The following is a 55354-nucleotide window of genomic DNA, read 5'->3' as shown; positions in this document are numbered from 1 at the left end:
GGGCCAACCCCCAAGCCCCGGGCGGAACCCCCCGCGGGCCCGCCATCGGGGCGGCGGCGGCACGAGGTGGCGACTGGGGCCGCCAGGTGCCGACCACGCCTTGCCGGGCGAGGGCGGCCTCGGTCGGCGATCCGTCGCCCGGTGCCACGCGTTGGCGCCGGACGAGAACGGCCGGTGGCTCCTGGGACTTCACGTAGTAGCCCGCGCCGGGGCGGGCGAGCACGAGCCCCTCGTCGATCAGCAGGGCGTAGGCCCGCTGGATAACGCCCGTCGAGACGTTGTGCTCACGCTGGAGCGCACTGATGGACGGCATTCGATCGCCTGGCTGAAGGCGCCGGGAGGTCAATTGACCGCGCAGGGCATCCGCGACCTGCAGGTAGGAGGGGGTATCGCTCACGCCTCGGACCTCCTCGCTTCGAGTCGTTCGCTGCGGCTGACACCGTAGCGCTGGCAGCGCTACTCTATCGATACGATTCCACTGTATCGATATGGGGAACGTCGATGGAGATCGGCATGCGCACAAGCTTGCTCAAGGCGTCTCTCTGCCAGGCGGCAGGGGCTCCCGTGCGAATCACCAAGGGGAGGGCGGGCCGCGTTCGGCTCTCGACGACCGCGCCTGCTGATACCTCGTCCACGCAGTGGACCGAGGTGCTCGACATCCTCCGGTCCGGCTGCGAGTGGGGTTCCACCGATGCCACCGGTCGGGCCGTCGTCTGGGTGGAACTGGAGGACTTCAACATGACGGACCCGGGGGCCTGGTCGTGACCGCCGCCGCCCGTCGGTCGGCGGCGTCGATCGGCATCGTGATCCGCTTCGAGGTGGGCAGGGCCGGGCGCTACGTCAGCGCTGAGTGCCAGCTGGATGCGCACTGGGCCTGCCCGGGCGGCGTCCGAGAGGTGTCCGGTGTCCTCGCGCTGGTGTGTCTCTGCATGGAGCCGACATGTACCTGCGCCCGGCATCTCGCTGGAGGCGGGCCATGATCCGGGCTGGTCGGCTCCGCCCGGAGCCGACCAGCCCGGAAGGCATCACCAGCCGCGCTCGCGCCATTCGGCGAGGTGCGGGCGCTCGGCGCCGACGGTGGTGTCGTTTCCGTGGCCGGGGTAGACCCAGGCCTCGTCCGGGAGGACGTCGAAGATCTTCTCGTTGACGTCCCGGAAGAGGGTCCGGAAGGCCTCCGGGTCCCCCCAGGTGTTGCCGACGCCGCCCGGGAAGAGGCAGTCTCCGGTGAACACGTGCGGGTGGCCCTGCGGGTCGTCGTAGATCAGCACGATGGCGCCGGGGGTGTGCCCGACCAGGTGCCGGACGGTCAGCTCGGCCCGGCCGACGAGCAGCTTGTCGCCGTCGGCGAGCCGTAGCTCGGTGGGGACGTCGATGCCCTCGGCGTCGTGCTCCCCGGCGGCGGTGCGGGCGCCGGTGGTGGCCACCACCTCGGCGAGTGCTCCCCAGTGGTCGTGGTGCCGGTGGGTGGTGACGACCGTCGCCAGGTCGTCGCCGACGGTCTCCAGCAGCGCCGGGGCGTCGGCGGCGGCGTCGATCAGCAGCTGCTCGTCGGTGGCCGGGCAGCGCAGCAGGTAGGCGTTGTTGTCGTACGGGCCGACGGCCACCTTCGTGATGATCAGGTGGGCCAGCTCGCGCACGTCCGGGGGCCCGCCGACCTTGACCGCTCCGTGGTACGTCATCCGTCCGCTCCTCGTCGTGTCGGTCCTGGGATCATCCTCGCCCCCTCAGCCCAGCGGGGGAAGCTGGGGGAGCGCGGTGTCGGGGGTGCGCTTCAGGTCGGCGCCGTCGGAGCGGCCCGAGAGCCAGGCGAGCAGGGCGCGGACCGATCCCCGGACGGTCAGGGCGGGTTCGCCGGTTCCGATCAGGCCGTGGTCCCCGGTGTCCTCGGCGACCAGCTCGACTCCCGGCAGCGCGGTGCCGTGGAGCTTGACGGCGAGCCTGTGGAACTCGACGACCGCGAACACCTCCGGCCACCGGGCCGGGCCGTAGCCGGCGTCCAGGTCTACCAGGTGGTACTCCAGCTCGCCGAGGCGCTTCCAGACCAGGTCGGCGGCCGGGAAGACGGCCCCGGAGCGGTGGTGGACGTCGGTGGCCCAGTCCTCGTCGGCCATCAGCGCGGCGGCCGCGGCGAAGCGCTCGTGCGACTCGCGCAGGTCGGCGAGCTGGGTCTCCAGCGGGCGCCCGGCACCGTCCTGGATCTCCTGGTCGCGGGCCTCCTCGCTGGCGTACTGCGGGATGTCGGTGCCGGTGCGGGCGCCGGTCAGCAGGTTGACCAGGGAGTCGGCGTTGCGGGCGAGGTGGGCCAGCACGTGGCCGCGGCTCCAGCCGGGGAGCGCGGAGGGCTCGGCGACGGCCGCGGGCTCCAGCCCGGCGACGGTCTCCAGCATGCTCCGGGTGCTCTCCCGGACCAGGCTCAGCCGCTCGGCGGCGACGGCGGCGGCGGACTGCGGGTCGGTCATCGGATCTGCCTTCGGTGCGAAGCGGTGCGTTGCCCCGTGGGGGCTCCGCTCGTTGACCAGTCGACGCTACCGCCGACACCGGAGCCCGAGCAGGGGCTTTTCAGGTCCGGGTACGGACGGCCCCGGGGCGGTCCTCACTCGTTCGGGTGGTCTCGGGTGGACAAAGTCGAGATTCGAACGTCTGAGCTATAGGCTGGCTGCCGCATCCTGGAAGAAGCACCCAATCTCACCGCAAGCCCTCTCGCCCCGGAGAAAGGCGCCAGAAGCAGTGGCCGACCGCCTCATCGTCCGCGGTGCTCGCGAGCACAACCTCAAGAACGTCTCGCTCGACCTGCCCCGCGACTCCCTCATCGTCTTCACGGGCCTCTCCGGCTCCGGCAAGTCCTCGCTCGCCTTCGACACGATCTTCGCCGAGGGCCAGCGCCGCTACGTCGAGTCGCTGTCCTCGTACGCCCGCCAGTTCCTCGGGCAGATGGACAAGCCCGACGTGGACTTCATCGAGGGCCTCTCCCCGGCCGTCTCGATCGACCAGAAGTCCACCAACCGCAACCCCCGTTCGACCGTCGGCACCATCACCGAGGTCTACGACTACCTGCGCCTGCTGTTCGCCCGGATCGGCAAGCCGCACTGCCCGCACTGCGGCCGCCCGATCGCCAAGCAGTCCCCGCAGGCGGTCGTCGACAAGGTGCTGGAGCTCGCCGAGGGCACCCGGTTCCAGGTGCTCAGCCCGGTGGTGCGCGAGCGCAAGGGCGAGTTCGTCGACCTCTTCGCCGACCTCCAGTCCAAGGGCTACTCGCGCGCCCGGGTGGACGGCGAGACGGTCCAGCTCGCCGAGCCGCCGAAGCTCAAGAAGCAGGAGAAGCACACCGTCGAGGTGGTCATCGACCGCCTGACCGTCAAGGAGAGCGCCAAGCGGCGGCTCACCGACTCGGTGGAGACGGCCCTGCGGCTGGCCGGCGGCATGGTCGTGCTCGACTTCGTCGACCTCCCGGAGGACGACCCGGAGCGCGAGCGCATGTACTCCGAGCACCTCTACTGCCCGTACGACGACGTGTCGTTCGAGGAGCTGGAGCCGCGCTCGTTCTCCTTCAACTCGCCGTTCGGCGCCTGCCCGGACTGCTCGGGCCTGGGCAACCGGATGGAGGTCGACCCGGACCTGGTCGTCCCGGACGTCGAGCGCTCGCTCGACGAGGGCGCCATCCACCCGTGGTCGGCCGGCCACGCCAAGGAGTACTTCCAGCGCCTGATCGACGCGCTCGCCCAGGAGCTGGGCTTCCGCACCGACATCCCGTGGGCCGGGCTGCCGGCCCGCGCCAAGAAGGCGCTGCTGTACGGGCACAAGCACCAGGTGGAGGTCCGCTACCGCAACCGCTTCGGCCGCGAGCGCTCGTACAGCACCGGCTTCGAGGGCGCGGTCCCGTTCATCCAGCGCCGGCACACCGAGGCGGAGAGCGACAGCAGCCGCGAGCGCTTCGAGGGCTACATGCGCGAGGTGCCCTGCCCGACCTGCCAGGGCACCCGGCTCAAGCCGGTCGTGCTCGCGGTCACCGTCCAGGACAGGTCGATCGCCGACGTCTCCTCGATGTCGATCAGCGACTGCGCCGAGTTCCTGGGCGCGATGAAGCTCAACGCCCGGGACAAGCAGATCGCCGAGCGGGTCCTCAAGGAGGTCAACGAGCGGCTGCGCTTCCTGGTCGACGTCGGCCTGGACTACCTCTCGCTCGACCGCGCGGCCGGCACCCTGTCCGGCGGCGAGGCCCAGCGCATCCGGCTGGCCACCCAGATCGGCTCCGGCCTGGTCGGCGTGCTCTACGTGCTGGACGAGCCGTCCATCGGCCTGCATCAGCGGGACAACCACCGGCTGATCGAGACGCTGGTGCGGCTGCGCGACATCGGCAACACCCTGATCGTCGTCGAGCACGACGAGGACACCATCAAGACGGCGGACTGGGTGGTCGACATCGGCCCGGGCGCCGGCGAGCACGGCGGCAAGGTGGTGCACTCCGGTTCGCTGAAGCAGCTGCTGGCCAACAAGGAGTCGCTGACCGGCCAGTACCTGTCGGGCAAGCGGTCCATCCCGATCCCGGGGGCCCGCCGCGAGCGGGACAAGAAGCGCCAGCTGACCGTCCACGGCGCCCGCGAGCACAACCTCAAGGACGTCACGGTCGGCTTCCCGCTCGGCACCTTCACTGCGATCACCGGCGTGTCCGGCTCCGGCAAGTCGACGCTGGTCAACGACATCCTCTACACCCACCTCGCCCGGGAGCTGAACGGCGCCCGCAGCGTGCCGGGCCGGCACACCCGGATCACCGGCACCGACCTGGTGGACAAGGTGGTGCACGTCGACCAGTCGCCGATCGGGCGCACCCCGCGCTCCAACCCGGCCACCTACACCGGGGTGTTCGACCACGTCCGCCGGCTCTTCGCGGAGACGCAGGAGGCCAAGGTCCGCGGCTACCTGCCCGGCCGGTTCTCCTTCAACGTCAAGGGCGGGCGCTGCGAGAACTGCTCCGGCGACGGCACCATCAAGATCGAGATGAACTTCCTGCCGGACGTCTACGTGCCGTGCGAGGTCTGCCACGGCGCCCGGTACAACCGGGAGACGCTGGAGGTGCACTACAAGGGCAAGTCCATCGCCGAGGTGCTGGACATGCCGATCGAGGAGGCGCTGGCCTTCTTCGAGGCCGTCCCGGCGATCGCCCGCCACCTCCGGACGCTCAACGACGTCGGCCTCGGCTACGTCCGGCTCGGCCAGTCCGCGCCGACGCTCTCCGGCGGCGAGGCGCAGCGCGTCAAGCTCGCCTCGGAGCTGCAGAAGCGCTCCACCGGGCGGACGGTCTACGTGCTCGACGAGCCCACCACCGGCCTGCACTTCGAGGACATCAGCAAGCTGATCAAGGTGCTCACCGGGCTGGTCGAGAAGGGCAACACGGTGATCGTCATCGAACACAACCTCGATGTGATCAAGACCGCCGACTGGATCGTCGACATGGGCCCCGAGGGCGGCTCCGGCGGCGGCACGGTGGTCGCCGAGGGCACCCCGGAGCAGATCGCCGCGGTGTCGGAGAGCCACACCGGCAAGTTCCTCCGGGACATCCTCCCGGGCGACTTCGCCGACGCCCCGGTCGCCGTTCCGGCGAAGAAGGCGCCGCGCAAGCGGGCCGCCGTGGCGAAGAAGTAGTGCACGCGGGCACGGCCGCTCCCGCCCCGGGAGCGGCCGTGCCCGCCGCATAGACTTCCGTGGTCCCACGCCGCAGCCCACCCGCAGGAGCGCACCGATGTCCGAGGCCCCCGAGAGCAACCCCGCCACCTCCCGCCGCACCCTGCTCTGCGGCGCCGCGGCCGTCCTGGCGGCGGCCGGCGGCACCGTGGCGCTCACCGGCTGCGGCTCGTCGGCCGGTTCGTCCGGCTCCGGCGCCGCCCCCAAGGGCCCGGTGGACCTCGGCCCGGCCTCGGCGGTGCCGGAGGGCGGCGGCAAGGTCTTCCGCGAGCAGAAGATCGTCGTCACCCAGCCCACCGCCGGGCAGTACAAGGCGTTCAGTGCCAAGTGCACGCACGCGGGCTGCATCGTCGACCAGGTGAAGAACCAGCAGATCCAGTGCCCCTGCCACGGCAGCAAGTTCGCCATTGCCGACGGTGCCGTGGCGGACGGCCCGGCCCCCTCCCCGCTGCCCGCCTACACCGTCACGGTCGAGGGCGGCAACCTCAAGGTGACCCCGAGCTGACGCAGTTGAGCCCCGCCGAACAGACCCCCGCCGCGCCGGCGTCCGCCGATCGGATCGGCCCTCCGCACCCCCGGCCCCACTCGGTACGGTGGACCCATGGCTGACCCGAGCACCTACCGCCCGGCCCCGGGCGCGATTCCGACCTCACCGGGCGTCTACAGGTTCCGCGACGCCCACGGCCGGGTCATCTACGTCGGCAAGGCCAAGAGCCTGCGCCCGCGCCTGTCGTCCTACTTCCAGGACCTCGCCGGGCTGCACCCGCGCACCGCGACCATGGTCACCACCGCGGCGTCGGTCGAGTGGACGGTGGTGGCCACCGAGGTCGAGGCGCTGCAGCTGGAGTACTCCTGGATCAAGGAGTTCGACCCGCGGTTCAACGTGAAGTACCGCGACGACAAGAGCTACCCCGAGCTCGCGGTCACCCTCAACGAGGAGTACCCGCGCGTCCAGGTGATGCGCGGCGCGCACAAGAAGGGCGTGCGCTACTTCGGACCGTACGGGCACGCGTGGGCGATCCGCGAGACGGTCGACCTGCTGCTGCGCGTCTTCCCCGTCCGCACCTGCTCCAACGGCGTGTTCAAGCGCGCGCGGCAGGTCGGCCGGCCCTGCCTGCTGGGCTACATCGGCAAGTGCGCCGCGCCCTGCGTCGGCAAGGTCACCGCGGACGAACACCGCGCGCTGGCCGAGGACTTCTGCGACTTCATGGCCGGGCGCACCGGCAACTACCTGCGCCGCCTGGAGGACGGGATGCAGGAGGCCGCCGCGGAGATGGAGTACGAGAAGGCGGCCCGCCTGCGGGACGACATCGGCGCCCTCAAGCGCGCGATGGAGAAGAACGCCATCGTGCTCGCCGACGCCACCGACGCCGACCTCCTGGCCCTCGCCGAGGACGAACTGGAGGCCGCCGTCCAGATCTTCCACGTGCGCGGCGGCCGGGTCCGCGGCCAGCGCGGCTGGGTCACCGACAAGGTCGAGGACGTCGACACCGCGGGCCTGGTCGAGCACGCCCTCCAGCAGCTCTACGGCGGCGCCACTGCTGACGAACGCAGCGAGAGCGTCCCGCGCGAGGTGCTCGTCCCGGCCCTGCCGGAGCCGGACGGGCCGGTCCGGGAGTGGCTGAGCGGCCTGCGCGGCAGCCAGGTCGACCTGCGCGTCCCGCAGCGCGGCGACAAGAAGGACCTGATGGCCACCGTGCAGCGCAACGCCCAGCAGGCGCTGGCGCTGCACAAGACCAAGCGCGCCTCCGACCTCACCACCCGCAGCCGCGCCCTCCAGGAGATCGCCGACGCGCTGGAGCTGGACTCCGTCCCGCTGCGCATCGAGTGCTTCGACATCTCCCACCTCCAGGGCGAGGACGTGGTCGCGTCGATGGTCGTCTTCGAGGACGGCCTGGCCCGCAAGAGCGAGTACCGGCGCTTCCAGATCAAGGGCTTCGCGGGCCAGGACGACGTCCGCTCGATGCACGAGGTGATCAGCCGGCGCTTCCGCCGCTACCTCCAGGAGCGCGAGCAGACCGGCGAGTGGGCCGTCGTCGAGTCCGAGGACGACCAGCCCGAGGACGGTCCGCGCACCGAGGACGGCCGCCCCAAGCGCTTCGCCTACCCGCCGCAGCTGCTCGTCGTCGACGGCGGCCAGCCGCAGGTCGCCGCCGCCAGGCGGGCCCTGGACGAGCTCGGCATCGACGACGTCGCCCTGTGCGGCCTCGCCAAGCGCCTGGAGGAGGTCTGGCTGCCCGGCGAGGACGACCCCGTCGTCCTGCCGCGCAGCAGCGAGGGCCTCTACCTGCTCCAGCGCGTCCGCGACGAGGCCCACCGCTTCGCGATCGGCTACCAGCGCAGCAAGCGTTCCAAGCGACTCACCGCCGGGGAACTGGACTCCGTCCCGGGCCTCGGCGAGACTCGCCGCCAGGCGCTGCTCAAGCACTTCGGCTCGCTGAAGAGGCTCCGGGCCGCCACCGTCGACGAACTCTGCGCCGTACCCGGCATCGGACGCCGCACGGCGGAGACTGTTGCGGCGGCGTTGTCCTCCCGTACACCCGCCGCACCCGCGGTCAACACCGCGACCGGCGAGATCATCGAGGACGGGGCCGACCAGGCCACCGCGCCGGTGGCCGCAGCACCCACGACCGCACCATCCCAGGAGACGCCATGACGGCCGACGCCGCCCGTCAGCCGGCGCGCCCGGCCGCCGACCGCCCCGGCGGACCGGCGCCGCACGGCCGCGCCATGCGCGTGCTCCCCAGCAGAAAGACCGAGAGCGGGGAACCGAAGTGACCGTGTCAGACGTGGCCGAGAACGTCCCGGAGCTGGTGATCATCTCCGGCATGTCCGGAGCCGGCCGCTCCACCGCGGCCAAGTGCCTGGAGGACCTCGGCTGGTTCGTGGTGGACAACCTGCCGCCGGCCCTCATCCCGACCATGGTCGACCTCGGGGCCCGCTCCCAGGGCAACGTCGCCAGGATCGGCGCCGTCGTGGACGTCCGCGGCCGGCAGTTCTTCGACGACCTGCTCACCTCGCTCGACGAGCTGGAGAAGCGCGGAGTCCGGCTCCAGGTCCTCTTCCTGGACTCCTCCGACGAGGCCCTGGTCCGCCGCTTCGAGAGCGTGCGCCGCCCGCACCCGCTCCAGGCCGACGGCCGGATCGTCGACGGCATCGCCCTGGAGCGCGACCTGCTGCGCGAGCTGCGCGGCGAGGCCGACCTGGTGATCGACACCTCCAACCTCAACGTGCACCAGCTACGCGCCAAGCTCGACGCCCAGTTCGCCGACCACGACGAGCCCGAGCTGCGCGCCACCGTGATGTCCTTCGGCTTCAAGTACGGCCTGCCGGTCGACGCCGACCTCGTGGTGGACTGCCGCTTCCTGCCCAACCCGCACTGGGTCCCCGAGCTGCGGGCCCGCACCGGCACCGACTCCGACGTCGCCGACTACGTGTTCCAGCAGCCCGGCGCCAACGAGTTCCTCAACGGCTACGCGGAGCTGCTCCGCATCGTCACGGAGGGGTACCGCAGGGAGGGCAAGCGGTACATGACGCTTGCCGTAGGCTGCACCGGTGGCAAGCACCGCAGCGTCGCGATGTCCGAGCGCCTGACCAAGCGCCTCATCGCCGACGGCGTCGAAACGGTGCTGGTCCACCGAGACATGGGACGGGAGTAACCGCCGCCTCCTCGCCGGGCCGCCGGCCGGGCGGCCGCGGGCGAAGAGGAACGCGAGGTGGGTGTGACGGGATACGTGCCCGGACGGCAGCCGCACCACAAGAACGGCGACCGGACCGGGGTCCCTGCGAGGACCCCGGCTCCCAGCAAGCCGCGCAGCAGCCCCGCCCGGGCCAACCCGGCCCCCCGGATCACCGCCCTCGGCGGCGGCCAGGGCCTGTCCGCGTCACTGTCGGCCCTGCGCCGGCTCACCAGCGACCTGACCGCCGTGGTCACCGTCGCCGACGACGGCGGCTCCAGCGGGCGGCTGCGCACCGAGCTGGGCGTGCTGCCCCCGGGCGACCTGCGCAAGGCCCTGGCGGCCCTGTGCGGGGACGACGACTGGGGCCGCACCTGGTCCGAGGTGATCCAGCAGCGCTTCACCGGCAGCGGCGACCTCGGCGGCCACGCCGTGGGCAACCTGCTGATCGTCGCGCTGTGGGAGAAGCTCGGCGACCCGGTCGCCGCGCTGGACTGGGTCGGCCGGCTGCTGAACGTCCAGGGCCGGGTGCTGCCGATGTCGGCGGTGCCGCTGGACATCGAGGCCACCGTCCGCGGCCACGACCCGGCCCACCCGGGCGCGGTCACGGCCGTCCGCGGCCAGGCCAGCGTCGCGGTCACGCCGGGCACCGTGCAGTCGATCCGGCTGGTGCCGGAGGAGCCGCCGGCCGTCCCGGAGGCCGTCGCGGCCGTGCGCGAGGCGGACTGGGTGGTGCTCGGCCCGGGCTCCTGGTTCACCAGCGTGCTGCCGCACCTGCTGGTGCCGGACCTCGCCAAGGCCCTGGTCGAGACCCGCGCCCGCCGCCTGCTCACGCTCAACCTGGCGCCCCAGCCCGGCGAGACCGAGGGCTTCACGCCGCAGCGCCACCTGGAGGTCATCGCCGACCACGCCCCGGGGCTCGCCGTGGATGCGATCCTGGTGGACGAGCGGGCCGTCACCGGCGGCGCCTTCGGCCAGGCCGACCTGGACGGCCTGGAGAAGGCCGCCGAGCGGATGGGCGCGGCCCTGGTGCTCGGCCGGGTGGCCCGCACCGACGGAACCCCGCGACACGACCCGGAGCTGTTGGCGGCAGCGTACGACCGGATTTTCCGGACACATGGAAGGATCGGGCCATGGCGATGACTCCAGCGGTGAAGGACGAGATCAGCCGGCTCCCGGTCACCCGGGCCTGCTGCCGCAAGGCGGAGGTGTCGGCGATCCTGCGGTTCGCAGGCGGGCTGCACATCGTGAGCGGCCGGATCGTGATCGAGGCCGAGCTCGACACGGGGGCGGCCGCGCGGCGCCTGCGCAAGGACCTGCTGGAGATCTTCGGGCACTCCTCCGACCTCGTCGTGATGGCCCCCGGCGGGCTGCGCCGCGGCAGCCGGTTCGTCGTGCGCGTGGTCAAGGACGGCGAGCTGCTCGCGCGCCAGACCGGCCTCGTGGACGGCCGCGGGCGCCCGATCCGGGGCCTGCCCCCGGCGGTCGTCTCCGGGGCGACCTGCGACGCCGAGGCGGCCTGGCGCGGGGCCTTCCTCGCGCACGGGTCCCTCACCGAGCCCGGCCGCTCGTCCTCGCTGGAGATCACCTGCCCCGGCTCCGAGGCGGCCCTCGCCCTCGTCGGCGCCGCCCGCCGGCTCGGCATCCCCGCCAAGGCCCGCGAGGTCCGCGGGGTGGACCGGGTCGTCATCCGGGACGGTGACGCGATCGGCGCGCTGCTGACGCGCCTGGGCGCGCACGAGTCGGTGCTCGCCTGGGAGGAGCGCCGGATGCGGCGCGAGGTCCGGGCCACCGCCAACCGCCTCGCCAACTTCGACGACGCCAACCTGCGCCGCTCGGCCCGCGCCGCGGTCGCGGCCGGCGCCCGGGTGGCCCGCGCGCTGGAGATCCTCGGCGACGAGGTGCCCGAGCACCTGGCCGCGGCCGGCCAGCTGCGGATGCAGCACAAGCAGGCCTCGCTGGAGGAGCTCGGCGCGCTCGCCGACCCGCCGCTGACCAAGGACGCGGTGGCCGGCCGGATCCGCCGCCTGCTGGCGATGGCCGACAAGCGCGCCTCCGAGCTCGGCCTGCCGAGCACCGAGGCGAACCTCACCGACGAGATGGCGCTCAACTGACGAGCCGACGATCACGGTCGTGACCGATTCGCGGCCGGTGTCCGGATTCCGGGCACCGGCCGCCGTCGTGTCCGGACGGCCCGCGCGGGTCCGTGCGGCCGGAGTCCGGTTTGGCAAATTGGTAGAGACCACTGGCCCGGGTCCAACTGCCCGGGGAACCAAGGACGGAAGGCCTGAAATGGGGTTTGGGCCACGCCACGCCACGTCTCGCGAATTGGTGCGATGTGCCCTCCCAGGCCCCGGAGGGGTAGGGTCATAGGCGGTCGGGGACTTCCCAAATCTCACCCCCGTCGGCTTAGCTCCGGCGTACCTAACGAGGAGATCGGTTCGTGACGATCCGGGTAGGCATCAACGGATTCGGCCGCATCGGCCGCAACTTCTTCCGCGCGGTCAAGGCCCAGGGCGCGGACATCGAGATCGTCGGTGTCAACGACCTGACTGACACGAAGACCCTGGCTCACCTGCTCAAGTACGACACCACCCTGGGCACCTTCCCGGGCGAGGTCTCGCACACCGAGGACAGCATCACCGTCGACGGCCACACCTTCAAGGTGACGGCCGAGCGCGACCCGGCGAACCTGCCGTGGGCCGCCCTGGGCGCCGACATCGTCGTCGAGTCCACCGGCATCTTCACCAAGGCCGAGGCCGCGAAGAAGCACCTCACCGCCGGCGCGAAGAAGGTCATCATCTCGGCGCCCGCCACCGACGAGGACGTCACCATCGTCCTGGGTGTCAACGACGAGAAGTACGACGCCGCCAACCACCACGTCATCTCCAACGCCTCGTGCACCACCAACTGCGTGGCGCCGATGGCCAAGGTGCTGAACGAGAGCTTCGGCATCGTCAAGGGTCTGATGACCACCGTCCACGCGTTCACCAACGACCAGGTGACCCTGGACTTCCCGCACAAGGACCTGCGCCGTGCTCGTGCGGCCTCGCAGAACATCATCCCGACCTCGACCGGTGCGGCCAAGGCGACCGCCCTGGTCCTGCCGGAGCTCAAGGGCAAGCTGGACGGCACCTCGCTGCGCGTCCCGGTCCCGACCGGCTCCATCACGGACCTGGTCGTCACCCTGGAGCGCGAGGTGACCAAGGACGAGGTCAACGCCGCCTTCCAGAAGGCCGCGCAGGAGGGCCCGCTCAAGGGCATCCTGGCCTACACCGAGGACCCGATCGTCTCCTCGGACATCGTCAACGACCCGGCCTCCTGCATCTTCGACTCGCAGCTCACCATGGTCCAGGGCAACCAGGTCAAGGTGCTCGGCTGGTACGACAACGAGTGGGGCTACTCGAACCGCGTCGTGGACCTGGTCACCCTCGTCGGTGGCCAGCTCTGACGCAGTGGGAGCTGACGTGATGTGAGGGCGAGGGCCCGGACGGCGCACGACGCCGACCGGGCCCTCGTTCTGCGTACAAGAACCTTCCGGGCGGCCCCTGCGCCGTGCCGCCCACCTGCGCATCCCCCCATCTCCCCAGGAGACCGAAGAACCCGTGAAGACCATCGAAGACCTCGACGTCGCCGGCAAGCGCGTCTTCGTCCGCGCCGACCTGAACGTGCCGCTGGACGGCGCCGCGATCACCGACGACGGCCGCATCCGCGCGGTCGCCCCGACCATCGCCAAGCTCCTGGAGCGCGGCGCGAAGGTCGTCGTCGCCTCCCACCTGGGCCGCCCGAAGGGTGCGCCGGAGGAGAAGTTCTCCCTCGCGCCGGTGGCCGCGCGCCTCGGCGAGATCCTCGGCAAGGACGTCTCCTTCGCCACCGACACGGTGGGCGAGAGCGCCGCGGCCGCCGTCGCCGGCCTGGCCGACGGCCAGGTCGCGCTGCTGGAGAACCTGCGCTTCAACGCCGGCGAGACCAGCAAGGACGACGCCGAGCGCAAGGCCTTCGCCGAGCAGCTGGCCGCCCTGGCCGACCTGTACGTCGGCGACGGCTTCGGCGCGGTGCACCGCAAGCACGCCTCGGTGTTCGACCTCCCGGCCCTGCTGCCGCACGCCGCCGGCGACCTGATCGCCACCGAGGTCGGCGTGCTGAAGAAGCTCACCGACGAGGTCGCGCGCCCGTACGTCGTCGTGCTCGGCGGCGCCAAGGTGTCCGACAAGCTCGGCGTGATCGACAACCTGCTGAAGAAGGCCGACCGCATCCTGATCGGCGGCGGCATGGCGTACACCTTCCTGAAGGCCCAGGGCCACGAGGTCGGCATCTCGCTGCTGCAGGAGGACCAGATCCCGGTCTGCCTGAACTACCTGGCCGAGGCCGAGAAGCGGGGCGTCGAGTTCGTCCTGCCGGTCGACGTCCTGGTGTCGGCCGACTTCCCGGACCTCAAGGGCAAGACCCCGGCGACCTTCGACCTCGTCTCCTCGGACGCCATCCCGGCGGACAAGGAGGGCCTGGACATCGGCCCGAAGACCCGCGAGCTGTACGCGGAGAAGCTGGCCGACGCCGGGACGGTGTTCTGGAACGGCCCGATGGGCGTCTTCGAGCACCCCGACTACGCCAACGGCACCAAGGCCGTCGCGAAGGCGCTGCTCGACAGCCCCGGCTTCACCGTGGTCGGCGGCGGCGACTCCGCCGCGGCCGTCCGCATCCTGGGCTTCGACGAGAACGCCTTTGGACACATCTCGACCGGCGGTGGCGCGAGCCTGGAGTACCTGGAGGGCAAGCAGCTCCCGGGTCTCACCGCCCTGGAAGGCTGAACGCAATGACCGAACGTCTCCCGCTCATGGCGGGCAACTGGAAGATGAACCTCAACCACCTTGAGGCCATCCAGCACACCCAGAAGCTCGCCTTCACCCTGAACGACAAGGACTACGCGGCCGTCGAGGTCGCCGTCCTGACCCCGTTCACCGACCTGCGCTCGGTGCAGACGCTGGTCGAGACGGACAAGCTGAAGATCAAGTACGGCTCGCAGGACATCTCGGAGCACGACTCCGGCGCCTACACCGGCGAGGTCTCCGGCCCGATGCTGGCCAAGCTCCGCTGCACCTACGCGGTGATCGGCCACTCGGAGCGCCGCCAGTACCACGCCGAGACCGACGAGATCGTCAACGCCAAGGTCAAGGCCGCCTACCGGGCCGGGATCACCCCGATCCTGTGCATCGGCGAGCCGCTGGAGGTCCGCAAGGCCGGCACCCACGTCGAGCACACGCTGGCCCAGCTGGACGGCGGCCTCAAGGACGTCCCGGCCGAGCAGGCCGAGACCGTCGTGATCGCGTACGAGCCGGTCTGGGCGATCGGCACCGGCGAGGTGGCGACCCCGGAGGACGCGCAGGAGGTCTGCGCGGCCATCCGCAAGCGGATCGCCGAGCTGTACGACGGCGCGCTGGCCGACAAGGTCCGTGTGCTGTACGGCGGTTCGGTCAAGTCGTCGAGCGCGGCCGGCCTGATGGCCAAGCCCGACATCGACGGCGGACTGATCGGCGGTGCTTCGCTGGACGCCGCGGAGTTCGCCAAGATCGTGCGCTACCGTGACCAGGCAGTAGGCTAACGCCGCCGCAGCAACGTAGGCTTTGGGGCCGGACCGCCGGACGCGGCCCGGCCCCTTCGCCGAAGATACGAGAGAGTTGGTCCCGTCGTGGTTCTCGGGTTCTCTATTGCCCTGATCATCTTCAGCCTGCTGATGATCCTGCTCGTGCTGCTGCACAAGGGGAAGGGCGGCGGTCTGTCCGACATGTTCGGTGGTGGCGCGATGTCCACCGGTGGCGGCTCCGCGGTGGCCGAGCGCAACCTCGACCGCATCACGATCGTGGTCGGTCTGGGCTGGTTCGCCTCCATCATGGTGCTGAGCCTGCTGCTCAAGTACAAGGGCTAGGACCGGCCGCACACCTCTGCTGGTAACGGAGCCCGCACAAGCCTGACGCCCCGTCGCCCGAGCGCCTATCCTGGGACGGTCGGGGGCGGAGGCGATGGTGGCGCACCCTTAACTCCTGCTTACACTAGGACGACTTTCGCCACCGACGCGCACCGCGGCGGGTCGGCGTACCAGCACGCAGGGAGTCAGACCGTGGCAAGTGGCAACGCCATCCGTGGCAGCAGGGTCGGAGCCGGCCCGATGGGCGAGGCGGAGCGCGGCGAGTCCGCGCCGCGCAACCGGATCTCCTTCTGGTGTGCCAACAAGCACGAGACCCGTCCCAGCTTCGCCGCCGAAGCCGTCATCCCGGACACCTGGGACTGCCCGCGCTGCGGTTTCCCGGCCGGACAGGACGAGCACAACCCGCCCGCCCCCTCGCGCAACGAGCCGTACAAGACCCACCTCGCCTACGTCCGCGAGCGGCGCACCGACGCCGACGGCGAGGCGATCCTCGCCGAGGCGCTGGCCAAGCTGCGCGGCGAGATCTGAGCCGGAAGACCGGTTGGGGGGGGCCCCCCCCACGCTGCTGATCAGCTATTTTCCGGCACCCGGCGCAATTCGCCCGGGGGCGTGCACTCTGCGTGAGCGCCCTGGTGCGCTCGGATCACCACCGAAGGACGGCGCATTCCCGACATCGACCTTGTCGAATGGGTGGCCAGGACGCGGTGGATGGGTGATCATGGGAATCTGACCGAGCAACGCTACGAGGAGGCACGGGTGGCCGAGACTCTGAAAAAGGGCAGCCGGGTGACCGGTGCCGCGCGTGAGAAGCTCGCGGCCGATCTCAAGAAGAAGTACGACTCCGGGGCGAGCATTCGCGCTCTCGCGGAGGAGACCGGTCGCTCGTACGGCTTCGTGCACCGGATGCTGAGCGAATCCGGAGTGATCCTCCGGGGCCGCGGCGGTGCCACGCGGGGCAAGAACAAGGCGACTGCCGGGGCCGGTTCCTGACGGCCCGTCGGCTCATGGCTGGATGACGCGGCGGCAGGGCGCCGACCGGGGAGACGAGTGGCGATCGTCGCTAATTGTCCGACGATCGTGGGCTGATCGTGAGTCGACCAGCTGATTCGTCCACCCTCGGATCGAGTGGACCGGCCGCCGATCGTCATGCCCGCATTTCCTTTTCGACGAATTCCCCCGTACTCCCGGGCGGCTGGGTCTGCCGCTGCGCGCCCGGGTTTGTTACTCTCCGGTAGCCAAGTCCCTCGCCACCGGAGGTCTCCGCATGACCGCCCCCGCCACCGACCCGCAGACCCCGAGCGGGGAGCAGGACGGCGTCCGCCTGGAGATCGACGGCGACCTCGCCGTCGTCACCCTGTGTCAGCCCAAGCGGCGCAACGCCCAGTCGCCCGCCCTGTGGCGCGCCCTCGCCGCCGCCGGCCGTGATCTGCCCGGCACCGTCCGCGTCGTGCTGCTCCGCGCGGAGGGCGTCTCCTTCTCCGCCGGCCTCGACCGGGCCATGTTCACCCCCGAGGGCATCCCCGGCGAGCCCAGCTTCCTCCAGCTCGCGGCCGCCGAGGAGAAGGAGCTCGACGACACCATCGCCACCTACCAGGAGGCCTTCACCTGGTGGCGCCGGCCCGACCTGATCTCGATCGCGGCCGTCCAGGGGCACGCCGTCGGCGCCGGGTTCCAGCTCGCGCTCGGCTGCGACCTGCGGGTCGTCGCGGAGGACGTCCAGTTCTCCATGAAGGAGACGTCGCTCGGGCTCGTCCCCGACCTCGCCGGCACCAAGCCGCTCACCGAACTCGTGGGCTACGCGCGGGCGCTGGAGATCTGCGTGACCGGCCGCTGGGTGGGTGCGCAGGAGTCCGTCGCGATCGGCCTGGCCAACATCGCCGTCCCGGGCGCGGAGCTCGACGGCGCCGCGCGCGACCTGGCCGCCGCGCTGCTGGCCGCGCCGCGCAACGCCGCGATCGAGACGAAGGCCCTGCTGCAGGGGGCCTCGGGCCGGTCGTTCGACGAGCAGCGTTCCGCCGAACGGCTCGCACAGGCCCGTCGTCTGCGGGACCTGGCGGGCATCGGCGACTGACGTCCGTTCCCGCTCGGTGGGCCCGGTCCGGGGGGTGCTCCCCGGAGCCGGGCCTCCGTCGTTCCCGGGGGTTCCCGCGGGGTTGCCGGAGCGTCGCTCGGCGGGCGCGAAACGTGGCGAAATGCCAGAGTTGTGGGGATCTGCGATATAGCTGGAGCCGTACGACGGGAGACCCGCCCCATGCCTGACACTCCGACGCCCGCGAGCATGCACAAGAACCCCGCCAACGCCCCGGCCTCCGCTCCTTCCCACGCCTCTGCTCCTTCCCACGCCTCGGGCCCGTCCGGTTCCTCCGGCGCGCCCGGTTCGACCGGCGGGTCCGCCGCCGCCGCGCCCAAGCCGGTCGGCGAGCGCGGCCGGACGGCGCTGGCCGTCGGAGTGGTCGAGAAGATCGCCGGCATGGCGGCCCGCGAGGTCTCCGGCATCCACGCCCTCGGCTCCGGGCTCGCCCGGACGTTCGGCGCCATGCGGGACCGGGTGCCCGGCGGCAGGTCCAGCGTCGGACGCGGCATCAAGGCCGAGGTCGGCGAGAAGCAGACCGCGATCGACATCGCGCTGGTCGTCGAGTACGGCGTCGTCATCCCCGAACTCGCCCGCCAGGTGCGGGAGAACATCATCAACGCGGTCGAGCGGATGACCGGCCTTGAGGTCGTCGAGGTCAACATCGCGGTCAACGACGTGCACCTCCCGGACGAGCCGGAGTTCGAGGAGGAAGAGGAGCAGATGGTGCCGTCCGGGCAGCGGCCCAAGCTCAAGTGACGGCCCGGGCGCGCGGGATCCCGGGCGCAGGACGAGGGAGTAGCGGATGAACCTGGCCGTGGTCGGCCTTGTGGTGGGCATGGCGCTCGGCTTCGCCGGGTACTTCGGCGGGTTCGCGGCCTTCCTGCTGGTGGCGGCGCTGGGGCTGGTCGGCTTCGTGGCCGGGCGGCTGCTGGAGGGCGACATCGAACTCGGGGACCTGGGCGACCTGCTCCGCGGCCGCGACCGGCGCCGCTGATGGCGGGCCCGGCCGCCCCGGCGGCGACGCGCGGCCGGATCCGGATCTCCGACCGCGCGTACGCGCGCATCGCGGCCCGCGCGGCCACGGAGGCCCTGGCGGAGGCGTGGGCCGGACGGTCGGTCAGGGGTGCGCTGCCCGTGGTGTCGGTGTCCGTCCCCGGCAGCACCGTCCGGGTCCGGGTGGAGGTCGAGCTGCCGTTCCCCGCCGATCTGGCCGGGCTCGCCCGGGCCGTGCGGGACCGCGTCGGGACACGGGTCAAGGGGCTGACGGGGACGCGGGTGTCGGAGGTGGTCGTGGTCGTGGAGCGGCTGGTGACGGGAGGGCGGTCGTGACGGCGCCGGAGGAGGGGGAGGCGGGGGCGGGGGCGGGCGAGGGGAAGGTACGGCGGCCGCGGGCGGCGCGGACGCCCGAGGCGGTGCTGGTGGCGGCGGGCGTGCTGGTGATCGCGGGCGCGCTGCTCTATGACGTGGTGTCGGTGCGGACCGGACACTCCGTCCGGCGGTGGCGGGCGGAGATCGCGGACGAGCTCGCGACCCGTCACCTCGACGACCTGTGGGTCCTGGTCGGGGCGGGGGCGGCCACCGGGCTGGGGGCGCTGCTGCTCTGGCTGGCGTTCGCGCCGGGGCTGCGCCGGTGGCTGGCGCTGCGTCCGCACGGGGGCACCAGCGCGGTGATCAACCGGTCCGGGATCGGGCACCTGCTGACCGACCGGGCGGCCGGGCTCCCGGACGTCGAGCGGGTCCGGATCCAGATCGGGCGGCGGAGGGTCCGGGTGCACCTGTACGGGCCGTCCGACCCGGCGTCGCTGCAGCGGCAGCTGCGGGACGAGCTCGCGCGGGTGACGCTGGCGCGGCCGTTGCGGCTGGACGTCCGGACGGTGCCGCGGGAGGGGGCCGGGGAGGCGGAGACGGAGGCGGCGGGGAGCGCGGGCGGCGTGGGCGGGGCGGCGGGATGAGCCGGGGGACCGTCAACCGGGTGCTGATCGGACTGGTCGGGGCGACGCTCGTGGTGGCCGGGGTGCTGGTGCTGGCCGGCGGGCTCGACCTGTACGGGCGGCTCGGGGTGCACCCGCCCGACTGGTGGCCGCTGACCTCGCCCCACCAGCCCGTGGTGAGCGCGAGGTCGCGCACCCGGTGGGTGGCGGGCTCCTGGTGGTGGCCGACCGTCATCGGCGGGCTGTCGGTGCTGGTCCTGGCCATGGTGTGGTGGCTCGTGGCGCAGCTGCGGCGCACCGGGCTCTCCAGCATCGCGGTGCCGACGCCCGGGGTGGCCGGGCTCAGGATGCGGGTGAGCGCGCGGGCGCTGGAAGAGGCGCTGGAGTCGGGGGCCGTCGTGCTGCCCGAGGTCGAGCGCGTGGACGTGCGCCTGGTGCGCGCGCCCGGGCACCCGCGGCTGCGGGGGGCCGTCCGGCTCACCCCCGGCGGGGACCCGGCCGCGCTGGTGGAGCATTTTGAGACGGGACCGCGGGCCGACGCCCTCGGGAGCCTCGGGGTGCCGGAGCTGCCCGCCGACCTGCGGATCCGGGTGCTCCAGGAGGCCCCCGCCGGTCCGCGGCGCCGTCGGCGGCGGCAGCGGCGGAGGCCTCCGCGGGTGGAGTGACCGGCCGGGGGCTCAGAGGGTGCGCAGGGCTCCGCCGTCCACCGGGACCATCACGCCGGTCAGGTAGGACGCGGCGGGGGAGAGCAGGAACGCGGCGACCCGGCCGAACTCCTCCGGGGTGCCGTAGCGGCCGAGCGGGATGGCGGCGCTGTGGTGGGCGCGGGCGCCGTCCGGGTCGCCGCCGAGGGCGTCGAGCTCGCGGACCCGGTCGGTGTCGATCCGGGCCGGGAGCAGGCCGACCACCCGGATGCCGCGCGGGCCGAGCTCGTCGGCGAGCGACTTGGCGGCCATCGCGAGGCCGGGGCGCAGGCCGTTGGAGATGCCGAGGCCCGCGATCGGCTGGCGGACGGACGCCGAGAGCACGAAGCCGATCACGCCGCCCTCGCCGAGGGCCGCGGCGGCGGTGCGGGCGATGCGCAGGGCGCCGAGGAAGACCGACTCGAAGGCGTCGCGCCAGGCCTCTTCCGGGGTCGTCCCGACCGGGCCGGCCTGGGGGCCGCCGACGCTGATCAGGACGCCGTCCAGGCGGCCGAAGGCGGCGCTCGCCTCGGCGACGAGCCGTTCGGCGGTCCGCGGGTCGGCGTTGTCGGCGGTCACGCCGCGGACGGTGCCGGGGAGACCGGCGAGTTCGGCGACGGCCGCGTCCACGGCCTCCTCGGTCCGGCCGGTCACCAGCACGTGGGCGCCGTCGGCGGCGAGTTCACGGGCGGTGGCGAAGCCGAGGCCGCGGGTGGCACCGGTGACGACGTACGCCTTGTCCTTCAGTCCGAGATCCATGGGGGACATCTTGCCGGGTCGGGGGCGTCCGGCGTGGCGCGGCCGACCTCAAGCGCGCCCGACCTCAAGCGCGCCCGACCTCGGGCGGGGACGGTCTCAGACGGGGACGGTCTCCGCGGCGGCCTCGGGTTCGGCCTGCTGCCTGGCGCGGTCCTTGGCCTCGCGGCGGATCAGGATCCACACGCCGACCGGGATCATCGAGGTGAACAGCCACCACTGGATCGCGTAGGCCATGTGCGGGCCGATGTCGGAGTGGTCGGGGTCGGGGATCAGCGCGGGCTGGGCGGCCGGGGCCGGGGTGGTGCCGGTGAGCTCCAGGTAGCCGCCGAGCAGGGGGACGCCGGTCTCCTTGGCCTGCTGCTCGGTGTTGATCAGGTTGAACTGGCGGTCGGGCAGGCCGGCCCGGTCCTTGACGAAACCGCCGCTGCCCTTGACCGTCTCGTCGGCGCGCATCCGGCCGGTGACGGTGACCTCGCCGTTCGGGGCCGCCGGGACGGGCGGGTACTCGGTGGCGGTGTCACCGGAGGCGACCCAGCCGCGGTTGACCAGGACGGTGCCCTTGCCGTCCGACAGCTTCAGCGGGGTCACGACGAAGTAGCCGATGGTCCCGTTGGAGTCGGTCCGCTTGCGGACCACGAACTCGTGCGCCGGGTCGTACTGGCCGGCGGCCGTCACCGCGCGCCAGGTGAGGTCCGAGGGGACCGCGAAGCCCGCGGTCGGCGACAGGCTGTCGAACGGCTCCGGCTGGGCGGTGAGCGCCTTGGCGATCAGCTCGTTGCGGGCCACCCGCGCCTCGTGACGGTGCAGCTGCCAGAAACCCAGCTTGATCGTCGTGGGGATCAGCAGCAGCGCGATCAGCAGGGTGATCAGCCATTGCCGGGTCAGCAGAAAACGGTACACATGGGAACCGTACGCCGACCTCACAGGCGCCTCACGCACCGGGGTGCGGGGCGACCTCGCGCAGCAGCTGGAGGAAGGCGTCCTCGCCGACGACCGGGGTGCCCACCTCGCGGGCCTTGCGCGCCTTGCCGCTCCAGCTGTTCGGCTCGTTGGTGACGAGGAGGCTGGTGAGCCGGCTCACCGAGCCGGCGATGTGCAGGCCGGCCTCGGCGGCGCGGTCCTCCAGCAGCTCGCGGTCGGTGGCGGTGTCGCCGGTGAACGCCACCCGCATGCCCTGGACCAGCGGCTTGCCGTCCTCCCAGCGCCCCGGGTTCGGGTACGGGCACGGCGGGCGCTTCTTGGCCTGGCGGTAGGCGGCGCCGGTCCAGCCGCTGCGGCCGGGGGCGGCGGGCTCGTCCTCGCCGAGGTCGGTGACCGCGACGCAGGTCTGCAGGGGCAGCGGGACGCCGCCCAGGCGCGCCAGGTGCAGGCTGGGGCGGAACGCCTCGGCGAGCACGCGGGCGTCGTCCAGGGCGTTGTGGGCCTGGCGCTGCTGGACGCCGAAGTGCGCGGCGAGCGAGGAGAGCTTGCCGTTGGGCAGCGGCAGGCGCAGGTCGCGGGAGAGGACCATGGTGCAGATCCGCTGGTCGACCGGGGCGCGGCGGCCGGCCCGGGAGAACTCGCGGGAGATCATGTTCCAGTCGAAGAGCGCGTTGTGGGCGACCAGGACGCGGTCCGCGAGGCGGGTGGCGAACTCGTCGGCGATCTCCGGGAAGGTCGGGGCGCCGGAGAGCAGCTGGGCGGTGAGGCCGTGGATCCAGACCGGGCCCGGGTCCCGCTCGGGGTTGACCAGGGTGTACCAGTGGTCGGTGATCTCGCCGTCCGGGTCCAGCTGGTAGACGCCCGCGGAGATGACGCGGTCCGAGCGGCCGAGGCCGGTGGTCTCGACGTCCACCACGGCGAAGCCCCCGTCGAGGGTGGCGGTGCGCTGGGCCGGGAGGTGCACGCCGTGCGTCTCGGGCTGGATCGGTTGCATGGTCCAACAGGATAAGCGCCGATCGGGTGGCGTCCGGCCGAAATGTTCAGGTGGGGCGGTCGGAATAGAGTGTTCCGCATAGGCGTCGTACATGCGGCCGACCCCGTAGACAAGGACGAAAATCCATGCGCGCCACCGTCATCCACGGCCCCAACGACATCCGGATCGAAGAGGTCCCCGACCCGGTGGTCCGCCAGCCGACGGACGCCGTGGTCCGGGTCCTGAACGCCTGCATCTGCGGCAGCGACCTCTGGGCCTACCGCGGGGTCGCGCAGCGCGTGGCCGGGCAGCGGATCGGCCACGAGTTCCTGGGCGTCGTCGAGGAGGCCGGCGCCGAGGTGCGCGGCTTCGCGAAGGGCGACCTCGTCGTGGCGCCGTTCGTCTGGTCGGACGGCACCTGTGAGTTCTGTCTCGAAGGCCTCCAGACCTCCTGCCCGCACGGCGGCTTCTGGGGCCAGGTGGGCTCGGACGGCGGCCAGGGTGAGGCGGTCCGGGTGCCGTTCGCGGACGGGACGCTGGTCGGGCTGCCGAAGGAGGCGGCCGGCGACGAGAAGCTGCTGCCCGGCCTGCTCGCACTGTCGGACGTGATGTCCACCGGACACCACGCGGCCGTCTCGGCGCGGGTGCGTCCGGGTGCGACGGTCGCCGTGGTCGGCGACGGCGCGGTGGGCCTGTGCGGAGTGCTGGCGGCGCACCGGCTCGGCGCGGGCCGGATCATCGCGCTCGGCCGGCACCCCGCCCGCACGGACCTCGCCCGGCGCTTCGGCGCGACGGACGTGGTGGCCGAGCGCGGCGACGCGGCCGTGGAAGCCGTGAAGGAGCTGACCGGCGGACTGGGCGCGCACGCGGTGCTGGAGGCCGTCGGCACCGAGGAGTCGATGCGCACGGCCGTCTCGATCACCCGCGACGGCGGCGCGGTGGGCTACGTCGGGGTGCCGCACGGCGGGAGCGCCGGCGTCGATATCGGCCAGATGTTCGGTCGCAACGTTTCGCTGAGCGGCGGGGTGGCGCCGGCCCGCGCCTACATCCCCGAGCTGCTGCCCGACGTCCTCTCGGGCGCCATCGAGCCGGGCCTGGTGTTCGACCGGACGGTCGGACTGGCGGAGGTCCCGGACGGTTACCGGGCGATGGACGACCGCTCGGCCCTGAAGGTCCGGATCGCCTTCTGACGGTCCCGCTCGAACCCGAGAGATCGTCACGAGGGGCGCCACCGTTGGACGGTGGCGCCCCTCAGTCGTGGGGCGAGGCGGTCCCGAAGTGACGCCAGTGGTGGTTTTCGGCCAATTGGATAGTGCGAGGGGGTGAACAGGCGGCCGATCGCAGTCAACCCCTTCCGGGGCGGGCACGACGCTCCTAGCATTGCGCGGCGCGCATACGGATTGTGACGCCCCTCACGTCCGACCGTCCGCCTTGTGCGACCGCTACGCCGAAGGAGTGAGGAGTACAGCGTGGAATCGCCGCCGATCACCACTGCCCCTACGGATGTCCAACTCATCGACGAGAGCCAGGAGTTCCGGGCCCTGCGGAGTTCCTTCCGGAACTTCGCCTTCCCGGTCACCATCGGCTTCGTGCTGTGGTACCTGCTCTACATCCTGCTCTCCAGCTACGCGCCCGGTCTGATGGGCACCAAGGTCGTCGGGCACATCAACGTCGCACTGGTGCTGGGGCTGCTGCAGTTCGTCACCACCTTCGCCATCGCGGCGTGGTACGCCCGGTACGCGGACCGGCGGATCGACCCGCCCGCCGCCGCGATCCGCGAGGCCCACGGCGCCGTCGTCCATGCCCCCCGGGAGTCCGCCGAATGATCCTGCTCGCCAGCTCCGCCACCGAGCACCGCGGACTCACGATGACCCTGTTCGGGTTCTTCGTGCTGCTCACGCTCGGCATCACCGTCTGGGCCGGCCGGCAGACCAAGGACGCCGCCGACTTCTACGCCGGCGGCCGGGGCTTCACCGGCTTCCAGAACGGCCTGGCCATCTCCGGCGACTACATGTCCGCCGCGTCCTTCCTCGGCATCGCCGGCGCCATCGCCCTCTCCGGGTACGACGGCTTCCTGTACTCGATCGGGTTCCTGGTGGCCTGGCTGGTCGCCCTGCTCCTGATCGCCGAGCCGCTGCGCAACGCCGGCCGCTACACCATGGCGGACGTGCTCGCGTTCCGGATGAAGCAGCGCCCGGTGCGCACCGCCGCGGGCGTCTCCACGATCATCGTGTCGATCTTCTACCTGCTCGCCCAGATGGTCGGCGCCGGGACGCTGGTCGCCCTGCTGCTCGGCGTCAGCGGGGAGGGCGCCAAGCGCTGGACCATCGTCGCGGTCGGCGCGCTGATGGTCGTCTACGTCGTGATAGGGGGCATGAAGGGCACCACCTGGGTGCAGATCGTCAAGGCCGTGCTGCTGATCGCCGGTACCGCGCTGATGACCGTCCTGGTGCTCGCCAAGTACCACTTCAACCCGTCCGAGCTGCTCGGCGCCGCCGCCAGCGCGAGCGGCAAGGGCGCGGCCTTCCTCGAACCCGGGCTGAAGTACGGCGTCAGCGGCACCACCAAGCTCGACTTCATCAGCCTCGGGATCGCGCTGGTGCTCGGCACCGCCGGCCTGCCGCACATCCTCGTCCGCTTCTACACCGTGCCCACCGCCAAGGCGGCGCGGAAGTCGGTGCTCTGGGCGATCGGCATCATCGGCGTCTTCTACCTGATGACGCTGGCGCTCGGCTTCGGCGCGGCGGCGCTCGTCGGGCCCAAGGCGATCAAGGCGGCCAACGCGGCGGGCAACACCGCGGCGCCGCAGCTGGCCGAGTCGCTCGGCGGCGGCGCGGGCTCCACCGGGGGCGCGATCCTGCTCGCGGTGATCTCCGCGGTCGCCTTCGCCACCATCCTCGCCGTCGTCGCCGGCCTCACCCTGGCCTCCTCGGCCTCCTTCGCGCACGACCTCTACGCCAACGTGATCCGGCGCGGCCGGGCCACCGAGAAGGAGGAGGTGCTCTCGGCGAAGTGGGCCGCCGTCGCGATCGGCGCGGTGGCCATCGTGCTCAGCCTCTTCGCCGGCAAGCTCAACACCGCGGCCCTGGTCGCCCTGGCCTTCGCGGTGGCCGCCTCGGCGAACCTGCCGACGCTGCTCTACTCGCTGTTCTGGAAGCGCTTCACCACGGCCGGCGCCGTCGCCTCCGTCTACGCGGGCCTGATCAGCTCGGTGCTGCTGGTGATCTTCTCGCCGGTGGTCTCCGGCGCGAAGACCTCGCTCTTCCCGGACTCGGACTTCCACTGGTTCCCGCTGGAGAACCCCGGCCTGGTCTCCATCCCGATCGGCTTCCTGGCCGGCTGGATCGGCACCCTGCTGTCCAAGGAAAGCCCCGACCCGGCGAAGTACGCTGAACTGGAGGTCCGCTCGCTGACCGGACTGGGCGCCCACTGATCACCGCGCGATGACTATGCTGGCCCGGCCCCGCCGCGACGGTGGGCCGGGCCGGCCGCATTACTGGTGAAGGGACCGCCGTGCTACTCGACACGTTCGGACGACAGGCCGTCGACCTGCGCGTCTCCCTCACCGACCGGTGCAACCTGCGCTGCACGTACTGCATGCCCGAGGAGGGGCTGCAGTGGCTCGGCAAGCCCGACCTGCTCACCGACGAGGAGATCGTCCGGCTGGTCACGATCGCGGTGCGCGACCTCGGCGTGCGGGAGGTGCGCTTCACCGGCGGCGAGCCGCTGCTGCGCCCCGGGCTCGTCGCGATCGTCGCCGCGTGCGGCGAACTGGAGCCGCGCCCGGAGATCTCGCTCACGACCAACGGGATAGGCCTGGCCCGCACCGCGACGGCGCTGCGCGAGGCCGGGCTCGACCGCGTCAACGTCTCCCTGGACACCCTCGACCCCGAGGTGTTCTTCACGCTCACCCGCCGCAAGCGCCACCAGGACGTCCTGGACGGGCTGGCCGCCGCCGAGGCCGCCGGGCTGACCCCGGTGAAGCTGAACGCGGTGCTGATGCGCGGGGTCAACGACCACGAGGCGCCCGACCTGCTCGCCTGGTGCCTGGAGCGCGGCTACGAGCTGCGGTTCATCGAGCAGATGCCGCTGGACGCCCAGCACGGCTGGGACCGCACGTCGATGATCACCGCCGAGGAGATCCTCGACCGGCTCGCCGCGCGCTTCGCGCTCGCCCCGGAGCCCTCCGCGCGCCGGGGCGCCGCGCCGGCCGAACGCTGGCTGGTGGACGGCGGCCCGGCCCGGGTCGGCGTGATCGCCTCCGTCACGCGCCCCTTCTGCCGCGCCTGCGACCGCACCCGGCTCACCGCCGACGGCCAGGTGCGCAACTGCCTCTTCGCGACCGGGGAGACGGACCTGCGCACCGCCCTGCGCACGGGCGCCGACGACGCCGAGATCGGCGCCCTGTGGCGGGCGGCGATGTGGGGGAAGAAGGCGGGCGCGGGGATCGACGACCCGGAGTTCCACCAGCCCGACCGGCCGATGTCGGCGATCGGGGGCTAGCGGCTAGTGCTGTGGCACTAGTCCGCCTGAGAGGTCCAGTCGGCGAAGGCGACGACCTCCTTGAGGAAGCCGCGCACGCCCAGGAACTGGGACAGGTGCTCGCGGTGCTCGTCGCACGCGAGCCAGGTCTTGCGACGGTCCGGGGTGTGCAGCTTGGGGTTGTTCCACACCAGCACCCAGCCGGCGTCCGCCCGGCAGCCCTTGGCGGAGCAGATCGGCGTCTGCGGGGTGTCCATCGGGCCGTCCTCGGGGCTTGGCGGGGGTTGTGCACCGCCAGTCTTTCACGGGCCCTTCCGCACACCGGCGGCCGGGGATCCCGGCGCGGCCCGGGGCGGGCATGGCGACGCCGGGCAGCCACGGGGGGAGCCGCCCGGCGTCGGTCCGTCGCTCCGACGGGGGATGCGGAGCGCGTACGCAGTATGTCACGCCGAGACCCCGGTTTGGGGAGGTCTTGCATGATTAATCTGAGGTTCTTTTGAGCTTTCGCCGAGTCAAACCATCGTGAACGTGGAGGACCCGGACAGTCAGCTCCCGCTCTGTGAAGGATCGGTGGGAGACTTCTTTGCCTCTCCTGTACCGGCCGCCGCACCCGCCCCACCCGTACCACCGGGGCCGAGCATCAGCGGGGTGTCGAGCGGGATGTCGAAGGTGCTCGGCAGACCCGGCGCCCGCTCCCGTCCGGCGTTGGCGATCAGCACCGCGAAGTACGGCAGCAGCACGCCGCCCGCGAGCGCGCCGACCGCCAGCCAGCGCTGCACGTCCCACAGCACCACGGCCAGCAGCACGCAGACCGTCCGCAGCAGCATCGAGGCCACGTAGCGGCGCTGCCGCCCGCGGACGTCCTCGGTGAGGCTGCTGCGCGCCCCCGTGATCCGGTGGACCTGCCCGCCGTCCGCGCTCTTGCCCATGTCCTACCGTCCTCGTCGGAGCACCCGCGCGTCCGGCCGCGCGGCCAATTCACCGTACGCCGCACCCCGGCCGAGGACGAGACCGGGGCGGGCGGACACGCGCGACGGGTCCGTCAGGGCCGCCGGGAGAGGTACTGCGGGGGGACGGCGCCGGTGAGCCAGACGCCGTTCTCGCTGATCCGGAACTCGTGGCCGTCCGCCACCATCGCGGCGGCGTTCACGGTGAGCACGACCGGACGGCCGTGCCGGGAGCCGACCCGGGTGGCCGTCTCGGTGTCCGCCGAGAGGTGGACGTCCTGGCGGGCCATCGGGCGCAGGCCCTCGTGGAAGATCGCCGCCAGGTGCCGGTCGGCGGTGCCGTGGTAGAGCACCGGGGGCGGCACGGCGGCGGCCAGACCGAGGTCGACCGCCACCGTGTGGCCCTGGTTGGCGCGGATCGAGAGACCGTCGGCGGAGTAGCCGAACCGGCGCTTGTTGTTCGTCGCGACGATGTGGTCCAGGTCGGCCCTGCTCAGCCGGTTGCCCTTCGCCGCGAGGGCGGCGAGGAGCAGGTCGATCCGCACCCAGCCGGCCTCGTCGAGGGTGATCCCGACCCACCCGGGCTCGTGCCGCAGGATGCGCGACAGCATCTTGCTCGTCTTGACCAGCCGCTTCTCGTCCATCATGTCTCTCGTATCCCCCCGTCGGCCAGTGGCTATGAGGCCTGGCTGACCGAACTCATGTTGAAGTCCGCGACACGCACGGGTGGCATCGCGGTGCGGGTGAACCAGTCGCTCCACTCGCGCGGCAGGCACCGCTCGGTGCGGCCCGCCTCGGTGATCCGGCCGAGCAGGTCGACCGGCGACTCGTTGAACCGGAAGTTGTTGACCGCGCCGACCACCTCGCCGTTCTCGACCAGGTAGACGCCGTCCCGGGTGAGGCCGGTGAGCAGCAGCGTCGCCGGGTCCACCTCGCGGATGTACCAGAGGCAGGTGAGCAGCAGGCCGCGCTCGGTGCGGGCGATCATCTCGTCCAGCGTCGGCGCGGCGTCCTGGTCGGCCGTCTCCAGCACCAGGTTGTCGACGGCCGGGCGCAGCGGCAGGCCGGTGAGGCCGGCCGCGTGGCGGGAGGTGACCAGGTCGGTCAGCACGCCCTCGCGGATCCACTCGGTGGCGCTGATCGGCAGGCCGTTGTCGAACACCGAGACGTCGCCGCCGGTGGCGTGCGCGAGGACGAACGGCGTGGCCTCCAGGCCGGGTTCGCGCGGGTCGGCGCGCAGCGTCAGCGGCAGCGCGGCGAGCTCGTCGCCGACGCGGGTGCCGCCGCCCGGCTTGGAGAAGACCGTGCGGCCCTCGTGGGCGTCCCGGCCGCCGGCGGACCAGTGCAGGTAGACCATGAGGTCGGCGACGGCCGAGGGCGGCAGCAGCGTCTCGTAGCGGCCGGCCGGGAGGTCCACCGTGCGGGCGCCCCAGCCCAGGCGCTTGGTCAGTTCGGCGTGCAGGGCGGTGACGTCGACGTCGGTGAAGTCCCGGGTGGCGGCGCCGACCCAGGCCGAGCCGGACAGGTCGGCGGTCTTGGCGTTGATCTCGACCATGCCGGTCGGCTGGTCGTGGCGCAGCCGCAGGCCGGTGGAGGTGCCCAGGTAGCTGGTGGTCACCTCGTGCCGGGCGAAGCCGTAGAGCAGTTCGCCCCGGGCGGCGGCGCGGGCGAAGGCCTCGCCGAGGGCCGGGCCGAAGTCCGCGAAGACGTCGATCGAGGTCTCGGCGGGCGGCTGGTCGAAGTGCGGCGAGGCCGGCAGGCCGGCGGCCAGCTGCTGGGCGTCCTCGGCCGGTCCGGCGGCGCGGGCGGCCTCCTCGGCGGCCCGGACGAGGCTCTCGACCTCGTCCGCGGTGACGGCCTCGCGCGAGACCACGCCGGAGGCGGTGCCCTCGGCGCCGGCCACGGTGGCGATCACGGTGAGGCGGCGGCCGCGGGTGACTCCGTTGGTGGTCAGCGCGTTGCCGGCCCAGCGGAGGTTGGCGGTGGACTCCTCGTCGGCGATCACCACGCAGCCGTCGGCGCGGGAGAGGCCGAGTGCGAGCTCGACGAGTTCGTGGGGCTGCGTCGCGGTCATCGGTGACCCGCCTCCTGCTGGGTGTTGAGCACGTTGACGTTGCGGAACAGCGCGGACGGGCAGCCGTGGCTGACCGCCGCGACCTGACCGGGCTGGGCCTTGCCGCAGTTGAAGGCGCCGCCGAGGACGTAGGTCTGCGGGCCGCCGACGGCCGTCATCGAGCCCCAGAAGTCGGTGGTGGTCGCCTGGTAGGCGAAGTCCTTGACCTGGCCCGCGAGTTCGCCGTTCCTGATGGCGTAGGCGCGCTGCCCGGTGAACTGGAAGTTGTAGCGCTGCATGTCGATGGACCAGGAGCGGTCCCCGACGATGTAGAGGCCGTTCTCGACGCCCGCGAACAGGCCCTCGGTGTCCGGGCCGTCGGCGGCGGGCCGCAGCGAGACGTTGGCCATCCGCTGCACCGGGACGTGCGCGGGGGAGTCCGCGAAGGCGCAGCCGTTGGAGCGCTCGAAGCCCTTGAGCTTCGCCATGCCGCGGTCGAGCTGGTAGCCGACCAGGACGCCGTCCTTGACGAGGTCCCAGGACTGCGTGGCGACGCCCTCGTCGTCGTAGCCGATGGTCGACAGGCCGTGCTCGGCGGTGCGGTCGCCGGTGACGTGCATCAGCTCGGAGCCGTACTTGAGCGAGCCGAGCTTGTCGAAGGTGGCGAAGGAGGTGCCGGCGTAGGCGGCCTCGTAGCCGAGGGCGCGGTCCAGCTCGGTGGCGTGGCCGATCGACTCGTGGATGGTCAGCCAGAGGTTGGACGGGTCGATGACGAGGTCGTAGCGGCCCGCCTCGACGCTCGGGGCCTTCATCTTCTCGGCCAGCAGGACGGGCAGTTCGGCGAGTTCGGCGTCCCAGTCCCAGCCGGTGCCCCTCGGGCTCCGTCCATCGGGGGACGACCCCCGGACCCCCGTGAGGTATTCGAAGCCGCGGCCGACCGGCGGGGCCAGGGTGCGCATCGAGTCGAAGGCGCCCGTGCGCTCGTCCACCGAGGTGGCCTCCAGCGTCGGGTGCACGCGGATGCGCTGCTGGGTGGTGACGGTGCCGGCGGTGTCCGCGTAGAACTTGTTCTCCTGGACGGTCAGCAGGCTCGCCTGGACGTGCGAGACGCCCTCGGCGGCCAGCAGCCGCGAGCTCCACCCGGCGAGCAGGGCGGTCTTCTCGGCGTCCGGCACGTCGAAGGGGTTGACCTCGTAGGAGGACACCCAGGTGACGTCCCGGTGGACCGGCTCCGGTGCGAGCTCGACCCGCTCGGCGGAGCCGGCCGCGCGGCTGATCCCGCCGGACAGCCGGGCCACCGCCACGGCCTGCCCGGCGACCCGCGCCGCCGCGTCGGTGGTGAGGTCCACTCCGGCGGCGAAGCCCCAGGCGCCGTCCAGCAGCACGCGGACGGCGAAGCCGAGCTGCACGCTGTCGGAGGTGCCGGCCGGGCGGGCGTCGCGCAGCCGCCAGGAGGCGCTGCGGACCCGCTCCAGGCGGAAGTCGGCGTGTTCGGCGCCGAGTTCACGGGCCCGGGTGAGCGCGGCGTCGGCGAGGGCGCGCAGCGGGTAGGCGAGGAACAGCGGATCGACGGCGCGCCCGTGGGGGACGCCGGCGCTGTCGGCCGGAGGGATCGGAGGCAAGCGAGCTCCCTGGTCGCGGGGGGTGGCGGTGCGGCGCCGCACAGGGGCGCCCGCACCGCATCATTTCCCGTCCACGCACTTTCGGCCAGCGCATTTGCCCGGCGCCGCCCCGGCGGTCCGGCGGGGCGTCAGGCGACGGTCTCCCACCAACCGTCCAGCTCGGGCGGGTTGTCGACGTCGACGCGCTCGCCGGGGCGCGGCACGGCGAGCGGGACGGCCTGGGCCTTGGCCTCCTTCAGGAGCCGCTCGACCGGTTCGGCCCACGGGTGCAGCCCGAGGTTGAAGGTGCACCAGTGGACGGGCACGAGCAGGCCGGCGCGCAGGTCCCGGTGGGCGAGGACGGCGTCCTCGGGCGTCATGTGGATGTCCGCCCAGGCCGTGTCGTAGGCGCCGATCTGGACGAGGGCGGCGTCGAACGGGCCGTGCTGCTCGCCGATCCGGGCGTAGCCCTCGAAGTAGCCGGAGTCGCCGGTGTAGAAGACCTTGCGGGTGGGGCCGGCGATCACCCACGAGCCCCACAGGGTGGTGTTGCGGGTCAGGCCGCGGCCGGAGAAGTGGTGCGCGGAGGTGAGGGTGAGTACGAGCTCGCCGAGCGTGCAGGTCTCGTCCCAGTCCAGCTCGATGATCCGGTGCTCGGGCACGCCCCACCGGCGCAGGTGGCCGCCGATGCCGAGCGGCACCGCGAACGGCGCGGACTGGGTGTGCACCAGGCGCTTGACCGTCGCCATGTCGAGGTGGTCGTAGTGGTCGTGCGAGATGAGCACGGCGTCGACCTGGGGGAGCTCCTCCAGCCCGACCGGCACGGGGTGCAGCCGCTTGGGGCCGACGTGCGCGGAGGGCGAGCAGCGGTCGCTCCAGACCGGGTCGAGCAGGACGCGCGAGCCCTCGATCTCCACGAGCGCGGAGGCGTGCCCGTACCAGGTGATCTCCACGCCCTCGGCGGCCGGACGCGGGCCGTCGGCGGGGCGCACGAGCGGCACCGGCTGCGCCGGGACGCGGCCCTCGCGCTGGAAGACCATGCGGCGGACGGTGTCGCCGTCGATGCTGGGGGCGGACGCCGCGCGGGCGAGGGTGGACGGCGCGTTGTGGAAGACGCCGTCGCGGTACTGCGGGGAGTCGCGCACCCGCTCCTCGCGCTCGCCGTCCGGCCGGCGTCCGAACGCGGCCGGGAGATCGCGCAGCGACCAGGCGGCGGCGCCCGCGACCGCGGCCAGGGCGGTGAGGGCCAGCAGCCGTCCGCGTCGGTGGGTGCTCCCGGGCTGTGCCTTGGTCATGCGCCCTGCCTCTTCGTTCCTCGCCGGGACTCTTTCGGGGAGAGGGTACGGCCGGCCCCGGGTCGTCCCGTACAACGGGTGGCAACGGGCGCACCGGCCCGGGTGTTCCCGTCCGCGCGCCCGGCCGGCCCGCGGGGTGCTCCCGGGCAGGCCGGGCGCGGATTGTCGGATTGCCACAGTTCCTTCGGTGAGGCGCTGTGGGAGACCGATTCGCCGACGGCGCCGGGCGCCGGATACGGTCACACTGCGTGCGCATCCAGCCGCACGCGCACCCCCTTACGGAGAGAGGTGGATCGTTGAGCCGCTCGGTTCTCGTCACCGGAGGAAACCGGGGCATCGGCCTCGCGATCGCCCTGGCCTTCGCCGAGGCGGGCGACAAGGTCGCCATCACCAGCCGCTCGGGCGAGGTGCCTGAGGCCCTGGAGAAGTACGACGTCCTCGCGGTGCGCTGCGACATCACCGACGCCGCCCAGGTGGACGCCGCCTTCACCGAGATCGAGCAGAAGCACGGCGGCGTCGAGGTGCTGGTCGCCAACGCGGGCATCACCAACGACACCCTGCTGCTGCGCATGTCCGAGGAGGACTTCACGTCCGTCCTCGACACCAACCTCACCGGGGCGTTCCGGGTGGTCAAGCGCGCCTCCAAGCTGATGATGCGGGCGCGCAAGGGCCGCGTGATCCTGATCTCGTCCGTGGTCGGCCTCTCCGGCTCGCCGGGCCAGGCCAACTACGCCGCCTCCAAGGCCGGCCTGGTCGGCTTCGCCCGGTCGCTGGCGCGCGAGCTCGGCGCCCGCAACATCACCGTCAACGTGGTCGCCCCCGGCTTCGTCGACACCGACATGACCGCCGTGCTCAGCGACGAGCGCCGCAAGGAGATCGTCTCGGGCGTGCCGCTGGGCCGCTACGCGGCGCCCGCCGAGGTCGCGTCCACCGTGCGGTTCCTCGGTTCGGACGAGGCCGCGTACATCACCGGAGCCGTCATTCCCGTCGACGGCGGATTGGGCATGGGTCACTGATCATGAGTGGAATCCTCGAGGGCAAGCGGATCCTCATCACCGGGGTGCTGATGGAGTCCTCCATCGCCTTCCACACCGCGAAGCTCGCCCAGGAGCAGGGCGCGGAGATCATCCTCACCGCCTTCCCCCGCCCGAGCCTGACCGAGCGCATCGCCAAGAAGCTGCCGAAGCCGGTCAAGGTCCTGGAGCTGGACGTCTCCAGCCCGGAGCAGCTGGCCGGCATCGCCGACCAGGTCCGCGAGACCCTGCCGACCCTGGACGGCATCGTCCACTCGATCGGCTTCGCCCCGCAGGACGCCCTGGGCGGCAACTTCCTGGACACCCCGTGGGAGTCCGTGGCCACCGCGATGCACGTCTCCGCGTACTCGCTGAAGTCGCTCACCATGGCGCTGCTGCCGCTGATGCAGGACGGCGGCTCGGTCGTCGGCCTGACCTTCGACGCGCAGTACGCGTGGCCGCAGTACGACTGGATGGGCCCGGCCAAGGCCGCCCTGGAGTCGACCAACCGCTACCTGGCCCGTTACCTGGGCGCGCGGGACATCCGCTGCAACCTGATCTCGGCGGGCCCGATCGGCTCGATGGCCGCCAAGTCCATCCCGGGCTTCGGCGAGCTGGCCGACACCTGGAACCAGCGCTCCCCGCTGAAGTGGGACCTGAGCGACCCGGAGCCGGCCGGCCGCGGCGTCGTCGCGCTGCTGTCGGACTGGTTCCCGAAGACCACCGGCGAGATCGTCCACGTCGACGGCGGTCTGCACGCCATCGGCGCCTGAGGCGCCCGCTCCACCGACGCCGCTGCCCGGCACCCCTCCGCGGGGGTGCCGGGCAGCGGCGTTCTCCGGCCTTCCCGGCGTTCTCCGGCCTTCCCGGCGTTCTCCGGTCCCGGCGTTCTCCGTGCTTCCCCGTGGCGGGCGGATCAGGCGTCGGCGGTGCCGCAGGCCCCGATCGCCCGGCCGGCCTCGACGGAGGCGCGCTGGGCGTCGCCGGCCCGGATCGCGTCGAGGATCGTGTCGTGGCCGATGTAGCGCTCGGCGATCAGCTCGGGGCCGACGTCGTGCCGCAGGTGGGCGCGGGTCACCTCGCCGAGGTCGGCGTAGACGGCGGCCAGCACGTCGTTGTGGGCGGCGGCGACCACGGCCTGGTGGAAGGCGGCGTCGGCCTGGACGAAGTCCTCGGCGTCGCCGGAGTGCCAGGCGGCCTCGCGGCGGGCCAGCGCGGCGTCCAGGAGGCCGAGGTCGCGCGGGGTGCGGCGGACGGCCGCCAGGCCCGCGGCGGAGGTCTCCAGGGCCGCGCGCAGCTCGGCGACCTGCGCCTGGTCGGCGTCGGCGAAGCGGCGGTGCATGACGCCGGCGAGCTCGCTGGTGGCGAGGACGTAGGTGCCCGAGCCCTGGCGGATGTCGAGCAGCCCGTTGTGGGCGAGGGCGCGGACGGCCTCGCGGACGGTGTTGCGCGCGACGCCGAGCTGTTCGACCAGGGCGGCCTCGGTCGGGATGCGCGAGCCGACGGGCCACTCGCCGGAGGTGATCTGGGCGCGCAACTGCGCGATCACCTGGTCGGACAGCGGGGTGCGCCTCGGCGAGGACAGCGCCACGGGGGACTCCTAGCGGCTTCGGGGCGGTGGACGGGGCCCGGTGGACTCCGGCGGGCCGGTGGATGAACGGTCGGCACATCATGCCAATTCCGTGGTGCGTCAATTCATCCCATCATTCTATGATGGTGCCCATGCCTCCCGCAGCAGACACCACCACCACCCCCCGAACCGAGGTGCGGCCGCAGACCGAGCGGCCCACCGCCACCCCCAGCCCCCTCGTCGTCGGACTGTTCGCCGTCGCGATCGCCGCCGCCGCCTTCAACCTCCGTCCCGTCGTCACCAGCCTCGGGCCACTGCTCGACCAGGTCCGCTCCGGCCTCGGGATGAACGCCACGGTCGCCGGACTGCTCACCGCCGTGCCGTCGCTGTGCTTCGGCCTGTTCGGCTTCGCCGCGCCCACGATGGCCCGCCGGATCGGCCCGATCGCGGTGATCACCGCCGGCATGGGCGCGATCACCGCGGGCGTGCTGGCCCGCTCCTTCGCCGGCGGCACCGCGGTCTTCCTGCTGCTCACCGCGCTCGCGCTGGCCGGTGTCGCGGTCTCCAACGTGCTGATCCCGGTGGTGATCAAGCGCTACTTCCCGGCCAAGGTCGGTCCGATGATCGGCCTGTACTCCATGTCGCTGTCGGCCGGCACCGCCCTGGCCGCCGCCGTCACCGTGCCGCTGACCAGCGCCCTGGGCGGCGACTGGCGCTACGGCCTCGGCGTCTGGGCCGTCCTCGGCGCCGTGGCGCTGGTGCTCTGGACCGTCGTCGCCGTGGCCAAGCGCGAGCGCGGCGGGAAGGCGGGCGGGCCCGCCGCCGACAAGCTGCCGATCACCCGTAGCCGGACGGCCTGGGCGATGGCCTGCTTCTTCGGCCTCCAGGCCACCGGCGCCTACGTGGTCATGGGCTGGCTGCCGAAGATCTTCCAGGACGCCGGCGTCGACAAGGGCACCTCGGGCGTGCTGCTCGCGGTGACCATGGTGATCGGCGTGCCGGTCTCCTTCGTCCTGCCCAACCTGGCCGCCCGGCGCGGCGACCAGCGGCTGTTCGTCGTCGTGCTGGCCTCCTGCGGCATCGCCGGGTACGCCGGGCTCGCGCTCGCCCCGGCCGCGCTGCCGTGGGTGTGGGCCGTCCTGGTGGGCCTGTCCAACTGCGCGTTCCCGCTGGTGCTGACGATGATCGGGCTGCGCGCCCGGACCGCGGGCGGCGTCGCCCAGCTGTCCGCCTTCGCCCAGGGCGTCGGCTACCTGATCTCCATCCCGGGCCCGATCCTGATCGGCCGGATCTACCAGGTGACGGGCCAGTGGTACTGGCCGCTCGGCTTCCTCGCGCTGCTGCTGGTGCCGCAGATGCTGTTCGGCCTGCGGGCCGCGATGGCCCGGCACATCGAGGACGAGGCCCTGGCGCCGAAGGTGCCGGCCAAGGCCTAGAGGTTCGTCCACCTTCCCCGGCCCGTCGCCCGGTCGGCTCTGTGCGGCGGGGCCGGGCCGGGGAAGGTCAAGGGCCGGCCAAGGGCGAGGGGGCGGGGGTCGGCGGGCGCGTCCGGGGTGGGAGAATTCCGGACATGCCCGTTCTCGAACCGAACCCGACCGACGGCCGCAAGCAGCTCGGCCGCATCGCCCTGGCGTTTGCCGGCATCGTGGTGCTCGTGGCGATCATCGCCACGATCGCCGCCGGCATGGGCTGACCGGCTCCGCGACCCGGCCCGGGCCCCGGCCGTCCGGCGGGAGAACTCCCGGTGAACGGCGCATGATGGCACCCGCCACCCCTGGGAGTGGCGGCAACCGGGAGCGTCGCGCCCCCGGACGGCTTTTCTGCCAAGCTTGCTGGGTATGAGCGCCGACACGCCCCGCAGGATCATCGTTCTCCGCCACGCCAAGGCCGACTGGCCCAACGGCGTCGACGACCACGAGCGGCCGCTGGCCGACCGGGGCCGCAACCAGGCCCCGGACGCCGGCCGCTGGCTGGCCGACTCCGGGATCAACCCCGACTTCGTGCTCTGCTCCACCGCCCTGCGCACCCGCGAGACGTGGAAGCTGGCGGCGCACGAGCTGCCCAAGCGGACCCGCAGGACCGTGTACGAGGAGCGGATCTACGAGGCCAGCCCGGGCGAGATCATCGCCGTCCTCCACGAGACCCCGGAGGAGTACGCGGACGTGGTGCTGGTCGGGCACAACCCGGGCGTGCTGGGTCTGACCCAGGTGCTGGCCGGCGACGCGGGCGACCCGGACGCGCTGGACCGGCTGCGGCTCGGCGGCTTCCCCACGGCGGCGATCGCGGTGCTCAGCTTCGGCGGCTCCTGGAAGGACGTCGAGCCGGGCGTGGCCGAGCTGGTCTCCTACCACACGCCGCAGGACTGACGCCCGGACGTCTCCTTCGACGGGAGCGACGGGAGCGACGTGAGGGGCCCGCGGACTCGGTCCGCGCGCCCCTCACCTTCGTCTCCGGCCGACCGTGCGGGCCTTCGGCGGACTACTCGGCCGGGCCGCCGTCGACGGTGTCGGCCGCCTCGACCTCCTCGCGGGTGATGCCGAGCAGGTACAGCACGGTGTCCAGGAACGGCACGTTCACCGCGGTGTCGGCGGCCTCGCGCACCACCGGCTTGGCGTTGAACGCCACCCCGAGGCCGGCCGCGTTCAGCATGTCGAGGTCGTTGGCGCCGTCGCCGATCGCGACCGTCTGCTCCAGCGGCACCTTGGCCTGCTCGGCGAACCGGGCCAGCCAGCGGGCCTTGCCCGCGCGGTCCACGATCTCGCCGACCACCCGGCCGGTGAACTTGCCGTCCGCCACCTCCAGGGTGTTGGCCGCCGCGAAGTCCAGCCCCAGCTGCTCCACCAGGTGGTCGGTGACCTGCGTGAACCCGCCGGACACGATCGCCACCTGGAAGCCCAGGCGCTGCAGCGTGCGGATCAGGGTGCGCGCCCCCGGCGTGAACCGGACCTCCGCGCGCACCTTCTCCGTCACCGAGGCGTCCAGCCCGGCCAGCAGCGCCACCCGGGCGCGCAGCGACTCGGCGAAGTCCAGCTCGCCGCGCATCGCCGCCGCCGTCACCTCGGCGACCTCCTCCTCGCAGCCCGCGTGCGCCGCGAAGAGCTCGATCACCTCGTCCTGGATGAGCGTCGAGTCGACGTCCATCACCACCAGGCGCTTGGCGCGGCGCTCCAGGCCGGCCGCGACCACGGCGACGTCGACCCGCTGGGCCGCCGCCTCCTGGGCCAGCTCGCCGCGCAGCTCGTCGGTGGCGACACCGGACACGGCCAGCTCGACCGCCGTCACCGGGTACTTGGCGAGGCGGAAGACGCGGTCGATGTTGCCGCCCGCCGCGGTGATCCGGGAGGTGAGCGCCGAGACCGCGGCGGCGGTCAGCGGGTGGCCCAGCACCGTCACGTGCGAGCGGCCCTCGCGGCGCGGCCGGTTGTCGCCGATGCCGGAGATGATCTCGGCCTGGAGCTTCTGCTCCTCCGACCAGCGGTGCACGGTGGCCCGCAGGCCGCCCTCGGCGCCGGGCGCGGTGGGCGGGGTGACCAGGGCGCACAGCGTGATCCGGCCACGCGTGACGACCTGCTCGATGTCGATCACGTCGACGCCGAAGCCGGCCAGGGTGGCGAAGAGGCCGGCCGTGATGCCGGGGCGGTCCTTGCCGAACACCTTGACGAGCAGGGTGCGCTCGTCCTCGGTCCGGGGCTGCGAGGCGGGGGAAGGCTCAGCGGCCAAGGGCGATGCGTTCATGGTGGGTCCCACGCTACCGGGCGGGAAGGGCCCGCAGGGCACCCGTCCACCCCCCGGACGCACGGGTCGGGGGTGCCCGGAGCGCGTGTGCGGGAACCGGCCGACGTGCAGGTGACGGGGAGGTGGCGTGGGGGTGCGGCGAAGCCCGGGACACCGCGCCGTCCGCGAATCGTTGCCGCCTGGTCACAGTCCCCAGGGGCGACTTTCGTCAACGGTCCGTCGGCTGGAATGATTCCCCCGTCAGTTACAGGAAGTACGCACCCCCGGCCGGGGGACACAATCGGGGGACCGAGAGAGCGGGGCAGGCGAGCAGTGCCGCAACTCGTCATTGAGATCAACGGACAGCAGCGGACTCTGGAGCCGGGGCGGTCCTACACCATCGGGCGCAACCCGCAGTCGGACTTCCCGTTCGACGACGCGCGGGTCTCCTGGCACCACGGGACCATGTCCTTCAACGGGACCGGCTGGCAGCTGGACGACCACGGCAGCACCAACGGCACGTACGTCGCCGGTGCCCGGACCCAGCAGGCCCAGCTGTTCCCAGGCGCCGTCGTCAACCTCGGCAACCCGGAGAACGGCCCGCGCCTCTCCTTCTCGGCACCCGTCCAGTCCGCCGCCCCGCAGGCGCCCGCCTGGCACGAGGCCGCCACCAGCCGCAGCAACGCGCCGGCGCCGCAGCAGGCCGCGCAGCAGCAGGCGTGGGGGCAGCAGGCCCAGGACCCGTACCAGCAGCAGTCCGAGCCGTGGGCCGCGCAGCAGCAGGGCGGCTTGCCGCAGCAGCAGGCCGCGCAGCCGCCGTTCCCGCAGCAGCAGGGCTTCCCCGCCCAGCAGCAGGGCTTCACGCCCCAGCCCCAGCCGCCGCACGGCGGTGGTGGTGGTGGCGGCCCGCAGCCGACGATGATCCGCAACCTGACGTCCGCGATGCGCACCGTCCGGATCGGCCGCGCGCTCGACAACGACATCGTGGTCTCCGACCTCCAGGTCTCCCGCCACCACGCCGAGCTGCGCCAACTGCCCGACGGCCGCTACGAGATCGTCGACCTCGGCAGCCACAACGGCATCTTCCTCAACGGCCAGCAGGTGCAGCGCCAGCTGATGGGCCCGCAGGACCGGCTGACCGTCGGCCACTCCAGCTTCGTGCTGGTCGGCGACCAGCTGCAGGAGTTCGTCGACGACGGCGCGGTCTCCTTCTCCGCCCGCCACCTGACCGTCGAGGTCGAGCACAAGGGCGCGAAGAAGATCCTGCTCAACGACGTCAGCTTCGGCGTCCCGGAGAAGTCCCTGGTCGCCGTCATCGGCCCGTCCGGCTCCGGCAAGTCGACCCTGCTGCGCGCCCTCACCGGCTACCGCCCGGCCGACCGCGGCGAGGTGCTGTACGACGGCCGCAACCTCTACAAGCAGTTCGCCGAACTCCGCTCCCGCATCGGCCTGGTGCCGCAGTCGGAGATCCTGCACCGCGAGCTGACCGTCCGCAAGGGCCTCAAGTACGCGGCCCAGCTGCGCTTCCCCGGCGACACCGAGGCCCGCGAGCGCGACGCCCGGATCGACGAGGTGCTCTACGAGCTGCGCCTGGACAAGCGCGCCGACAACAAGATCACCGCGCTCTCCGGCGGCCAGCAGAAGCGCGTCTCGGTCGCCCTGGAGCTGCTCACCAAGCCGTCGCTGATCTTCCTGGACGAGCCCACCTCGGGCCTCGACCCGGGCATGGACCGCGAGGTCATGCAGATGCTGCGCGGCCTGGCCGACGACGGCCGCACGATCCTCGTCGTCACCCACTCGGTGGCCGAACTGGCGCTCTGCGACCGCCTGCTGGTGATGGCGCCGGGCGGTTCGGTGGCCTACTTCGGCCCGCCGGACGAGGCGCTGCACTTCTTCGGCTACGAGACCTGGGCGGACGTCTTCCAGGCCTTCGAGAACTACCCGGACCACGACTGGGCCGGCCGCTACCGCGGTTCGGTGCACTACCAGCAGTACTCCGCCCCGACCGTCGAGGCGGGCGAGGTCCAGCACGTCCAGGTCGCCCAGGAGGCCATCAAGCCGCCCAAGCCGCAGAGCTGGGGCTCGCAGCTGTGGACCCTGATGCGCCGCTACATGTCGGTGCTGGCCTCGGACCGCGGCTTCCTCGCGCTGTCGGTGCTGCTGCCCGCGGTCATCGGCGCGGTCAGCGTGCTGATCCCCAACGAACCGGGGCTCGCTCCGAACCCCAAGTCGCAGCTCCACCTCAACAACGGGGCCGCGACGATCCTGCTGATCCTCGCGATCGGCGCCTGCTTCTCCGGCGCGGCCAACTCGGTCCGCGAACTGATCAAGGAACGGGCGATCTACGAACGGGAACGGGCCACCGGCCTGTCCCGCTCGGCGTACATGATGTCCAAGATCATCGTGCTGGGCATCTTCAGCGTGATCCAGGGCGCGATCATCTCCGCCGTCGGCTTCCTGCCGCGCAAGCTGCCCGCGCACGGTCTGATCGTCGCGAACACCCCGCTCGTCGAGATGACGATCGGCATGATCCTGCTGAGCTTCGCCGCGATGATGTTCGGCCTGATGATCTCCGCGCTGGTCAAGACCGCCGAGAAGACCATGCCGCTGCTGGTCATGTTCGCCATCATCCAGGTCGTCTTCACCGGCTGCCTCTTCCAGATCTTCGGCAAGCCCGGCCTGGAGCAGGTCGCCTGGCTGATGCCGGCCCGCTGGGGCACCGGCATCGTGGCCACCACGCTCGACCTGTCGCACCTCATGGGCCCCTGGAACAAGGACTTCCAGAACCCGAACTACGACCCGCTGTGGACGCACTCCGTCGCGCAGTGGTCGATCGACGCCGGCGTGCTGGTCGCCATCTCGGTCGTCATCGGCATCATCGTGACGCGCCTCCAGCGCCGGCACGAGCCCGAGGTCATGCAGAAGGGCTGAGGCCCGCGCCTGTCCGCCTGAGGGGCGGCTCTCCCGACCGGGAGGGCCGCCCCTCTTCGCGTTCCGGTCCTCGCGTTGCGGTTTTTTGCGCTCCGGTCTTCGAGTGGCGGGTCCTCGCGTTGCGGTCTTTGCGCTCCGGTCTTCGCGCTCCGGGCCCATCGGCCTAGGTCCCCGGACCTGCGACCTAGGCGGCTGCGGACGGACGCGGGGGCCGGGGGCGCGGCGGTAGGTTGGCGGTATGTCCAGCGCGCCCAGTGACCACCGCCCGGCGGCCGGTCCGCTCACCGACGGTCCGCTCACCGACGGTCCGCCGCTCGACGGCCGGATACCGGTCGGTCACTCCCACGACGACCGGCTGCCGGCCTGCGACCCCTGCCTGGCCGGCATCGAGGCGGTGAGCCGGGCGCTGCTCGCGATGAGCCGGCACCTGGAGGTCCGCGAGGTGCTGCGCCGCATCACCGCCTCCGCCCGGGAACTCCTCGGTGCCGAGTACGCGGCCCTCGGCGTCCCCGACGACCACGGCGGCTTCGCCCAGTTCGTCGTCGACGGCATCACCGACGAGCAGTGGCGCGCCATCGGCCCGCTGCCCCGGCAGCACGGCGTGCTCGCCAAGATGCTCCACGAGACCGGGCCCACCCGGCTCGCCGACGTCCGTCAGGCCCCCGCGTTCGGCGGCTGGCCCGCCGCGCACCCCGAGATGGACGCCTTCCTCGGCATGCCCGTCCTCGACACCGACGCCGCCGAGGACGAACCGCAGGTCACGGGCGTCATCTTCCTCGCCAACAAGCGCGGCGGCGGCCTCTTCACCGACCACGACGAGGAACTGCTGCGGATACTCGCCGCCCACGCCGCCCTCGCCCTCTCCAACGCCCGCCTCTACGAGCGCAGCCGGGAACTCACCCTGGCCGGCGAGCGCGCCCGCATCGCCCACGACCTGCACGACGCCGTCTCGCAGAAGCTCTTCTCGCTGCGGCTCACCGCCAAGGCGGCCGCCAAGCTCGTCGACCGCGACCCGGTCCGGGCCCGCGCCGAACTCGCCGAGGTCGCCCGGCTCGCCGCCGAGGCCGCCGACGAACTCCGCGCCGTCGTCGTCGAACTGCGCCCCGCCGCCCTGGAGGAGGACGGGCTGAGCGCCACCCTCGCCTCCCAGGTCCAGGTGCTCGACCGCGCCCACACCGCCGACGTCGCCTTCGTCGCCGACGGCGTCCGCGCCATGCCGCCGGCCCAGGAGGCCGCACTGCTGCGGGTCGCCCAGGAGGCGCTGCACAACGCGCTGCGCCACTCCGGCGCGCGGCGCGTCACCGTCACCCTGCTCGGTACGCCCGAGCGCGGGGCCGTCCTCCAGGTGCGGGACGACGGTCAGGGGTTCGACCCCGAGTCCGTCCGCCGGGCCGGCAAGCACCTCGGACTGGCGTCGATGCGCGACCGCGCCGCCGCCGTCGGCGGCCGGCTCACCCTGGAATCCGCCCCCGGCCGGGGCACGCTCGTCGAGATGGAGGTCCCCGGTGCCTGACAGCACGCCACCGATCCGCGTCCTGCTCGTCGACGACCACCAGGTCGTGCGGCGCGGCCTGCGCACCTTCCTGGAGGTGCAGGACGACATCGAGGTGGTCGGCGAGGCCGCCGACGGCGCCGAGGGCGTCGAGCGGGCCCGCGAGCTCGACCCGGACGTCGTCCTGATGGACCTCAAGATGCCCGGCGTCGACGGGATCGAGGCGCTGCGCACGCTCAAGGGCGAGGGCAGCCGGGCCCGGATCCTGATCGTCACCAGCTTCACCGAGCACCGCACGATGGTCCCCGCGCTGCGGGCCGGCGCCGCCGGGTACGTGTACAAGGACGTCGACCCGGAGGCGCTCGCCGGGGCCATCCGCTCGGTCCACGCCGGCCACGTCCTGCTCCAGCCCGAGCTCGCCGAGGCGCTCCTCTCCGACGACGGCCCGCGCGCCCCGCAGGGCCGGGGCGGGACGCTCACCGAGCGCGAGCGGGAGGTGCTGGGGCACATCGCGGACGGGCGCTCCAACCGGGAGATCGCGCGCAGCCTGCACCTGTCGGAGAAGACCGTGAAGACGCACGTGTCGAACATCCTGATGAAGCTGGACCTCGCCGACCGCACCCAGGCCGCGCTCTGGGCCGTCCGGCACGGGGAGGGCCGGGAGGCGTAGGGCGTCCCGCTGGGGCATGCGGCCCGGGCGTGCGGCCCGGGCGTGCGAGGGGTGCCGTCGCGCTGTGCCGGGTGGGAGGTAATCCGGGGCGAGGGACGCGAGGAACGGTTCTGGCGTATGCCGTTCGGCAGGGGGAGGGCGGAAATGACGTGATGGGGCGTCAGGGCGGTGTGCCAGGCTGAGCGCCGACATCGAACCCGGGGGAGGACCTGATGAACGCGCCGCGCAGCGAGTACGGGCCCGTCGTGCTCGCCAACGAACTGGAGCTGACGCACCGCCTGTTCGAGCGGGCCAAGCACCTCGGCCTGGTGCCGCCGCCGGACGTCGAGGACCGGCGGTGGTCCCCGGCGGCCGTGGAGCCCCTGCTCGAACGCCGCTCCGACATCGCCGCCGCGCTGGCGGCGGACGTCGCGGAGCGGGCCGCGAAGCTGGCGCAGGAGACGGCCCGCGAACGCGATGCCTACGGTCCCGAGGTCCTGCGCCGACGGCTCGGGCTGGTGCGCTGGCAGTTCGACCAGGCGCGGGAGCGCGGGCTGATCCCCGAGCCGGACGTCGACGGCCGGGCCTGGTCGGCCGCGGCGGAGGCCGAGCTGCGGGCCGGCGCCGCCGAGCTCACGGCCGCGCTGGGCGCCGTCCCCCGGGTGGGCGCCGGCAAGGCCGCCGTCGCCCTGGGCCACACCACCGGCCTCCCGGTGACGGCGGACGACATCCGCCGGCTCGCCGAGGCCGGGGCGCTCCGGGCCTCCGGCGAGTTCCGGGGCCACCCCACCTACAGCCGCGAGGCGTTGGCGGCGGTGCCGGAGGCCGCCGTCGAGGAGGCGGTCACCGAGCGGCTGCGCCGCGCCGAGACCGAGGCGGAGGCCGCCGCCGCGCTGCTGCGACAGCGGATGGCGGAGAGCCTGTCGGCGGCGGAGGCGGCCGAGCAGCTGGGCTGGTCGGCCGCGCGGTTGGAGGCCGCCGTGGCGAAGGGCGGGCTGACCCGGGCCCAGGACGGGCGATACGACCGGGCGGAGGTGATGGCACTGGTGGCGGCCGATCCCTGGCGGTAGGGCGGCAGGCGGGTGCTCCGGCGAGTGCTGCGCGGCGGTCCGGCGGGTTGGGCGGTCGGCTCGGTCGCGGGGTGCTGCGCGGTGGCGGCGTAAGCCGGGCGGTGGGCGCGGATCCGGTGTTGGGCGCCGCGCGGTGGCCGGGCGCTGAGGCCGTTGAGCGCTGGGTGCCGTGCGGCGGTCGGGCTCGTCGGGCGGCGGGCGTGAGCTCGGTGCTGTGCGGTGGCCGGGCCTCCGGCGGCCTCTCTGCACGGTGGCAGGCGGGCGGCGTTGGCGCAGGGCTCGCGGTCGGGTGGTGCGGGTGCGGGGCCCGCGCATGGCTGCTTTCCGGCCATGTCTTCGTCACCCCGGCCCGTCCCGCGCGCGGGAAGTCGGTCCGTCCGACCTCCCGCGCGGGTGCGGTGCCGTGGAGCTCAGAGGTGCTCAGTGGGGCTCAGTGGGGCTCAGCTGTCCTGGCGCTCGTCCACGAGGGCGTTGTAGGCGGCCACCTGGGCGCGACGGGCGGTGCGGCGCAGCGGGTCGAGGACGGACTGGCGGGCGGCCATCTCCGAGGCGCTGACGGCGGCGCCGTGGCTCCCGGCGGCGATCGTCAGGAGCGCGGACACCTGGCGGGCGGACTCCAGCACGCGCACGGCGCGGGCCGGGTAGCCGGGCGCGAGCAGTTCGGCGTGCCCGCGGCGGCGGTAGGCGTCCAGGGCCTGCAGCGCCTCCGGTCCGGCGCCGGCCACGTCGAGGCGGGTGAGCAGGAGGGTCGCCTCGCGCAGCCCGTCGGCGAGCTCGCGCTCGGCCTCGTGCAGGGACGGCACATCGGCCGGCGGGCCGTCGTTGACCGTCGAGCAGCGCCACAGCACCGTCGCCGAGCGGTCCCCGGCCGGGCCGAAGACCTCGACCTCGGGCACCAGCCCGAGCGGTGCACCGACCGCCAGGACGGCCTCGCCCGCGCCCATGGCCCGCTCGTTGAACGCCGCCGGGCCGGTCAGCCCGATCGGGTGCCCGGCCGAGGGGAGCGCCAGCCGCAGGCCCTGCACGCCGAGCACCCGCAGCCGGCCGAGCGCCCACGTGAGCCCGTGCTGCTCGCCCGGCTCGTCGCCGGGCAGGCCGGTCACCCGGTGGACCTCGTCGTCGCCGAGGACGGCCGCGGCGGCGTTGTCCGGCGGGACGAGCCCGGCGAGCAGGGCGTTGCCCCAGGCGGTCAGCCGCCCCGAACGGGGCTCTTCGTACGGATTGTCGGCAGGAGTCGCGAGCATCCGGCCAGCCTACGGAATCGGCGGTCATCCGCGTGGCGTAGGTTTGCCCATGCGCGTGCGGCGCACCGACCCCGTGCCCACCGGCTGCCGGAGTAGGCTCGCCGCCCGCACCGACGGCCGAAAATCTTGTATTGGGGAAGGCGTAGGCATGAGCGACGTGCTGGAGCTGGTGGACGTATCCGTGGTCCGGGAGGGGCGCGCGCTGGTCGACCAGGTCTCGTGGTCCATCTCCGAGGGTGAGCGCTGGGTCATCCTGGGCCCGAACGGCGCCGGCAAGACGACGCTGCTGCAGATCGCCTCCTCGTACCTGTTCCCGACCGCGGGCAAGGTCTCGGTGCTCGGCGAGAAGCTCGGCGAGATCGACGTCTTCGAGCTGCGCTCCCGGATCGGCCTGGCAGGTGCCGCGATGTTCGACAAGCTCCCCGCCGAGCAGACGGTGCTGCAGACCGTGCTCACCGCCGCCTACGGCATGACGGTCAGCTGGCAGGAGAGCTACGAACAGTCGGACGAGTCCCGCGCGCTCGCGCTGCTGGACCGCCTCGGCATGTCCAGCCTCACCGACCGCAAGTTCGGCACGCTGTCGGAGGGCGAGCGCAAGCGCACCCTCATCGCCCGCGCGCTGATGACCGACCCCGAACTGCTGCTGCTCGACGAGCCGGCCGCCGGCCTGGACCTCGGCGGGCGCGAGGACCTCATCCGCCGCCTCGGCGCGCTGGCCCAGGACGAGTTCGCGCCGGCGATGGCGATGGTGACCCACCACGTCGAGGAGATCGCCCCCGGTTTCACCCACGTCCTGATGATCCGTCAGGGCAAGGTGCTCACCGCCGGTCCGATCGACACCGAGCTGACCGCCCGCAACCTGTCGAAGTGCTTCGGCCTGCCGCTGACCCTGGAGCGCCACGGCGACCGCTGGTCGGCCCAGGGCCTGCCGCTGGGCTGAGCCCCCGTCCGACGACCGTCCGGCCCGCCACGGGAACCGGTCGCACGCGCGACCGGTTTCCGCCCCTGGACCTGCGGGAACTGTCCGCCACGAAGGCCCTTCGTCCCTAGGATGGATCCGTGGACAGCTGGATGTGGTGGCTCCTGGCCGCCGTCGGGCTCGGCATACCGCTGGTGCTCACCGCGATGCCGGAGTTCGCCATGTTCGCGGTCGGCGCGCTGGCCGCGGCCGGTGTGGCCGGACTGGGCGCGGGGGTGGTCTGGCAGACCCTGACCTTCGTGGTGTCCTCGGTCGCCCTGCTGGTGGTCGTCCGCCCGATCGCCTACCGGGAGCTCAGGAGGGGCCCGAACATCAAGATGGGCATCGAGGCGCTCCAGGGCGCCACCGCGGTCGTCGCGGAAACCGTTGACGGGGAGGGCGGACGGATCAAGCTGAACGGCGAGATCTGGTCGGCCCGCGCGCTCCACCCGGACTCGGTCTACCAGCCGGGGCAGCAGGTCGACGTCGTCGAAATCCAGGGCGCGACCGCCCTGGTCGTCTAGGGGAGAGTCCGTGGAACCCGTCCTTATCGTTTTGGTCGTCCTGGTCGTGGTGGCCTTCATCGCGCTGATCAAGACGATCCAGGTCATCCCGCAGGCCAGCGCCGCGATCGTGGAGCGCTTCGGCCGCTACACCCGGACCCTCAACGCAGGCCTGAACATCGTCGTCCCGTTCATCGACCGGGTCCGCAACCGCATCGACCTGCGCGAGCAGGTCGTGCCGTTCCCGCCGCAGCCGGTGATCACCCAGGACAACCTGGTCGTCAACATCGACACGGTGATCTACTACCAGGTCACCGACCCCCGGGCGGCGACGTACGAGGTCGCGAGCTACATCCAGGCGATCGAGCAGCTCACCGTCACCACGCTGCGCAACATCATCGGCTCCATGGACCTGGAGTCCACCCTGACCTCCCGCGAGGTCATCAACGCCGGCCTGCGCGGCGTCCTGGACGAGGCGACCGGCAAGTGGGGCATCCGGGTCAACCGCGTCGAGCTGAAGGCGATCGAGCCGCCGACCTCCATCCAGGACTCGATGGAGAAGCAGATGCGCGCCGACCGTGACAAGCGCGCCGCGATCCTCACCGCCGAGGGCCAGCGCCAGGCGCAGATCCTCAAGGCCGAGGGTGAGAAGCAGGCGGACGTCCTCCGGGCCGAGGGTGAGGCGCAGGCCGCGGTGCTGCGCGCCGACGGTGAGGCGGCCGCCATCCGGACCGTCTTCGAGGCGATCCACGACGGCGACGCCGACCAGAAGCTGCTCGCCTACCAGTACCTGCAGACGCTGCCCGAGCTGGCCAAGGGCGACTCCAACAAGCTCTGGATCATCCCCAGCGAGGTCGGCGACGCGCTCAAGGGCCTCGGCGGCGCCTTCACCGGTCTGACCGGCAACGGCGGCGCGAACGGCGGCGCGATCGCGGCCCCCAGCGTCCCGGCCGCGGCGCCCGCGGCCCCGGCCGCCACCCAGGTGCCGATCGACCCGGCGGCCGGCCCGCGGCCGGTGGACATCGACAAGGGCGCGGCCCGGCCGCGGGTCGACCCGGCGCGCGAGTACCGCAAGATCGACCCGGAGTGAGCCGGCCGCGCTGACGCCGTGCGGCGCAGGCCGAGGCAGTGGCCGTCGTGAAACCGGGACCGAGGCAGTGGCCGCCGCGAGGCCGTGACGCGGGAGGGCCCGCCGTCGCACCGACGAGGTGCGGGGCGGGCCCTCGGCGTGTCCGGCGGGTGTTCCGCATCGTGGTCGGGGCTGGTCGGTTCGGCGGACCGTCCGGCATGATCCCTTCGGACCCGGACGAAAGGAAGAGGTGACCCGTGACGCTCTGGGAGGCGATAGCCGTCCTGGTGGCGGGCGTCGGTGCCGGGATGATCAACGTGATCGTCGGCTCCGGCACCCTGATCACCTTCCCCGTCCTGCTCGCCGTCGGCATCCCGCCGGTCACCGCCAACGTGTCCAACTCCTTCGGCCTGGTGCCCGGTTCGCTCAGCGGCGTGATCGGCTACCGCCGTGAACTGGCCGACCAGGGCCGCCGCCTGCTGCGCCTCGGCACCGCCTCCCTGCTCGGCGGCCTGGTCGGTGCCGTGCTGCTGATCACCCTGCCGAGCGGCGCGTTCGACGCGATCGTCCCGGTGCTCATCCTGCTGGCGCTCGTCCTCGTGGTGATCCAGCCCCGGGTGGCCAAGGCCGTCGCCGCCCGCCGTCGCCCCGGCGGGGACCCGGACGGCAGCCTCGTCCTGATCGGCGGCGTCTTCCTCACCGGCATCTACGGCGGCTACTTCGGTGCCGCGCAGGGCGTCCTGCTGATGGCACTCATGGGCATGCTCCTCCAGGAGGGCATCCAGCGCATCAACGCCGTGAAGAACGCGCTCGCCATGATCGTCAACGGTGTGGCCGCGCTGTTCTTCCTCTTCACCTCGACGGTCGACTGGACGGCCGCCGGGCTCATCGCCATCGGTTCGCTGCTGGGCGGCCTGCTCGGCGCCAAGGTCGGCCGCCGCCTGCCGCCCACGGCGCTGCGCGCGGTCATCGTGGTGGTCGGCCTGGCGGCCGTCACCAAGCTGCTGCTGGGCTGACCCGGCCTCGCGGCACCGGGCCGGGGCCCCGGCGCGGGCGTATGTTCGTCGCAGTGCACGCCGATCCGCCGGCAGCGGATCCGACCAGGCTTGGAGCGCTTCGATGAGCAGCAGAGCACGGCTGACCGAGGACGAGATCGCGGCGGCCCTGACCGACGTGCCGCGGTGGTCCCGGGAGGGCGAGGCCATCGTCCGCACCGCCGACGCCCCGGACTTCCCGGCGGCGATCCGCGTCGTCGACGCCGTCGCCGAACAGGCCGAGGCGCTGGACCACCACCCCGACATCGACATCCGCTGGCGCACCCTGCGCTTCGTCCTCTCCACCCACAGCGCGGGCGGGCTCACCGGCCTGGACTTCACCCTCGCAGCCCGGATCGACGCGGCCCTGAGCGCCGAGTCCGCCGCCTGACGGAGGCCGGAGCGGGGCGCTCCGGTGGGCGTGAGATGCTGACTGCCGCAGTGCAGGCGGCTCGGGAGGGACGGAACGGATGGCGCAGGAGCCCTTCGGAGACGCCCAGCAGCAGGCGTGGTACCCCCAGCAGCAGGACTGGCAGGGCGGTTACCCCGAGCAGCAGCACGGCCGGCAGGCTCAGCACATCCAGCAGGGGCACTGGCAGACGACCACCGGTTACGGGCAGGCCGAGTACGGGCAGACCGAGTACGGGCCGGGCGACTACGGCCAGGGCGCCGGGTACGGCGAGTACGGGCACACCCAGGACGGTCCGTCGGCGTACGGGCAGGGCGCCGGGTACGGCCAGGAGGGGCAGACCGCGTACGGGCAGGGCGGCTACGCCCAGGACCCGTACCAGCCTCACCAGCCCTATCACCAGTACCCCGGCTACGAGCAGCAGCAGTACTCCGAGTACTCCGAGTACGGCGAGTACGCCGCGTCCGACCCGCAGCGGCCCGCCGAGGACAGCCTGTACGTGCCGGCGGGCGCGGAGTACTCGGCCGACGGCTACGTGCACATCGAGTCCCCTGAGCCGGCGCCGGATCCCGCTGGGCAGGGGGAGCCCGGGGCACCGGCCACCGCCGAGCCCGTCGTGTCGTCCCGGTCGGCCTCGCGCCGGGGTGGCGACAGCGAGGGGAAGGGCGGCAAGGGCGCCAAGGACGCCAAGGACTCCAAAGGCGGCGGCTCCTCGCTCGCGGACAGGGCCCGGGCCGCCGCCGACGCGGTGCTGACCGGCGAGCACGTGCCCAGCCGCAAGGCTCTCCTCGTCCGCACGGGCGCCGGCGTCGCCGCGCTGGGCGTCCTGATAGCGGCCGGCCTGATGGTCGGCATCGAGGGCAGCGGCAGCGCCTCCACGTCGGGTGGCGGGGGCGGCGAGCCCGGCTTCGCCGTCGCCCACACCAAGGCGTGGTCCGCGCAGCCGGCCGCGGCCGCGCAGCCCGGGGCGGACGACACGCTGGTCGGGAGCTGGCTGCTCGCCGACGCGGTGGTCCGGGCCGACGCCTCCGGCGTGCGCGCGTACGACCTGGCGGCGGGCAAGCCTGGCTGGTCGGTCGAGCCGCCGGCCGCCGGGGCCGTCCCGTGCGGACTGTCGCCGAGCGTGAACCCGTCCGGCGTGGGCGCCGTGCTGTTCCGGGCCCAGGCGGATCCGAACAGCCCGTGCACGCTGCTCGCGGCGGTGGACACCAAGACCGGCAAGACCGCGTGGACGAAGACCCTCTCGGACGCCAAGGGCGCCTACACCGCGCACGTCGGCGTCACCGAGGACAAGATCGTGGCCGTCGGCGACGACCGGGCGATCGCCTGGGACGCGGCCGACGGCAAGGACGTCTGGCAGTACACCGGGCAGGGCAAGTTCTGCACGCTCTCCGGCGGGGTCACCGGCAAGACCGTGATGGTCGCCTCCACGTGCGCGGACTCGACCCCGGCCGGCCAGGCCGTCGCGCTCAACACGGCCGACGGCAAGGTCAGTTGGTGGCGCGGCCTGAACAACAACCCGAAGACGGTGACGGTGCTCTCCGCCGAGCCCGCCGTCGTCCTCACCACTGGCGAGAAGCCGGCCGACGACCGGGTGTTCGCGTGGGGCGCGAGCGGCGACCCGGCCGCCGAGATCCCGGTCAGCGGCGACGCCGGGCGCCTGGACGTCGCGCACGGCACGTTCTCGCCCACGCCCGGAGTCTTCTTCCAGGACCGGACGATGGTCACCACGCTGGTCCCGGCGAACGGCAACGGCGCCGTCGTCGCGGTCGGCTACGACCTCGACAGCGGGAAGCAGAGCTGGAAGGCCCCGGCCGCCGAGAAGGGCGTGCTGCGGGCGGTCACCCTCGACGGCGGCTCCCTCGTGCTCGCCGCCGACGAGCGCCGCGACCAGCCCGCCCACCTCTCCCGCTTCGCGGTGACCGGCGGCCACGAGTCGACCGGCGGCAACTTCCCGCCCGGCACCGGCTCGCTACTGATCTCGGGCCGGGTGCTGATCGGCGGCGGCAAGGTCGTCGTGGTGCCCGAGCACTCGGCGAACTTCGGCACGGCGGCCGGCTACCAGGCAAAGGGCTAGCCGACCGCCACCCGCGAGCGAAGGGCTAGCCGACCGTCACCCGCAGGCGAAGCTAGGCCGCGGGTACGACCGGCAGCCAGTCGGCGAGCTCCCTGGCCTCCGAGTCGCGCAGGCCGAGCGCCAGCATCAAGGTCGCCTGCGGGGTCGGCACGAACGGGCGGCGCAGCAGTTTCATCCCCGCCTGCTCCGGTGTCCGGTCGGCCTTGCGCTGGTTGTCCTCGGCGCACGCGGCCACTGTGTTCAGCCAGCTGTCCTCACCACCGCGCGACCGCGGCTGCAGGTGGTCCACCGTGGTGGCCCGCCGCCCGCAGTACGCGCACAGGTGCTGGTCACGGGCCAGGACGCCCCGCCGCGACCACGGCGCCTGTTGTCGGAACGGCACCCGTACGTAGCGTTGGAGTCTGATCACCCGCGGCACCGGTACGGTGACGCCGGTCCCCCGGACCGTGCGCAGCGGATGCGCCTGCTCCACCACCGCCTTGTCCTGGAGCACCAGGACCACGGCGCGCTGGAGCGACACCGTCGTCAGGGGCTCGTAGCTCGCGTTCAGAACCAGCGTGTTGCGCACCTCGGCACACCCTTCCCACGGGCGTGCCACGGCGGCACGACCGTCTCCACACACGTCACTGCCGCCGCACGGCGGTGGGACCACTCTGAATGGGCCCGCGGCCGACGAACAACGGAATTTCCGGTATCGAAGGGCACCCGGAGCCGCGCGGGGGTCGAGCGACCGGCTCCCGGCCGGCGCGTCGGGGGAGCGGCGGACGGCGTCCCGGAGGAGCGGGGACGGAGCCTCGGGAAAACTCGCCGGCCGGGACCGCGTAGGCTCTATCAGGCTGGAGTCGTACCGACCCGGGGCCCGACCGAACCGGGCCAGCACCGGGCCGGACGCCCGATCGAAGGAGAAGCGTGACCGTGACGGACATCGTCGACGAGCTGCAGTGGCGTGGGCTGATCGCCCTGTCCACCGACGAGGACGCACTGCGCAAGGCGTTCGCGGACGGCCCGGTCACGTTCTATTGCGGCTTCGACCCGACGGCCCCCAGCCTGCACCTCGGCAACCTCGTGCAGATCCTCACCATGCGCCGCATCCAGCAGGCGGGGAACCTCCCGCTCGGCCTGGTCGGCGGCGCCACGGGCCTGATCGGCGACCCGAAGCCCACCGCCGAGCGCGTCCTCAACGACCCCGAGACGGTGGCCGCCTGGGTCGACCGTCTGCGCGGCCAGATCTCGCGCTTCCTCGACTTCGACGGCCCGTACGCGGCGCGCATGGTCAACAACCTGGACTGGACGTCCGGGATGTCCGCCATCAGCCTGCTGCGCGACGTCGGCAAGTACTTCCGCGTCAACAACATGATCGCCAAGGAGGCCGTCGCCCGGCGGCTCAACTCCGACGCGGGCATCAGCTACACCGAGTTCAGCTACCAGATCCTCCAGGGCATGGACTACCTGGAGCTGAACCGCCGTTACGGCTGCACCCTGCAGACCGGCGGCAGCGACCAGTGGGGCAACCTCACCGCCGGCACGGACCTGATCCGCAAGGCCGAGAGCAAGTCCGTGCACGCGCTGGCCACGCCGCTGATCGTCAAGGCCGACGGCACCAAGTTCGGCAAGACCGAGTCCGGCACGGTCTGGCTCGACCCCGAGCTGACCACCCCGTACGCCTTCTACCAGTTCTGGCTGAACGCGGACGACCGGGACGTCTCCAACTTCCTGCGGATCTTCAGCTTCCGCTCGAAGGCGGAGATCGAGGAGCTGGAGCGCGAGACCACCGAGCGCCCGGCCGCCCGCCTGGCCCAGCGCGCCCTGGCCGAGGAGCTCACCACCCTCGTCCACGGCGCCGACCAGTACGAGCGCGCGGTCGCCGCGTCCAAGGCACTGTTCGGCCAGGGCGACCTCGCCGACCTGGAGGCCCCGACCCTGGCGGCGGCGCTGGCCGAGGTCCCCAAGGCCGAGGTCGCCGAACTCCAGCCGGTGGTCGACCTGTTGGTCGCCGTCGGCCTGGCGCCGAGCCGCTCGGCCGCCCGTCGGACGATCAAGGAGGGCGGCGCCTACCTCAACAACGTCAAGGTGACGGACGAGGAGGCGGTGCCGACCGAGGCCGACCTGCTGCACGGCCGCTGGCTCGTGCTGCGCCGGGGCAAGCGCAACCTGGCGGCGGCCGAGCTGACCGCGCCGGCGACGGCGTGACCGTGTGACTGCGTGACGCAGGCCGTGCGTCGCAGGCCGTGTGACGCGAGTGGCGTGACCGAAACCCGACGCCGCTGAGCAGCGGCTTCGACGACCGAGGGCGGGATCCAGCCGGATCCCGCCCTCGGCGTTTGACGATGTCGTCCAGGTGGCCTAGTGTTGAACGAGTCGCTGAAGCGGCCACACCACTTGGTAACCCCCACTCTCACCTCGAAGCCCATTAGCTTGGGTCGTTCGGCGTCTGCGCCGACAGGGTGAGCGTGAATTTCGGGTAACACCCGGAATGCGCTAATGTGGAGGTCGTTGCGGAAAGCGATCCCGGCCAGTTCGGGAAATCGGATGAATGAAACTCCGGAAAACGGAGCGGAAAACATCTGATAAGCTGGAAACACGAAAGAACGAAGCGCCCGGAGGGCCCGCTGGAAGGCGGCTC

General features: G+C 72.7%; 55 protein-coding genes. 39 read left to right on the top strand and 16 right to left on the bottom strand.

The window, feature by feature from the left end; genetic code table 11:
• On the bottom strand, positions 1-397 hold a 397-nt coding region (locus tag ACFV4F_RS24905), incomplete at its 3' end, for a GntR family transcriptional regulator (protein ID WP_380505498.1).
• A 167-nt stretch (positions 398-564) separates the two neighbouring features.
• On the opposite strand from ACFV4F_RS24905, the gene ACFV4F_RS24900 reads away from it, so the two are divergent.
• On the top strand, positions 565-765 hold the full coding sequence (locus ACFV4F_RS24900) for a hypothetical protein (protein ID WP_380505497.1): 201 nt from the start codon (positions 565-567) through the stop codon (positions 763-765).
• Positions 766-1025: 260 nt separating this feature from the next.
• Here ACFV4F_RS24900 and ACFV4F_RS24895 read toward each other — a convergent pair whose 3' ends face one another.
• A complete protein-coding gene (locus tag ACFV4F_RS24895) occupies positions 1026-1679 on the bottom strand; it encodes an MBL fold metallo-hydrolase (RefSeq protein WP_380498191.1) in 654 nt (217 codons plus the stop codon).
• A 45-nt stretch (positions 1680-1724) separates the two neighbouring features.
• Positions 1725-2459: a maleylpyruvate isomerase family mycothiol-dependent enzyme gene (locus ACFV4F_RS24890; RefSeq protein WP_380505495.1), complete on the bottom strand. Its 735-nt coding sequence runs from the start codon at positions 2457-2459 to the stop codon at positions 1725-1727.
• Positions 2460-2727: 268 nt separating this feature from the next.
• Between ACFV4F_RS24890 and uvrA the strand changes: the two genes are divergently transcribed.
• From uvrA to ACFV4F_RS24800, 18 genes are all read left to right on the top strand, one after another.
• On the top strand, positions 2728-5640 hold the full coding sequence (uvrA, locus tag ACFV4F_RS24885; protein WP_380505493.1) for an excinuclease ABC subunit UvrA: 2913 nt from the start codon (positions 2728-2730) through the stop codon (positions 5638-5640).
• Between the two features lie 97 nt (positions 5641-5737).
• Positions 5738-6184, top strand: coding sequence for a Rieske (2Fe-2S) protein (locus tag ACFV4F_RS24880; protein WP_380444438.1), 447 nt, complete (start codon positions 5738-5740; stop codon positions 6182-6184).
• A gap of 96 nt (positions 6185-6280) precedes the next feature.
• The gene (gene uvrC, locus ACFV4F_RS24875; RefSeq protein ID WP_380498188.1) at positions 6281-8335 is read left to right on the top strand and encodes an excinuclease ABC subunit UvrC; all 2055 of its coding nucleotides are present in this window, start codon (positions 6281-6283) and stop codon (positions 8333-8335) included.
• 118 nt (positions 8336-8453) lie between these two features.
• The gene (gene rapZ, locus ACFV4F_RS24870; protein ID WP_380444441.1) at positions 8454-9338 is read left to right on the top strand and encodes an RNase adapter RapZ; all 885 of its coding nucleotides are present in this window, start codon (positions 8454-8456) and stop codon (positions 9336-9338) included.
• Between the two features lie 63 nt (positions 9339-9401).
• Positions 9402-10499 carry a uridine diphosphate-N-acetylglucosamine-binding protein YvcK gene (gene yvcK, locus ACFV4F_RS24865; protein WP_380444479.1) on the top strand — a complete coding sequence of 366 codons (1098 nt, stop codon included), beginning with the start codon at positions 9402-9404 and terminating at the stop codon, positions 10497-10499.
• Positions 10490-11470: a DNA-binding protein WhiA gene (gene whiA, locus ACFV4F_RS24860; RefSeq protein WP_218199523.1), complete on the top strand. Its 981-nt coding sequence runs from the start codon at positions 10490-10492 to the stop codon at positions 11468-11470. Before yvcK ends, whiA begins: the two co-directional genes overlap by 10 nt.
• A 329-nt stretch (positions 11471-11799) precedes the next feature.
• Positions 11800-12807 (top strand): type I glyceraldehyde-3-phosphate dehydrogenase, encoded by a 1008-nt coding sequence (gap, locus tag ACFV4F_RS24855; protein ID WP_380444443.1) that lies wholly within the window; start codon positions 11800-11802, stop codon positions 12805-12807.
• 154 nt (positions 12808-12961) lie between these two features.
• Complete coding sequence (locus ACFV4F_RS24850) at positions 12962-14164, top strand: phosphoglycerate kinase (protein WP_380444445.1); 1203 nt, start codon at positions 12962-12964, stop codon at positions 14162-14164.
• A 5-nt stretch (positions 14165-14169) separates the two neighbouring features.
• Positions 14170-14955, top strand: a complete 786-nt coding sequence (tpiA, locus tag ACFV4F_RS24845; protein ID WP_359960816.1) for a triose-phosphate isomerase — start codon at positions 14170-14172, stop codon at positions 14953-14955.
• An 87-nt stretch (positions 14956-15042) separates the two neighbouring features.
• The gene (secG, locus tag ACFV4F_RS24840; protein ID WP_380444447.1) at positions 15043-15279 is read left to right on the top strand and encodes a preprotein translocase subunit SecG; all 237 of its coding nucleotides are present in this window, start codon (positions 15043-15045) and stop codon (positions 15277-15279) included.
• Positions 15280-15519: 240 nt separating this feature from the next.
• Positions 15520-15807 carry an RNA polymerase-binding protein RbpA gene (locus ACFV4F_RS24835; RefSeq protein WP_030308030.1) on the top strand — a complete coding sequence of 96 codons (288 nt, stop codon included), beginning with the start codon at positions 15520-15522 and terminating at the stop codon, positions 15805-15807.
• A 228-nt stretch (positions 15808-16035) separates the two neighbouring features.
• Positions 16036-16269, top strand: coding sequence for a helix-turn-helix domain-containing protein (locus tag ACFV4F_RS24830; protein ID WP_030059940.1), 234 nt, complete (start codon positions 16036-16038; stop codon positions 16267-16269).
• Positions 16270-16543: 274 nt separating this feature from the next.
• A complete protein-coding gene (locus ACFV4F_RS24825; RefSeq protein ID WP_380445101.1) occupies positions 16544-17350 on the top strand; it encodes an enoyl-CoA hydratase/isomerase family protein in 807 nt (268 codons plus the stop codon).
• Positions 17351-17557: 207 nt separating this feature from the next.
• Complete coding sequence (locus tag ACFV4F_RS24820) at positions 17558-18109, top strand: Asp23/Gls24 family envelope stress response protein (protein ID WP_380445126.1); 552 nt, start codon at positions 17558-17560, stop codon at positions 18107-18109.
• 46 nt (positions 18110-18155) lie between these two features.
• Positions 18156-18347, top strand: coding sequence for a hypothetical protein (locus ACFV4F_RS24815; protein WP_380445100.1), 192 nt, complete (start codon positions 18156-18158; stop codon positions 18345-18347).
• Complete coding sequence (locus ACFV4F_RS24810) at positions 18347-18682, top strand: hypothetical protein (protein WP_380445099.1); 336 nt, start codon at positions 18347-18349, stop codon at positions 18680-18682. Before ACFV4F_RS24815 ends, ACFV4F_RS24810 begins: the two co-directional genes overlap by 1 nt.
• Positions 18679-19305: a DUF6286 domain-containing protein gene (locus ACFV4F_RS24805; protein WP_380445098.1), complete on the top strand. Its 627-nt coding sequence runs from the start codon at positions 18679-18681 to the stop codon at positions 19303-19305. Before ACFV4F_RS24810 ends, ACFV4F_RS24805 begins: the two co-directional genes overlap by 4 nt.
• Positions 19302-19949, top strand: coding sequence for an alkaline shock response membrane anchor protein AmaP (locus ACFV4F_RS24800; RefSeq protein WP_380445097.1), 648 nt, complete (start codon positions 19302-19304; stop codon positions 19947-19949). Before ACFV4F_RS24805 ends, ACFV4F_RS24800 begins: the two co-directional genes overlap by 4 nt.
• A 12-nt stretch (positions 19950-19961) precedes the next feature.
• On the opposite strand, the gene ACFV4F_RS24795 is transcribed toward ACFV4F_RS24800, so the two are convergent.
• The 3 genes from ACFV4F_RS24795 to ACFV4F_RS24785 all read right to left on the bottom strand — a co-directional run bounded on the left by ACFV4F_RS24795 (position 19962) and on the right by ACFV4F_RS24785 (position 22641).
• The gene (locus tag ACFV4F_RS24795; RefSeq protein ID WP_380505491.1) at positions 19962-20726 is read right to left on the bottom strand and encodes an SDR family oxidoreductase; all 765 of its coding nucleotides are present in this window, start codon (positions 20724-20726) and stop codon (positions 19962-19964) included.
• Between the two features lie 96 nt (positions 20727-20822).
• Positions 20823-21626, bottom strand: a complete 804-nt coding sequence (locus ACFV4F_RS24790) for an SURF1 family protein (RefSeq protein ID WP_380505489.1) — start codon at positions 21624-21626, stop codon at positions 20823-20825.
• Between the two features lie 31 nt (positions 21627-21657).
• Entirely contained in the window at positions 21658-22641 is a 984-nt protein-coding gene (locus tag ACFV4F_RS24785) for a DEDDh family exonuclease (RefSeq protein ID WP_380499163.1), read from the bottom strand.
• A gap of 125 nt (positions 22642-22766) precedes the next feature.
• Here ACFV4F_RS24785 and ACFV4F_RS24780 point away from each other — a divergent pair, with 125 nt between their 5' ends.
• The 4 genes from ACFV4F_RS24780 (at position 22767) to moaA (ending at position 27123) form a co-directional block, all read left to right on the top strand.
• Positions 22767-23810, top strand: coding sequence for a zinc-dependent alcohol dehydrogenase family protein (locus ACFV4F_RS24780; RefSeq protein WP_380505487.1), 1044 nt, complete (start codon positions 22767-22769; stop codon positions 23808-23810).
• A 279-nt stretch (positions 23811-24089) separates the two neighbouring features.
• Complete coding sequence (locus tag ACFV4F_RS24775; RefSeq protein WP_380445092.1) at positions 24090-24446, top strand: DUF485 domain-containing protein; 357 nt, start codon at positions 24090-24092, stop codon at positions 24444-24446.
• Positions 24443-26053 carry a cation acetate symporter gene (locus ACFV4F_RS24770; protein ID WP_380445091.1) on the top strand — a complete coding sequence of 537 codons (1611 nt, stop codon included), beginning with the start codon at positions 24443-24445 and terminating at the stop codon, positions 26051-26053. Before ACFV4F_RS24775 ends, ACFV4F_RS24770 begins: the two co-directional genes overlap by 4 nt.
• 80 nt (positions 26054-26133) lie before the next feature.
• Positions 26134-27123 carry a GTP 3',8-cyclase MoaA gene (gene moaA, locus ACFV4F_RS24765; protein ID WP_380445090.1) on the top strand — a complete coding sequence of 330 codons (990 nt, stop codon included), beginning with the start codon at positions 26134-26136 and terminating at the stop codon, positions 27121-27123.
• Positions 27124-27140: 17 nt separating this feature from the next.
• Here the strand turns inward: moaA and ACFV4F_RS24760 are convergent, their stop codons facing one another.
• From ACFV4F_RS24760 to ACFV4F_RS24735, 6 genes are all read right to left on the bottom strand, one after another.
• Entirely contained in the window at positions 27141-27359 is a 219-nt protein-coding gene (locus ACFV4F_RS24760) for a hypothetical protein (protein ID WP_380505484.1), read from the bottom strand.
• Between the two features lie 288 nt (positions 27360-27647).
• Positions 27648-28031: a DUF3099 domain-containing protein gene (locus ACFV4F_RS24755; RefSeq protein ID WP_380446248.1), complete on the bottom strand. Its 384-nt coding sequence runs from the start codon at positions 28029-28031 to the stop codon at positions 27648-27650.
• Positions 28032-28144: 113 nt separating this feature from the next.
• On the bottom strand, positions 28145-28693 hold the full coding sequence (locus ACFV4F_RS24750) for an RNA 2'-phosphotransferase (protein ID WP_380446253.1): 549 nt from the start codon (positions 28691-28693) through the stop codon (positions 28145-28147).
• Between the two features lie 32 nt (positions 28694-28725).
• Positions 28726-30123, bottom strand: coding sequence for a metallopeptidase TldD-related protein (locus tag ACFV4F_RS24745; protein WP_380505481.1), 1398 nt, complete (start codon positions 30121-30123; stop codon positions 28726-28728).
• A complete protein-coding gene (locus tag ACFV4F_RS24740) occupies positions 30120-31724 on the bottom strand; it encodes a TldD/PmbA family protein (protein WP_380446246.1) in 1605 nt (534 codons plus the stop codon). The genes ACFV4F_RS24745 and ACFV4F_RS24740 overlap by 4 nt, the downstream gene beginning before the upstream one ends.
• Before the next feature lie 128 nt (positions 31725-31852).
• A complete protein-coding gene (locus tag ACFV4F_RS24735; protein ID WP_380446245.1) occupies positions 31853-32998 on the bottom strand; it encodes an MBL fold metallo-hydrolase in 1146 nt (381 codons plus the stop codon).
• A gap of 296 nt (positions 32999-33294) precedes the next feature.
• Between ACFV4F_RS24735 and fabG the strand changes: the two genes are divergently transcribed.
• Positions 33295-34014: a 3-oxoacyl-[acyl-carrier-protein] reductase gene (fabG, locus tag ACFV4F_RS24730; RefSeq protein ID WP_380446244.1), complete on the top strand. Its 720-nt coding sequence runs from the start codon at positions 33295-33297 to the stop codon at positions 34012-34014.
• Between the two features lie 2 nt (positions 34015-34016).
• The gene (gene fabI, locus ACFV4F_RS24725; protein ID WP_329926381.1) at positions 34017-34784 is read left to right on the top strand and encodes an enoyl-ACP reductase FabI; all 768 of its coding nucleotides are present in this window, start codon (positions 34017-34019) and stop codon (positions 34782-34784) included.
• A gap of 143 nt (positions 34785-34927) precedes the next feature.
• Here the strand turns inward: fabI and ACFV4F_RS24720 are convergent, their stop codons facing one another.
• Positions 34928-35602, bottom strand: a complete 675-nt coding sequence (locus ACFV4F_RS24720; protein WP_380446243.1) for a FadR/GntR family transcriptional regulator — start codon at positions 35600-35602, stop codon at positions 34928-34930.
• A gap of 131 nt (positions 35603-35733) precedes the next feature.
• Between ACFV4F_RS24720 and ACFV4F_RS24715 the strand changes: the two genes are divergently transcribed.
• From ACFV4F_RS24715 to ACFV4F_RS24705, 3 genes are all read left to right on the top strand, one after another.
• On the top strand, positions 35734-37017 hold the full coding sequence (locus ACFV4F_RS24715) for a CynX/NimT family MFS transporter (protein WP_380446242.1): 1284 nt from the start codon (positions 35734-35736) through the stop codon (positions 37015-37017).
• A gap of 134 nt (positions 37018-37151) precedes the next feature.
• Positions 37152-37274, top strand: coding sequence for an SGM_5486 family transporter-associated protein (locus tag ACFV4F_RS24710; RefSeq protein WP_380446241.1), 123 nt, complete (start codon positions 37152-37154; stop codon positions 37272-37274).
• A gap of 145 nt (positions 37275-37419) precedes the next feature.
• On the top strand, positions 37420-37947 hold the full coding sequence (locus ACFV4F_RS24705) for a SixA phosphatase family protein (protein WP_380446240.1): 528 nt from the start codon (positions 37420-37422) through the stop codon (positions 37945-37947).
• Between the two features lie 112 nt (positions 37948-38059).
• Here ACFV4F_RS24705 and serB read toward each other — a convergent pair whose 3' ends face one another.
• Positions 38060-39316, bottom strand: a complete 1257-nt coding sequence (gene serB, locus ACFV4F_RS24700; protein ID WP_380446239.1) for a phosphoserine phosphatase SerB — start codon at positions 39314-39316, stop codon at positions 38060-38062.
• A 312-nt stretch (positions 39317-39628) separates the two neighbouring features.
• Here serB and ACFV4F_RS24695 point away from each other — a divergent pair, with 312 nt between their 5' ends.
• The 4 genes from ACFV4F_RS24695 to ACFV4F_RS24680 all read left to right on the top strand — a co-directional run bounded on the left by ACFV4F_RS24695 (position 39629) and on the right by ACFV4F_RS24680 (position 45437).
• Complete coding sequence (locus ACFV4F_RS24695; protein ID WP_380446238.1) at positions 39629-42226, top strand: FHA domain-containing protein; 2598 nt, start codon at positions 39629-39631, stop codon at positions 42224-42226.
• 415 nt (positions 42227-42641) lie between these two features.
• Positions 42642-43739: a GAF domain-containing sensor histidine kinase gene (locus tag ACFV4F_RS24690; RefSeq protein WP_380446252.1), complete on the top strand. Its 1098-nt coding sequence runs from the start codon at positions 42642-42644 to the stop codon at positions 43737-43739.
• Entirely contained in the window at positions 43732-44388 is a 657-nt protein-coding gene (locus tag ACFV4F_RS24685; RefSeq protein ID WP_380446237.1) for a response regulator, read from the top strand. The genes ACFV4F_RS24690 and ACFV4F_RS24685 overlap by 8 nt, the downstream gene beginning before the upstream one ends.
• A gap of 212 nt (positions 44389-44600) precedes the next feature.
• A complete protein-coding gene (locus tag ACFV4F_RS24680; protein WP_380505478.1) occupies positions 44601-45437 on the top strand; it encodes a hypothetical protein in 837 nt (278 codons plus the stop codon).
• A gap of 440 nt (positions 45438-45877) precedes the next feature.
• Here the strand turns inward: ACFV4F_RS24680 and ACFV4F_RS24675 are convergent, their stop codons facing one another.
• On the bottom strand, positions 45878-46681 hold the full coding sequence (locus tag ACFV4F_RS24675) for a hypothetical protein (RefSeq protein ID WP_380446235.1): 804 nt from the start codon (positions 46679-46681) through the stop codon (positions 45878-45880).
• Between the two features lie 148 nt (positions 46682-46829).
• On the opposite strand from ACFV4F_RS24675, the gene ACFV4F_RS24670 reads away from it, so the two are divergent.
• The 6 genes from ACFV4F_RS24670 (at position 46830) to ACFV4F_RS24645 (ending at position 52731) form a co-directional block, all read left to right on the top strand.
• Positions 46830-47621 carry an ABC transporter ATP-binding protein gene (locus tag ACFV4F_RS24670; protein WP_380499358.1) on the top strand — a complete coding sequence of 264 codons (792 nt, stop codon included), beginning with the start codon at positions 46830-46832 and terminating at the stop codon, positions 47619-47621.
• Between the two features lie 131 nt (positions 47622-47752).
• On the top strand, positions 47753-48163 hold the full coding sequence (locus ACFV4F_RS24665; RefSeq protein ID WP_380446251.1) for an NfeD family protein: 411 nt from the start codon (positions 47753-47755) through the stop codon (positions 48161-48163).
• A gap of 10 nt (positions 48164-48173) precedes the next feature.
• A complete protein-coding gene (locus tag ACFV4F_RS24660) occupies positions 48174-49232 on the top strand; it encodes an SPFH domain-containing protein (RefSeq protein ID WP_380446233.1) in 1059 nt (352 codons plus the stop codon).
• Positions 49233-49468: 236 nt separating this feature from the next.
• Positions 49469-50227 (top strand): sulfite exporter TauE/SafE family protein, encoded by a 759-nt coding sequence (locus ACFV4F_RS24655; protein WP_380446232.1) that lies wholly within the window; start codon positions 49469-49471, stop codon positions 50225-50227.
• A 103-nt stretch (positions 50228-50330) separates the two neighbouring features.
• A complete protein-coding gene (locus tag ACFV4F_RS24650) occupies positions 50331-50636 on the top strand; it encodes a 4a-hydroxytetrahydrobiopterin dehydratase (RefSeq protein ID WP_380446231.1) in 306 nt (101 codons plus the stop codon).
• 79 nt (positions 50637-50715) lie between these two features.
• Positions 50716-52731 carry a PQQ-binding-like beta-propeller repeat protein gene (locus ACFV4F_RS24645; RefSeq protein WP_380505474.1) on the top strand — a complete coding sequence of 672 codons (2016 nt, stop codon included), beginning with the start codon at positions 50716-50718 and terminating at the stop codon, positions 52729-52731.
• A gap of 52 nt (positions 52732-52783) precedes the next feature.
• On the opposite strand, the gene ACFV4F_RS24640 is transcribed toward ACFV4F_RS24645, so the two are convergent.
• Positions 52784-53299 (bottom strand): HNH endonuclease, encoded by a 516-nt coding sequence (locus tag ACFV4F_RS24640; protein ID WP_329926410.1) that lies wholly within the window; start codon positions 53297-53299, stop codon positions 52784-52786.
• Positions 53300-53646: 347 nt separating this feature from the next.
• On the opposite strand from ACFV4F_RS24640, the gene tyrS reads away from it, so the two are divergent.
• Complete coding sequence (tyrS, locus tag ACFV4F_RS24635) at positions 53647-54921, top strand: tyrosine--tRNA ligase (protein WP_380446250.1); 1275 nt, start codon at positions 53647-53649, stop codon at positions 54919-54921.
• Positions 54922-55354: the final 433 nt, after the last annotated feature.

This window comes from Kitasatospora sp. NPDC059722, assembly GCF_042733235.1.
Classification (GTDB): domain Bacteria; phylum Actinomycetota; class Actinomycetes; order Streptomycetales; family Streptomycetaceae; genus Kitasatospora.
This window is presented reverse-complemented; position numbering and strand designations above follow the sequence as displayed.

Bases quoted from the DNA above. Each gene is read 5' to 3' on its own strand.
- ACFV4F_RS24770 (WP_380445091.1), top strand. From the start codon at position 24,443: ATGATCCTGCTCGCCAGCTCCGCCACCGAGCACCGCGGACTCACGATG.
- fabI (WP_329926381.1), top strand. From the start codon at position 34,017: ATGAGTGGAATCCTCGAGGGCAAGCGGATCCTCATCACCGGGGTGCTG.
- ACFV4F_RS24835 (WP_030308030.1), top strand. From the start codon at position 15,520: ATGGGCGAGGCGGAGCGCGGCGAGTCCGCGCCGCGCAACCGGATCTCC.
- ACFV4F_RS24890 (WP_380505495.1), bottom strand. From the start codon at position 2,459: ATGACCGACCCGCAGTCCGCCGCCGCCGTCGCCGCCGAGCGGCTGAGC.
- ACFV4F_RS24810 (WP_380445099.1), top strand. From the start codon at position 18,347: ATGGCGGGCCCGGCCGCCCCGGCGGCGACGCGCGGCCGGATCCGGATC.
- ACFV4F_RS24690 (WP_380446252.1), top strand. From the start codon at position 42,642: ATGAGCCGGCACCTGGAGGTCCGCGAGGTGCTGCGCCGCATCACCGCC.
- ACFV4F_RS24680 (WP_380505478.1), top strand. From the start codon at position 44,601: ATGAACGCGCCGCGCAGCGAGTACGGGCCCGTCGTGCTCGCCAACGAA.
- ACFV4F_RS24645 (WP_380505474.1), top strand. From the start codon at position 50,716: ATGGCGCAGGAGCCCTTCGGAGACGCCCAGCAGCAGGCGTGGTACCCC.
- ACFV4F_RS24705 (WP_380446240.1), top strand. From the start codon at position 37,420: ATGAGCGCCGACACGCCCCGCAGGATCATCGTTCTCCGCCACGCCAAG.
- ACFV4F_RS24650 (WP_380446231.1), top strand. From the start codon at position 50,331: ATGAGCAGCAGAGCACGGCTGACCGAGGACGAGATCGCGGCGGCCCTG.
- uvrC (WP_380498188.1), top strand. From the start codon at position 6,281: ATGGCTGACCCGAGCACCTACCGCCCGGCCCCGGGCGCGATTCCGACC.
- tpiA (WP_359960816.1), top strand. From the start codon at position 14,170: ATGACCGAACGTCTCCCGCTCATGGCGGGCAACTGGAAGATGAACCTC.
- whiA (WP_218199523.1), top strand. From the start codon at position 10,490: ATGGCGATGACTCCAGCGGTGAAGGACGAGATCAGCCGGCTCCCGGTC.
- ACFV4F_RS24715 (WP_380446242.1), top strand. From the start codon at position 35,734: ATGCCTCCCGCAGCAGACACCACCACCACCCCCCGAACCGAGGTGCGG.
- serB (WP_380446239.1), bottom strand. From the start codon at position 39,316: ATGAACGCATCGCCCTTGGCCGCTGAGCCTTCCCCCGCCTCGCAGCCC.
- ACFV4F_RS24895 (WP_380498191.1), bottom strand. From the start codon at position 1,679: ATGACGTACCACGGAGCGGTCAAGGTCGGCGGGCCCCCGGACGTGCGC.
- ACFV4F_RS24820 (WP_380445126.1), top strand. From the start codon at position 17,558: ATGCACAAGAACCCCGCCAACGCCCCGGCCTCCGCTCCTTCCCACGCC.
- ACFV4F_RS24755 (WP_380446248.1), bottom strand. From the start codon at position 28,031: ATGGGCAAGAGCGCGGACGGCGGGCAGGTCCACCGGATCACGGGGGCG.
- ACFV4F_RS24880 (WP_380444438.1), top strand. From the start codon at position 5,738: ATGTCCGAGGCCCCCGAGAGCAACCCCGCCACCTCCCGCCGCACCCTG.
- ACFV4F_RS24780 (WP_380505487.1), top strand. From the start codon at position 22,767: ATGCGCGCCACCGTCATCCACGGCCCCAACGACATCCGGATCGAAGAG.
- ACFV4F_RS24675 (WP_380446235.1), bottom strand. From the start codon at position 46,681: ATGCTCGCGACTCCTGCCGACAATCCGTACGAAGAGCCCCGTTCGGGG.
- ACFV4F_RS24760 (WP_380505484.1), bottom strand. From the start codon at position 27,359: ATGGACACCCCGCAGACGCCGATCTGCTCCGCCAAGGGCTGCCGGGCG.
- ACFV4F_RS24750 (WP_380446253.1), bottom strand. From the start codon at position 28,693: ATGGACGAGAAGCGGCTGGTCAAGACGAGCAAGATGCTGTCGCGCATC.
- ACFV4F_RS24735 (WP_380446245.1), bottom strand. From the start codon at position 32,998: ATGACCAAGGCACAGCCCGGGAGCACCCACCGACGCGGACGGCTGCTG.
- ACFV4F_RS24665 (WP_380446251.1), top strand. From the start codon at position 47,753: ATGTGGTGGCTCCTGGCCGCCGTCGGGCTCGGCATACCGCTGGTGCTC.
- ACFV4F_RS24745 (WP_380505481.1), bottom strand. From the start codon at position 30,123: ATGACCGCGACGCAGCCCCACGAACTCGTCGAGCTCGCACTCGGCCTC.
- ACFV4F_RS24815 (WP_380445100.1), top strand. From the start codon at position 18,156: ATGAACCTGGCCGTGGTCGGCCTTGTGGTGGGCATGGCGCTCGGCTTC.
- ACFV4F_RS24825 (WP_380445101.1), top strand. From the start codon at position 16,544: ATGACCGCCCCCGCCACCGACCCGCAGACCCCGAGCGGGGAGCAGGAC.
- ACFV4F_RS24710 (WP_380446241.1), top strand. From the start codon at position 37,152: ATGCCCGTTCTCGAACCGAACCCGACCGACGGCCGCAAGCAGCTCGGC.
- ACFV4F_RS24670 (WP_380499358.1), top strand. From the start codon at position 46,830: ATGAGCGACGTGCTGGAGCTGGTGGACGTATCCGTGGTCCGGGAGGGG.
- ACFV4F_RS24800 (WP_380445097.1), top strand. From the start codon at position 19,302: ATGAGCCGGGGGACCGTCAACCGGGTGCTGATCGGACTGGTCGGGGCG.
- ACFV4F_RS24785 (WP_380499163.1), bottom strand. From the start codon at position 22,641: ATGCAACCGATCCAGCCCGAGACGCACGGCGTGCACCTCCCGGCCCAG.
- ACFV4F_RS24795 (WP_380505491.1), bottom strand. From the start codon at position 20,726: ATGGATCTCGGACTGAAGGACAAGGCGTACGTCGTCACCGGTGCCACC.